The following is a 57671-nucleotide window of genomic DNA, read 5'->3' on the forward strand; positions in this document are numbered from 1 at the left end:
ATTACCTAGGAAAAAATCGCGATCAAGTATTTTTTGGTGATACAACTCGTTCTTGTGTAGTAGATGTAATAAACAGTTATGATAGAAATCCGATTTCTACATTAAAATTCTTTTCTATCTCTCCATATACAACTGTTGAATGTATAGATGAGATCGTAGAATTTCTTTATGAACATATTTCGATTGCTACTAAACAGATTCATTCATATGTTTAATAACCATTTTTGTTAGCGCTTTAATAGTTAAACTTAACTAAATTAAATAAAATTTTTAATCCTTTTAATTACTATTAACTATATCAGGAAAGAGGAAAAACATATGAATATAGAGCTACTTGATACACACCACGTGAAAGATGCAGCACATTTACTTGCACATTCTTTTGTGAATAATGAACCTCTTGTAAGCAGTTTACAAATTCCTTTTGCTCCTTTTCACAAAATGTGCGAAGAAATGATGAAACCAGCTGTATCTCAAGCTATGTCATTTGTAGCAATAGAAAATTTTCAAATTATTGGAGTTCTTTTAACAAAAAAATTAACCCAGCCACTAATAGATACAGAGAAAGCGATTGAACTATGCCCACAAATGGAACCTATTTTTCAACTTTTAGATACATTAGAGACAGAATCTATTGAGTTTTCTCATTTAGATAAAGAAAAACTGGTCTATCTAGATATGGGCGCTTGTCATCCAGATTGGATGGGAAGTGGTATAGTCACTACCCTTCTTTCACATGCCATTCAAGAAATAAGTAAAAGAGATTATGATTTTATTGCTGCTTGTACAAATAAAATTTCTCAAAAAATCCTAAAAAAACTGTGTACGACCTATGAAATGAATGAAATAGTGTATAGTAATTTTCTTTATAAGGAAGCATACCCATTTGCTAATACAACAACTTCCTTAGCAGCCCAATTACTTTATATACCTCAATCTCAATTTGTCATCGAGGCCATATAAATTTGTGAAGAAGACTAGCTGTACTTGAGTGCAGCTATTTTTTATATAGAATAAGCTAGTAAAAGATATTCAAGTTAACATAAGTGTCACCTTTCACAATTTTACCAAATCATTAAAGGAATCTCCTTTCCCCTATCGAATTATTGCAGAGGAAAGGAGAGGAATACATGGAAATTCTAAGATTAGATCCTCGCGCATTAGCAACTTTAGGTGCACTTGAATACGCCAATCGACGCAATAAATTAATTGAAGACTCGGAGAATAACATATACGAGTGTAAAGAAATAAAAGAAATACTTCAATCACTCCCTAAAGAGAAGCAGGTTGAGGTTCTTGAGAGTCAAGCTTATTTTGAAGCTGTGGCAAAGATGATTGAACAAAACAATTTAATTCTTTTAGAACAGATGAAAGCTCTACAGCTAATTCAGAAATAATAAACTTATGATTAATTAATTCTACATATGCTTCCATAAATAATGTATCTTTATTTATAGCATCAGCCTCTGTTTTTACAGGGGCTTTTGTTATGCGTTGATTCATATTTTGAATTTGAATGGTTTCTTTCACATGTACGAATAGATCTTCTAATAAACCTGGTGTAGACTCTAATTCTTGTTTTTCAATTTCCTCTGTGACAGCACTTATAAATTCCCATAGTACCTTTGCACCTAGTAGTTCTGCTAATCGTTTTTCACGCATTTCAAATGTTTTCATATTCATGCAAATACACCCCTATAATTTATATATACTGATAAAAATATTATATTTTTATGTAAAATTGCCTAATACATTTTCTAAGCTTACATTTCTAAAAAATCACTACATCATCTTAAAAGTCTAACATTATTCAACACACTTCGTGTTGTTCTGAATCAAAAAAAATTGTTTGGACTGTAACACCATAGAAATTCGCTAATTTTATTTTTATATTATCTCGTGGGATTCTCTGTCCATTTTCATACATCTGCAATGTACTAATACTAATTCCGACTGCTTTTGCCACCTCTTCTCTAGATCTCCCATTTCTTAAATTAATTAGATTTTCTGCTACTCTTTCATAATTCATGCATTCTCACCCCCAAAAAAACCACATTTCGTGTTGTCATTTAAAATATAAACCGCACAAAATGTGTTGTCAATAGATTTCAATTATCAATTTTTAAAAATTTTAATATATTAACACATATTGTGTTAATATATTATCAGGTGATAGAATGAAAACATTTGGAAATATAATTCGTGATTTAAGAAAACAAAAAGGAATTACACAAAAAGAACTGGCTCAATCGCTTCAACTAAGTGAAAGTACAATTGGTATGTATGAACGTAATGAACGTCAACCTGATTACAATACCTTGATACGTATAGCAGATTACTTTAATGTATCTACTGATTTCCTTCTAGGGCGAGGTTCTAATGTTAAAGAGGAAAGAAACAATAAAGAACTAGATCAATGGTTAAATGATATAAAACTTGCTCCATCCCAAAAGCGTGAAGAATTAAAACGTTTTTGGAATTTTATAATGCAGGAAGATAAGTAATAAATTAAACCCCTACCTCTACAGTGTGGAAGTCTTGAGTTCGAGCCCTTTCCGGGCCCATATATTACGGTAAAATGGCGTTCTATTCAAAGTTAGAGCGCTTATTTTTGTCCGATAATTTATTCATTAATTTAGCCGAAATATTTGCGTTACGCCGCCAAACTGTATCAAATGGAAGCCTCCTATAAATTTGTTTCATTTTCCATATTTAAAGTTACCACCCTTCTTTTAACATAAATTACATTAGATTTTTTCTAGATATGTATGTGTTGAATTGACTTCTTATAGCTTTTGTTATTTAAGACATCGTTATAAGGTATTATCTGCAACTAAAAAAATTGAAGCATAAATTATATATATCGCAACGCTAGAAGGTGAAATTTAGCTCTATACAAATCGAAATAAATTCAAGTAACAAACAATTTTTTATAATTGTTTGCTGCTTGAATGATATAAAGTGATTCAATCGAAAAATTCATAAAAAAACGTTATTCTTTCCTATTTAGCTTATTTAGAAAGAATAACGTTTTTTTACTTTGGGATAGCAATATTTGGATTTTAAAAATACATATCACTGACCCTTTAGGGTCGGTGGTAATTATTTGAAGGAATTCGCCATTTTTTGTCGAAATGTATAGATTGGAAGGTGATCTGAATGAGTCAAAGAAATCTTTTTATGCTGGCAATGAATAATATTCGTGGTCATAAATGTGCCAACTGTTTGCAACATGATTTAGATATTAAAAAGTTGACACCGGTTAGCGAATGGGAAGCTGAAGTCATTTATGCTTGTCCTAATCCTAAATGCAATCATATAGAGTTCAAAGAAAATATGATTGACGAGGATTACTTCCCAGATTGATAGATTTAAGGGGGTGAAAACATGGAAAACAAAGATTTAGCGGTAGCACAAATCGTAAGTGCAATTATCTCCAAAGAAGATGTTATTATTGGTGCTGATAATGAAGATGGAGTATTTGTACATATTAAAAAGGCAACTGAACTTTTAAAAGACCACAGGTCTACCATTTCACTTGAAGATTTAATTAAATTAGTAAAAGAAGCATTATAATATTACATAAACACCCCTACGGGGGTGTTTTATTGTTCAATCAAAAAACATTGAACAATATGCTCAATGTCTTCTAAGTAATTAAAATCATTTTATAAAAGGATCTGGTAATTCGTTAGAGTCTCGATTTAAATAATCAATATTTAAAGGTATATCCACCATGTGCTTTTGAAGAATAAAATATGTTACCATCCTTTTAATTAATTCCGTATAAAATGATAAAGATGCTTTATCTATTTTTTCAAAAGGCGAACCATGTGTAAGATGGTTTCTGATGTTTACGATATTTGAAACCAGTTTTTCCACGTCTACTTTTTCTGCTAACATTTCAAGTTGTTCTTTAAAAGATGCATTTTGAATTAATTGAAGTAATAGCACTTTAAAACCTTTCCTGTTACTAAATTTAAAGGCCTCTATTAAATTTTCTTTATAATCTCCATCTAAATCCATACCTTCAATTAATTCTCTATAAATTTTACTTTTTGCACGTCTTTCTGCATTTCCATATATATCTGTATTGACATTTTCTCTAGAAATCATTTCTAGACATCGTGCATAAGTTAGATATCGTTCTTCTAATAACGGCTTAGTTCTTAATACACCAACATAATTAAACCAAACATCAAAATTTTTTAAAGTTAGTGGCACAACAAAAATATTATAAAAATCAGTATCACTTAGCTCTTTGTCTATTCGATAATTCATTTTATTCATTTTCACTTCATTTATCCGATTTTGATTACGCTGATAAATTTTATATAAATATTGCCCTTCATGATTTACATTATAATGAGTGTATGAAACATATTCATCTATCAAAAAAGAAAGAATGGCAGACATTTTAAAATATATTTCATTAACCAACTCTAATTTCATTAAGGATTCACTTTTTAATTGAACCCTTAAAAAGGTTTCCGAAATCACAGTATTTAAACCACGCTGTTTAGTTTCTCCTTCAGATATAATTAAATCAAGTTTTTGTCCTTTATAATCAAAATTTGACTTATAACTAAAACCACTTCCCACAAACCAGAAATCTACTTTTGGAAATATAGCAGTAATATTATTAAATTGAAGTTCTTCATATCTTTTAATATCATTTTCCACATAAATATCTATACCATAACGTACAAGGTTATCATTTTTCACTCTAATTATTTTACAATTGAAACAACTAATTACTTTGCCATTATGTAATGTACAATTAAATGTTTTAGGCGAATAAAATTGCAATAGTTCTATTTGATTTTCCACTGTATCAACTAAAAATTCTAGGTATTTCTCGTCTTCATCAAAGTTCAGGTAACCAATGAAACTTTCATCTTTATATGATATTTCTACAACCTGACGAACTGCTTTCAATAAGCTTCCCCCCTAAATTATCCTGTTTTTACTCAATTATATCATTTTAAATATTGTTGTTAAAATCCCTTGTAGGGTATCAATCAAATATGTATAATTGTGTTAATAGAGTTATCGGAAAAGTTGAGTTATCAACAATTATACATATAATGATACCCCATATTCACTTCCACACCTTGACAGGGTGGAGGTCGCTGGTTCGAGGCCAGTCGGGATCATAAGAATAAAAAGTCCTCAAATCCTATGAATATAAGATTTGAAGGCTTTTTATTTTTCAACTTCTTTATTAATTTATATATCAATGGTCACAATTTGGTCATATTCATTGACCATCAGCTATATATTCTAGCTTAAGATAGATTTCGAAGAGGATAATGAATATTAAAAACATCCTAAAATTCACGTTTAAATTCTTTAATGAGTTATAAATTACATTTTATCTTAACTATTTTTTAAAAATATTTTCATAATGCCATATTAAGTACTCTTCTTTTGGAGGGGAAAAAGAAGGTTTTTTTATTTTCTTTCCGTTAAACTTCATAAGTACTTCTTTTAAGATAACATCAGATTCAATAAACTTAGAAACCTCTATTGTTAAATCAGGATGAATTGCAATATACCCTTGATCAAAAGCTTTATCGAATAAAACAGATAAACAAATCCCATTTTGAGGATCAAGTCTAGTATTCTTATTTTCAGACCATGGTATAATGTGAGAACCTATCAAAAATTCTTTTATTTTCATCCCAGTTATTGCACATTCATATCCATAATTCTTTTTCACTTCATTAGAGAAGGTACTTTGACCACTTCTTCTCTTACTAGTTCCAATGCTATCATCAACAAAATAATTTTTATTCTGTATCTTTTGTACAAATCCAACTCTATCCGTAATGTTCTCAAGTTCTATCTTCTTATGTTCTTTTCCAGCATAAGCTTTCTTTATGATATTCTGAAAATCTTTCTCTTTAATTTGCGTGATGCCATATTGATGGAAAAAATATGCCCATGTTTCCCCTTTTTGTTTAAACTCCCATTCAAATTTTTCGAGATCAGTTTTTGATAAATACGGTTCAAATGATATTGCTTTATCTATTATGCCACGTACTCTATCTTGTCCAATGTTTTTAATTTCTTTAATTCTACCAGCACCAAAAAAATAAAAGCTATTTCTTATTTCAGATACCGACTGAGGCCTTCTATAAATAAACAAATCTCCAGCGTTAACCTTACCATATTTGCTAGGAGACCAATCATAAGAAACAAAATCTACATCCCCATGACCAGTGGCAGTACCTTTCGTATCTAAAATAAAAAAATTAGTATCTGTGCTATCCAACTCTTCTTTATAATAATCAAGAATATCTTTCATCAAACACGCTCCCCATTCAACAACATATAGCATTAAATCTTAACTTTTAATTATTATCCTTTATGAACAATAAGTTTTATTAAAAACGATATATAAATAATGTTATTTTTTCAATTCAATACCACATTGTTTGTAAATTCCACCCCAATTATCCCTATATTTTTGAGCTTTATCTGTTGTCATTATTTTAGTACAAGATATTGTTCTATTCTTATATAAAAAATTACCCACACTATCAACTAAAATATTCCTCTGCCCTTTTCCTTTTGGTTTTATTTTTGATTTTGGGATAATATAAATCGAATAACCTATATTCATATAATTTAAAATTACTATAAAAAGATAATCAAAATCTGTATAATACTTTCCAGTTAAAACTTTAGACTTTGTTTTATTGTTCCAGTCAATTGTTTTTACTTGTATTTTAGTAATCGTTTTACTATATGTTTCGGAAAGAATCAAAATATCCCAGTTTTCCTCTCTTGGGTTTTCTGATTTTAAGGCATTAAATCCCCTTCTCCATAATTCACATAAAACGTAATATTCGCCAATAGTCCCTGCATCCATTTTAATCACCTGTTTTTATATACATTATAGCAAAATATGATTAACCTATGTTTTCTAATACATGCAATGTTTCCAAAAATGAATTTTTTAAAATAATAGTGCCCTCGTATTAGGACTCTAGAAAGTCTTATAAATAGTATCCAACTTTATTGACTAATGCTTTCATTTTCTCTAAATCAGTAATCTTCCCATTCTTACATCTCAAAAACGCATCGTGGGCTAAAGCTTCATATGTTAAGAACTTACATTTTCGTATCTCTTCACCAATTTTAATCTTACCTTCATCTAGATAAAAACTATTGTTAAAGAATGTTTTTTCGTCTAAAATCATTAGTCATTTTATTTTCTTCTCATTAAAAATATATGTGTTATAGAGGTATAACTCTCTCCCTCCTTGATCGGACTCTTACTTACGTTTATTCTTGAGTAAACTATAATTAATTGCTCTAGCCAGAAAAGTTTAGATAAATTAAGAAACAACATACAGTTCCATTTTCGTGGCAATTCGTATGACACTTCTTATAATACAGCTACACTCATACTATTTTTCATCAAATTTTTATCAATAAAGAACTCCCCCTACAGGTAGTTCTTTATTGATTATTTTTCTACGATTAATAAAATAGATTTTTTTATATTTTTATAGAAACTTATATAATATACCTTCTTTATTCATCTTTAAATTAACTTTCTTTTCAACAGAAAGTTTATTTAGCGCCCTTCTTACCGTAGCTAGAGAAAATTCTACCTTCTCACTCTCTTGAATGGACGCTCTAACATCATAAATACTTAACCATTCATTACTATTCTTTAATAATTCATATATACTTTCTGAAAGGTTTACTATTCTAATATCACTACCACCCACATATATACCTGATAACTCTCTATTTTTTTCCGTATATCCCCCCCCATTCAATTGCTTACTAATATTACTTGCCACATATGGAACGGCATCTTCAAAGACCTGTTGAATATCTTGTTTTGATATATTTTGATTTTTATCGTTAAAAGCTACTGTTAATTTTTCAATAACTGGTATAAAATTATCCTCTATTGTTTTTTCTATATCCATAGAATCCAATTTATTTACCTTTTGATCTACCTGATCAATCTTATTTTCCATTGTTCTCAATGTGTCTTGCATTTGCTGATTTAATCTTTGTGAGTCACTATCTTGTTTAAGAGCAATGTAAATAGCTACTAGCCCTAAAGCAATTGAAACCGCACTTGACATAATAGAAAAATTTGCTTCTATCCCCTTATAATCAGCAAACCACAATGAAAGTATAAGAATAATAATACCTATTAAGATGCTCATTAGCCATTTCCAATCTTTATCTGTCCAATTACTTTTTTGCTCAAAATTCTTTCTTTCTTCCACAAAACTCAACCTTTCTTGCTTTAAAAATGTTTATAAAATCTCTTAGAAACTATTTTTTCGCCTCTTCTATTTCATCAATACATAAATCCATTACTTCTTGTAATATTCTAACTCTAGTTTTATCGGTATAATTCATAATAAACCCAACTATTATAGTAATAAATAATATTAAAAATATAAAACCAGCTGTATAATAAAAACTCCCTAAAACTTCTCCTTCAAATTTAGGCATAACATAATTTCTTATTATCCATTTAATATTCCCAGTTGCTACTATACTAACAAAACCTGCAGAAAGCATGGCCAATAAAAATGTCTGAAAGGCTATTAACGTATTATCTTTTTCTACTACATTCAAATACGCTTTAAATTTTTTCATTTTTTGTTTATCTCTCTGAAAATATAAGTGTATCTGATGCTTAATATCCTCAATATTATTAATGATATTATTTGATGCCTTTGGGCTTCCAATTAACCTCTTGATATCTCCTTCTACATCTTGTATATAATTTGTCCAATTAAATAATGAAATTTTTTTCTTCTGTCTTCGCTTTTTAAAAAACATTCTGTTAACATTTATCATTAAATTCCGACTAAATCTCGCTATGATTATACAAAATATAAGTTTAATAAAAAGCATTATTATAACTGCTATGTACCAATCCATATGATCTAAATTTTCTCTTATGATTTTCATAAGACCATAAAATATTACAAGTCCGACAACTATATTAACTACAATTCTATACATATTTTTCATTCTAAAAAATTCTCACCTCCATAAAATTCCATGATTAAAATTTAACAAACAAATTATTTTATTTCAATATAAAAATAAAAAGAACTATCTATTCTTATAGATGGTTCACTCTTATTGATTATAAGAGTAATATTTCACACATAATACTTCTAATTCTCTTTCTTCTCCTTAATATCTGCACGTAAACCCAAACTAATATTCCCTATTTTTCTACAAATCCTAACTTCCCTGTCTCAATCTGCACACTCACACGCCACTTTAATATCCCTAGAATCCTCGACGTAGTAAAAGTTTCACTTCTAATCGATTTAATCTTTCAATACATTTGTATTTTTCGTGCATACTCTTCGCTATCTATTAAAGAAAACCTTTGATTAATAGAGCTCCAAAACTCATATCCACAATCCTACATCCACCTATAAACTTCTGCTGTTTATTAACTTTTCTTTGTATTATCTCAACTTTATATTGTTTTGTTGGAAAATATAGTTCTCCCACCACTTATCCCATAATTCCAACCTCTCCTTAGAAAATATTCCTGCAGTAAATTTACAAAAAAGAAGCCAACTATTTATATAGATGGCTTACTCTGATTGATTATAAGAATAATACTAGTAAAGTTATTGCATATTTTTTCAGCTCTCCCCACAATTCTCCACAAAAAAACATATATATTATTGAAGGTTCTACCAAATGTTTATCATTTTAACTTTTCATATGTGCGATAGATCTTCCCAGAATTTCAATTAATTATTTTTATTGATACAAGATATAAATCGTCAGTTTTAACTATATAGTTGAGAAGGAATGCTTATAAAAAGAAGGAGGATCATGATGAAATATCAAAAAATATTTCCCTCATTAAAAAAATTGCTTTTTATCTTTATCCTTTCTTTTAGTATGTTAATTTTCACAATCCCTGCCACTACCTTTGCACAATCCAATAGCAATGCAAATCCTGTTACAAATTACTATGTATCTCCAACAGGTAACGACCTCAATCCCGGTACATTAGATCAACCTTTCGCTACCATTCAAAAAGCTGCTAACGTCGCTAAAGAAGGAAGTACAATCTACATAAGAGGCGGAGTTTATAACCAAAAAGTTCGTGTCGCTCATTCTGGTGCCTCAGGAGCACCCATTACTTTTCAAAATTACCAAGATGAAAAAGTCACTCTAGATGGTTCCACTGTCAAGTTAGAGGATGATGGGTTATTTACAATAGAGGACAAAAATTATATTGAGGTAAAAGGATTAGAGTTTCGCAATTTAAAATCAACGAAAGTTAGCGAAACCCCTATTGGTATTTATATTACTGGAACAGGAAGTAATATCGAGATTAGAAATAATTATATCCATCACATTGAAGCAAATGTAAAGGATGGGAATGCACACGGCATTGCTGTATACGGTACTTCATCTAGTGCACAAAATAATCTAAATCATATTGTCATCGATAATAACGAAGTAACAAATTTGAAATTAGGATTGAGTGAAGCCATTGCTGTGAATGGGAATGTAGATTCCTTTGAAGTTACCAATAACAAAGTACATGATAACAACAACATCGGAATTGTTCTGATTGGACATGAAGGAGTATCTCCAGTTGCTGCTTTAGATCAAGCACGGAATGGAGTTGTTCGTAATAACATTGTTCATCACAATTCATCTATCAATAATACGAGTTATAATGAATATTCAGCTGATGGTATATACGTGGATGGTGGAAAGGAAATTATCATTGAGCAAAATCAAAGCTATGAAAACGATCTTGGTATTGAGGTTGCTAGCGAACATGCAGGAAAAAGTGCAAGCCAAATTACTGTTAGGGACAATACGATATCCAATAATATAATGAGTGGCATTGCGATTGGTGGATATGACAGTCAGCAAGGATATGCTGAAAATAACACGTTTACGAACAATGTAATTTATAAAAATGATACAAAAGATCAAGAGAGTGGCCAAATAGAATTAAATTATGATACCCGCAACAATGTAATTACCAATAACCAAATCTATGCAAGTAATAGTCGTATCTTTATTAGCAATAATTTTAGTAAAAACACAGGAAACAAGCTTGATTACAATCAATACTATGGTGAGTTCAATCAAAATAATGGCTTATGGCAATGGAAAAGAAAAACGTATAAAGGATTTTCACCTTATCAAGTAAGTATGAATCAAGAAGGAAATGAACAACATAGTGTATTTAGCAAATTACCCCCTTCTTTCAAAATAATTCAAAAATAAAACAAATCTACTAGAAATTTTCTATTCCCATCCCGTACCTCTCCCGTGTAAGAGTTATACAAAAAATAAAAAGTTGTAGTTTCATTGAAACTACAACTTTTTATTTTCCAAACTCATTTCAATTAAATTATAACAAGGTACTATTAGTGATGATCTCCATCTGCAAATCTTGTAAACTCCGTATTATGTTGTTTTTCTACAAATGTTTGTACGCCCAAAGTTAAAGTTAATACCGTAATCATTCCCATTAAAATAGTCATTGTTTTCTTCATTTCAAGGCCTCCTTATCAACTGCTTTTTTTCTCGCCTGTGTACTTAAATAAAAATACTTACTAGCATTAGAGTGATTTTCTTCTTGATAAAACTTAATCGCTAACTCTTCCATAGACTCTTGCATATACATGTATAACTCTTCTCTCTCAAAATACTTAACTCCTTCTAATACTACTTTTTCAAGCTTTTCAGCAGTAGCATCTCTATTCAGTGCTTCTAAAATCATAAAACGATGCTGATATTCCTCAAGTTTCAATTCATTACAGATTTCCAACCCTTTTTTTATAAGGTCTCTTGCTATTTCATGTTCCTTAAGTTTATAATGCTCCTTTGCTTTAATAAGGATAGCTTTATAATGTTTAGGCTTCTTCTCAACCACTTCAGAAAGATAACGAATTGCTAATTCAGAAAGATTTTGACTTGCATATAATAAACCAAAGTTGTGTCTAGCCATTAAAATATAATAGTCTTCATCGATTTTTTGAAATTGATTCATTGCGGCTGCAAAGTGTTCTTCAGCTAGTCCCCACTCCTTTAAATGGGTACAAGCCAAACCTAATAGATTTTCACAAAAAGCAATGTTTGTTTCACATCCATTAAATTTACGGTAAATCTCTTGTGCCTTACTTACATACTTAATCGCTAAAAGTCCTTGAAATATATCATAATAAAACGAACCTAATTTGTAATAGAATTCAGCCTTTTCCAATTCATCAGATATATTCTCCAAAAAAACTTTTGCCTTATCAAAATATTCGCTCGCTTCATTATATTTACCTGTTACACTCCTATGAATAGCTTTAAAAAAATAATAATAATAAGATAAAAGCTCATCCTCTGGCATTTCAAAAAACTCTATCTTTTCAAAGCTTTGTTCAGATAAGCTTACATTATCCACTAAAAAACTATATCGAAACTCGAGGAGAGAATAATATAATAATAACTTCTTAGCTTCTAATGAATCCCATTCATCCTCTTTTAATTCCTGGATCAGGCTATCAATTTGTTCTTTCATACGGTGTGCTTTAGAAATGTTTCTTGAACGAATTTCAACATACCAATTATTCAATAACTTTGTAACTTGTTCGCTACCCATAATTACAGACATATAAATCCCCCTCACCCATGTTATGTATATCTATTCAATTCTACCAGAATATTCCGTCTATATGGATGCTACCTTCAATTCTGACGTTTCTAAATAAAAGATTGATTATTCTGAATGTATTTTTAGCAAAATTAGAATAAATAATCCACGATTTAGGACCTCATTGCTAATTTATTTACATATTTACTATCTATTGCTCGATATCCAAGTAAAAATACTCCAATAGCAGCAGAGTTAAATTTTATTTCAAGTCAATTACCATTGAAAGACCGATTTGCTTTTGCTGGTGGAGATGGTTTAAAATCTAGATTTGATACACCAGATTTTAAACAAGTTGAAGAAAAACTCTCTACCTATCAATTTGCTAATGGTGCAAGAATTAATGACGGGAATGTCCCCTATAGCTTTGATTCATCACCTATGGAGCACCTTTTTCATGGAGAACTAAGACAAAAATGGTGGGGATTAAAAGCTGTTGGATATCACCATGAAAGTATGATGGGTGGAGGAGAGATAGTTAGAATTACCCATGCACCAAATTCTGTGGGAGTATATAAAGCAAAAGTAAAAGTAGACGGTGAAGCAAAAACTGCGCTTTCTTCATTTTTCCCTAGGGATTGGGATAGAGTACAGGTACTTGATTCTATCAAAGAAGCATTCAATAATAAGGTTCAAGTCGATACAGTTAGATATGTAGGACAAACATCTCACGGATTTAAAGTAGAAATGATTATAAAAAATAATGAGATAATAACCGCATATCCTGTCTATACTAGGAGGTAAAATATGAAATATAGATACGAATTTTATCGTGATGAACTTGGCGGTTTGAGAATACGTTTACCAAAGGAGATTTCTATAATTTCTCATTTTTTAGAAGATATTTTAGATGATGAAGCAGATGAGTATATACAGATTTTGGATAGTGTAGTTGACCAAACAGTTCCGCAATATGAAATAGAAGGGAACGTAGCAGCAGTCTACATTGAACCTAATTATACCAGTGCTATTAACTTCTTTATGAGTGACCCAAATAACCAATGTAAAATTGAGACCTCTGAATTTAGAAAACTACTTGTATTGTGGAGAGATAAAGTGGTAGCAGAGGGGAAAGATATAGAAGTATAAAAGAAAACCGCCTGAATAATGTGCACCCCAATTGTTAGACACGAACAACAATTGGAGGTGTACTTTTTTATGGCTAAATTCTCACCAGAAGAAAAAGTAAAGGCAGTAAAAAAATATTTAGATGGCAGTGACGGAGTGAAAAGACTTGCGAGATCCATAAAGGTTCATCCGAGTGTACTCCAATAGTGGATTAAACAATATAAAGCCGTAGGGGAAAAAGCTTTTGAAAAACGCTATACAAGATATTCCCTTCAATATAAACTGGATGTATTTAATTATAATGGTACAAAAGATCAAGAGAGTGGCCAAATAGAATTAAATTATGATACCCGTAATAATGTAATTACCAATAACCAAATCTATGCAAGTAATAGTCGTATCTTTATTAGCAATAATTTTAGTAAAAACACAGGAAACAAACTTAATTACAATCAATACTATGGTGAATTCATTCAAAATAATGGCTTATGGCAATGGAAAAGAAAAACGTATAAAGGATTTTCACCTTATTAAGTAAGTATGAATCAAGAAGGAAATGAACAACAAAGTGTATTCAGCAAATTATCCCCTTCGTTCAAACTAATTTTAAAATAAAACAAATCTACTAAATCAGCTTTATCTTAGCTCATTCCCCTTCCCTCTCCTATAAAAGTGAAAGAAAAATGAAAAGTCGTAAAGACTCTGTATTGATGATTCTATAAGTAAAGAGGTGATCTATAATATTTAGTAAGCCGCGATTAATTTCTCTTAATATGAAGGGTTCACGCCCCTTGGGGAAGAAGTCTTGTTGGCTAAAATGATAAAAAGGCTCAAGGAAGTATCAAGATTGTAATTACCGATGATAGTAAAAGTAAATCTGAACAGATTGAAGCATCCACAACTAAAAGCTAACGAGGCAAAAGTAAACAACATATAGATTTAAATTATATTTCTCAACAAACAAAATTATTTAATGTGGTAAAATAATAATCGGATTGGCATCCAATACCATATTACGATGGTTCAAGTCGCAGGAAGGCACCTTAGGGTGTCTTTTCTTTTGTTTGAAACACATTCTGCCAAAATACCTGTATCTTTGTTGAATTACGACTCATATAATCCAACAAACTTCGTATATATAATTTGTTACCCTAAATAGGTTGACAATACGAACAGTTATAGGAGGATTTTGTGAATGATAAAAACAGCTTGTGTAAGTATGATTACTGGGATTCTTTTAATATGTTCAACAGGATGTGCCACTCAAACTGATTCTATTACAGCTAAAACTCAATCAATAGATAATAGCACTTATACAACAAAAGAGATCATAGACGCATTTCCTTTAGGGACACCCATAACTACCTACATTCGAAAAGAAGAAAAACTGAACGTAAAACAGCTCACCAGTATTACCCTTACAGATGGTGGCGTCGGTAGAGTTCTGGAAGCAACGGATGGTTTTATAGAAGACCACATATTAAAATAATATTCTTTACCTGCAACTAAATTATATATGTTATGGACCAAGAAATTAGCACCTATAATAATTCCGCCTAACATTGAACTAATTAAAATGCTCATTAAATAAAACTTGAACTTCTGGAACATTTCCCTTCTACCCCTTTTCTAAAATAAATTTCATTAAGGTTGTACTAGAAAATTTCACCATTTATTTTCCATATATTATTAAAAACATGTTTTAATTAAGGTTATTTTAAGGAAGGCATTATCTATTCAAATGTCCATTTTGGGGTTCCACCAATATGCCCATCAAGCTAATGAAACTAGTTGCCCCAAAACAAAAAAATGTACATTTTTTTGTTTTGGGTCCTTATAAAATTCTTAAGTTGATGGCCATACCCTCCAAGGTGCCATTTATTTCACTTATGCTTTGCTAAAAATTCTGTTATGCGACGATATACATATATTTCATTTTCTTTTTTTGAAAATCCATGTCCTTCATCGTCTAGTACTAGGTATTCTACATCTACTTCTTTTTCTTGCAGCGCTCGAAAAATTTGATCCGATTCTGTCTTTACAACTCGTGGATCATTTGCCCCCTGAATTATAAGGAGTGGTTTATTCATTTGATTTAAATATGTAATTGGTGAATCATTTATAAGCTTATCTTTATCATTCTTAATATCACCTATTAAATTAACTGCAAGCGGTTTCCAATTTTCAGGCATAGATTCGATAAAACTAAATAAATTGCTAGGCCCAAAAATATCAATAGCTGCACGGAAATACTCTGAATGACGCCCATAAAGCAATAAGGCCATATACCCTCCATAACTACCACCCATAACAAATAATTTATCAGGAGTTGATATACCCTGTTCAAATAACCATTCTATTCCTGCTACACAATCTAAGCGTGGGGCTTCTCCCCAATCACCTTCAATCATTTTTGTAAATGTTGAACCATATCTTGTACTTCCTCTAAAGTTTGGTGCAAAAATATTATATCCCTGCCTTAATAAATATTGAAATAATGCCCCGAAATCTTTCGTCTCAGCACTTTGTGGACCACCATGAGGCCAGAATATTGTATATCCATTTTGCACTTCTCCTTTCGCCCGGAATAATAATGCTTCTATGTTTAATCCATCAAAGGAGGCATATGTTATAACATCCGGTTCAACAAAAGAAGATTCAGATAAACCAATAACATAGTTTTTTGTTAATGCTGACCATTCTGTATCTCCATTTTTCCTGTAATAGATGTTTGCTGTTTTCGTCGCACTTTCACCTAATAGATATAAATTTTCAGATTTGGTAATTTCTATTTGACGTATCGTATCTACCGGAGAATTTAATAGAATTAATTCCTTTGTATCCCATACAAATTTATATAACCTATCTGTAACACCTTTCGACGAAACAATGTAGCCATTTTTTGTTTCAGTATGCCATTTTATATCGGTTATATCTTCCTTCTCTATTTTACAGATCGGTTTGAATTCCTGTTTATTTAAATCAAAAGAAGCTATATAAGAAAACTCTTCTTCATAATTCGTAACAAAAATCACTGTATTTTCATCAATATAACAAATGGACTCTATGGTATGTTCTTTCTCACTGGAAGGTACTATACAAATGAGTTCTTCTCCCTTTTTCACATATCCTACATTATATGTATTACTATATGACTTTAAAACAATGTAACTTGATTCATTCGGACTCACTGCCCCCACATATGTAGGTGTCTCCACACCAGTTAACAGAAGCGTATCTTCTTTTGTACGTATATTATAACAACGTGAGTTGAAGAACCTTGGGTTATCTTTACTTGTGACATAGTATAATCGTTCCCCATCCTCTGTTAAATGCACATAATAATCCTTTTCTGTCTCTCCTGCTGGAATCAATTCAAGCAATCCGCCACCCTCTGGTTTTAATGCATAAATATGATAATTTTCATCGCCATCTTTATCAAATCCAGCTAAAATAAATCTATTTAAAGAATCCACTTTAATAAAATTACTTGCTTGATTACAATATGTTAACGGATACGGGGATAAGTTTGGTAAATCCATCGCCCATAAATTAGAATGCCCATTTAAGTTTGTACTAAAAATTAACCTTCCTTCATCTTCACTGACTGTAAACTTACCCATACTATATGATCTAAAAAATTGTTCGGCATCTTCTCTAGGAAATTGAATCATCTTTCTTCCTCCATTCTATTTAATATCTAAAAATTCAGAACACCATATATATAAAGATTCTATATTTCCCTACTTATCCCTTTTTTGTTTTATTTAGATTTACTTCTACCTTCTAATTCCCTTATTAACATTACAAGTAGAGAGGTAAAAATTTCGTTCTGGAGGTACTTTAAAATCTTAGCTTGATAGCGATGTGGTAGGCCCCCTATTTTGAAAATCAACGCTTATAATCAAAAAGCGCATAAGTATTTATATTAGAAAGTGAGATATTTCACCATCAGATGGTACTAAAATATTGTCGGAAAGTCCTTTTTCATTGATGAATTTTTTTAATTCTTTTCTAGTTAGTAAGCAATGGTTGACAGCTTCCATATGAACAACGATAATAGTTGAATTTTGGGCTTCCATGTATGTTTGATAAATATCTTCTTTAGTCATAATTACAGGATTTCCTTGAAGAAATTGTGCCCCTCCTCCATTTACAACAATTACTTCCGGATTATGGGTTTTAAGTACATTTTGAACGTCGGTACACCATATTGTATCTCCTGCTATATAGAGTGTTTTTTCATTTGGGTGCTTAAATACAACACCTGAAACTTCCCCCATAAGATGTCCTATGTCTCCCGTACCGTGTTTACCATCAGTTTTAGTTAGGGTAATGCTCCCCATATTAATAGCATTAGTTAATGCTTCAACGTTCTGAAAACCTTCTTTTTTAATTGCTTCAACGTCTTTTTCATTTTGTGCATAGATTTTTATATCTTTAGGTAAAACCTCTTTTGCAATCTGGTCAAAATGATCAGGATGTAAGTGTGTAATGATAACAGCATCCACCTGAATAATTTCTTCTATAGAGGTTGGTAAGTTAACCAGAGGATTTAGCATATGTTGATTTGGTGTATTAGGAAACGGTGGAATCGATCCTTTTTCAGCTAAAAAAGGATCGATTAGAAACTTCTTATCACCATAATGTAAAACTAGCGTTGCATTTCGTATGAGTCTGATATCCATGAGGTACTCCCCCTTTTGCTATATTTAGTCATAGTATAAAATAAGAAGTAAATAATTTTACATAGGCAAAATCAAGTGTTTATATGGTTTGACTTGAAATATGAAAGGATTTGAAAAGATGTTAGATGATACAGATAAAAAAATATTAAGAGAGTTATCGAAGAATGGTCGTATATCGATGAAAGAATTAGGAAAAAAAGTTCATTTAACAGGACAAGCAACGTCTTCTAGGGTAATAAAGTTGGAAGAGAACGGAGTCATAGAAGGTTATACGATTAAATTAAATAAACAAAAATCAGGATATCCTGTACATACATTTATAAATATATATACAAAAGACGTTCAACATCAGCCCTTTTTATCTTTTATTAAAACACACCATGAATATATTATAAATAACTTTAAAATTAGTGGTGAAGGTTGTTATCTTCTAGAATGTAAGTTTTCTTCTAATGAAGTTCTAGATGGATTTTTAACCAAACTAAACCAACATGCTAATTATAAATTATCCATAGTGATTAATTAATATTGACCCTATAAATATTTGATTATTTTTATATTTAAGTTATCAGATTATATTAGCCGGTATAAGTAAAGTTACGTGAGAATAAGTACAAGGTTGTCTCGTAAAAAAGAAACATAAACCTGCAAAAATGAGAGGTTATGTTTCTTCTTTGATATAGTGTGTAAGATATACAAGATAAGAGTATATTTAGTACAAATAGTCATTGATGTGTACTACCTTTTCCTCATTTGGCATTAGAAATTGAAATGGAAGAGAATAGATTGGGAATGTTATTCTCAAAAGCTAATGTAAAAGAAGGGATTAGTTCATCTATTCTTTCTTGCTGTGATCTCTTATCTACTTCTCCAAGTTCGTTCAAAAGTTCATTCCCTTCCGAAGACTCATCTCCAGTGATTAACATGTTTAACATATCTGAGTTAATGACTTCATAAGGGGAATAAACTAATCCATTCATCATTATATATTTTTGAAGCATGGATGAATTACCCTCATTTGCTTGCTTTAAAGCTTGTTTAAGATATAAATCAAAATATTTCTGTGCAAATTTCACACCTTTTAGCGGGACTGCCCCTACATGTTCAACACCTTCCCAACGTAAATCCGCAATTGAACTCAGCCACCATGCCGGCTCAATAGCCTGTTGCATACGTTGCAGCACTTTGCGTTCGAATCCAGGTTTATGAGTAGAATGTTCTTTTAAACATGTATCTAACATTTCAGCTTCAATGGCGGCTACGGTCATCCCTTGTCCATAAATGGGATCAAAATTACAAAAAGCATCACCTAACACTAATAATCCAGATGGCCAATTTTCCATTTGTTCAAATTGTTGACGAGTTGATTCATGCGCTCTAAATCCTCTTGGGACACTAATTGGATCTAACTCTTTGATTAACTCCCTCATCATAGGGGTAACTAATGAATCCAGTTCTTTTTCATATTCTTTTGAATTGGTTGGTGGATAGTGTGTACCTCCAGCAACAAATAGTAGCGCTTGGGCTATGTTATCTTCAATATATAATAGCCCTACAGCTCCAATGTTTTTAGCAGGATCTCCTTCAGAAATTGCACTCAATTTCTCTTTGATATGTGGAGGTACTTTATAATATCTCGTGCTATATCCAAAATTCACCTTTAAACGTTCTGGTTCTGGAACATCATATCCCATAGATGTAAGCCATTTATTGAGTTTAGATTGACGGCCACATGTATCAACTACCAAATCAGTTAAAACAGTTCTCTTTGTTTTTAATTCATCTCGTTCTTGAATATTGATTCCAATAACACGCTTGTGATCTGACGAAGTTAGAAGTCCTGTCACCACTTGCTTTGAATGAAAATGTACATTAGGAATTTCGTGTACACGTTGGCGGATTGTCCACTCTAACAACGCTCGACTGCTCGCTGCACCTTTTCGTTCTATAACTAGTTCTAGTGCCCCATAAGGAGAAAATCGAATCATTTTATCATTCTTGACATTATGGGCCCCTAGATTTAATAAATCATCAACATATCCAGGAAAGAAACGGTTCATAATTATTTCTCCGCGTGGTAATACACGATGAGGATGAAAGTCTTGGGGTGTACCTGGACGTTCAGATGGCTTTTGAGGTAACGCATCTTTTTCAACAACTATCACTGTCTCAAAATAACTAGAAAGCACACGTGCAGTAAGCAAGCCTGCAATACCAGCTCCAATTACTAGAGCCTTTTCTCTTTTTTGCTGTTGATATAGTAATTGATTATCCATCAATAATCTCTCCTCTTCCTAAAAAGTATATTTGTTCAGCATGTATCTATTAAAACTTTTCCAGAAATCAGAATAAACAAATGATGATTCTTCATTCAAATTATTAAAATGAAGTTGGTCCAAGTCAGAAAAAGTACACTTAAATAAGTATCCTTTTTCAACAAAATTCAGGTTCATATAACTTGTATAACTGTCCACCGCTTATAATTGCTTTTTTAATACTGCTTTTTCCCCCTTTAATTTTTTATAATTTGCACCTTAAATGTATCACTTTTGATATCCTTTTAAATATTTGGGATTTTTAGAAATATTTATTTGATTTTTAGTAATATTTCGATTCTATTTTATCAAATAGAAACTAGAGTCTTTGGGGAAAGTATGTAATAATGCATAATAATTCAATCAGATATTATGATATACTTTCAAAGAGCTGATACAAAATTTCTTTAGATTGGAAAACTAAAGTCTTATCTACCTAATTGTGGGGACGCCTTATGGCGTCTTTTCTTTTTTATTTTAAGAAAACCCCCAAGCATTCATATGCTTAAGGGTTTATCGATTGAAAGGTAGTGCCGTTTGGAATTCCTTAAATTAAGAACAAAGCGGGATTACTCCTAAACCAATTAATAAAGCTGCAGCAAACGCTGGAATTGGCGCAGGAATCTCGATACCTTCTACAACTAAAAAGTATTGTCCATTCACAACTTTAAAACAAACTAATTGCATGGCTAATCCTCCCTTCTGTTAGGATGAATATATTATATTAAATAATCTTATTATTGATATAATTAAATAGTCTTTTTTTTAAAAAATGTGTAATTTATCAAAATTCAGCGGAAACACATTAAATTATATTTCCCTTATTTTCAAAAAGACCTGCTCAATTCAAACGTAAAAACATAAGGTAAAGTGAACCCATTAAAATCCATGGAATGAACCCTAGTTGTATTCTCTTATCTAAAGGAGGAACTATAATTATGGGATATGGTGGTAGTTGCGGCGAAGGCTGTGGTTTTGCTGGAGGCTTTGCTTTACTCGTTGTACTCTTTATACTATTAATCATTATCGGATGCAGTTGTTTCTGCTAAAAATTATTGGAGAAGGCACCTTTGGGTGTCTTTTCTTTATGGAAAAATCCCTACACAAAGTGCAGGGATTTTCATGCTACGAATATATAAAACTGATTACTTAATATATAACGACGTGCGCCACGTATCTCTTGGATAATTTATTGAAGTCTTTTGATATTCAAAAGTCCCTTCTTGATGCTTTGATGCGTCCCATTTATATTCCCAACCTACAATAGGATTGCCACCAATTACTTGTGAACCAATACTTTTTACATCAAATCCATTCATTTTGGCAAAAGGAAACTGGCCATATCCTATTTCTTTTGTGTAAACATATAAGTAACTTCCCCCATGATCTTTAGTTGTACTAAAACTATTAGGAGTAATGTATTCAACTCCACCCAATTGTGATTCCACTTTTACTACACTTAAAGAAGTTAGAGGTGCTGCTGGTCCTGCTGATGCCTCCGATGCCATTCCTAACCCAACTACCGCTGCCACCGCTAATGATGATATCCCTAATGTAACTTTTTTAAACATATAAACATCCCCTTGTTTTATAATAAGTACAAGTTTGATATTAGCATAATTTTATTAGAATATTCCTTATTTTGAAAATGTTAACAATTTCTACTTTTTTTGATATGCAATTTAGCATATCGATTGACATACAGAATAATCCAGCCACTACTTTCAATATAAAAACTATTTTCAAATTTAATATTATTAACTCACTAAATTCTCGTCAAAAGACTGGTCGTCTATACAATAGTTTGGTAACATATAAGTATCTTTTAAGAAGGAACAGCTAATATAGATCGACTAAATAATGTAAAGAAAATGTTTTATTGCATAAAAAAAGGCTCCATTGCTGGAGCACTCAAAAAATAATATAAGTAAATGAATTAAAACAAATAACAGACAATTAAACTATATAGATAAAAAATATATAAATCTATATATATGCAATATTGCATATTAAAACAACTATTTATTGATGCTATAATAAGCTTACTCAATGATTGTTATATTTTTTTATGGTTTTTAAGTAATACAATACCTTCTTTACACCATTGTACAAGGAACAAAAGACATCTTAATCGATGTCTTCTTCTCTTATATGATAACAACACAATAAAATTAAGATGGTTCAAGTCGGAGGAAGGCACCTTAGGGTGTCTTTTCTTTATTTCTCAATATAAGAACTCTAAGAATATGCTATTATTTTAGTACAAATTCCCTTTTATGCATTGAGATAGTATTGCCCCAAAAAATCCCACCTATTTCCGTAGGTGGGCCTTATCTTTATTACACGATACCAAATTATACTCTCATTTTTTCGTGAACTTTATGCAATTATACATATTCTCAAAAAATACACCAAATAAATATTACATGTAGTAAAATATAAATTGTGGATACATTCTATAAAGCAGATTCTTTTGAAAGACGTAACGTATTGATCTTAAATCTCTTGATATTTAGTGAACTAACAATCTGGTGTATATAGACGATTCTGTTTTATAGGATGTGTTTACACGTATAACAAAGGGGTAATACGTGTATATTTATATAAAATTAAAGTAGTTCAAGTCGGAGGAAGGCACCTTAGGGTGTCTTTTCTTTATGGAAAAATCCCCACACATTGTGTAGGGATCTTGTTTTTCTTACCATTTAATTTTTGTTGGATTTAACTTGGAAATGTATCCACGTACTAATTGTTTTTCGTTGCTGTCATAGATACCGATATCACCAGAGAAATTTTCCTAATATTCCCCTAAATAGTCTTTTGATGGTGCTTTCAAATCTACATATAATCCCATTGTCCCGAAACTTGCCACCTGGCGCGCTGCTATGTCTCATACTTGTTGCGCTCTTTCTTTCGTTGTTCCCGCTGGAACGATAACAACAATTCGAGTTAGACTGTCTTTTTCTTCAATATGGACATCTAGCGCCTGTTCAGCCACCTTTATTCCATCCTTTGCTGTTTGGATTCCTAATTGACTTGATTTCACATCTTTATTTCACGCTCCCTGGCCTTGTTCTGTCATCGATTGTTCCGCTTTTTCTTGTGCTTTCGCTTCATTTAACCCACTGCTTTTCGGTTGTTCAACTGGTGTTGACTCTGCTTTTGGTTCTTCTTTAACTGTTTCCTTTACTACATTTTCATGCTGTTTTGATTTATCCGTCGATTGCTGCACAGGTACTTCCTTATGTTCTTGCTGCTTTTCTTCCTGAAATGCTTTAACTTTTTCTTTTTGTTCCTCTTTCTTCGCATCTTGCTCTATTGTCTCTTCTTCAGTACCACACGCTGCTAATAATAAACTTGCTGCAATTGTTAAGCCTGCTAATTTAATTCTTTCATATGTATAAACGACCACAGATACAAATATTAACTTTGTATCCCATATCTGAATCATTCAAATGATAACTAATTAATATTCAAATTCTTTATATTTAAATATTAACTTTATAATCTATTTTCAATCAAAACAAATTAATTTCTTCTTAAAACGTGGAATCATTCTTTTAAATTGATAGTGATGGAGTAACACCGCATCGTTATCAACATAAGAGAAGGAAATACACCAAAAACAAAAAAACGATAAAAAAATAATAAAAAAGCTTATCATTAACTACTAAAGGATAAGCTTTTTTGTCTATATGTATTAAATTTTATTTGATCTCTTCCACGCTATTACTGTAATAAGATATTGAATACCAAATAGGAAAACGAAAAGTATAATGAATTTTGCTATTGCTGCTAACCATCCACCGAAATCTTCAGGGAAGTAATATTTGTATGTAGTAGCACCTATTGCGACAAAACAAAAAATAAAGGTATTACTCATTTTTTCTTTTAATTTTTCTTTTAATTGCTCTTTATTATTAATATCTGTTTCATAAACACCAGTTAGAATAGATTTAATAAAGAAGAAAATCATATAACAAATTATAATGGCTAGTGAAGCAATCCATTCTAGGAATGGGCGGTGTAGATATGCTCCCCTTATTACAACATCTATAAAAGCTAAAAGTAGGACAATAATTCCAGATTGCGCCCAAATTTTCATTTCTATTTGTTGAATCCTTTCATCTGAATGTGTACTGAGTGAAAACCATTTTTTTAGTTTTTCCATTTTAGAGTTCCTCCTAAAATAATTTATCATTTTAGCCAAGTAGACTCCTTCCTCAAGGAACGCGAAGTGAGTAGGTGGGAGATGAATTGGCTTTTAACCTAAACTCTTATCTATTGTTTTAGCTATACGAATACAAAATTTTAAAGAAGGGTTAAACTTATTACTTTCAATATGACTACTGGTTTTTCGCGTAGCGTTTACAATATCGGTAAACTCCAGTTGAATTAGAATTTTTTAACTCTTGCAATTTTCTCTTTACTTATAGACTTTAAATATGTCTCATTAGTAAATGATAACTTCATACCATAAATCTTATATTCTATATATTAAATTATTAATTACATAAATGCAATATATATTTTACATTAAGACGGATATATATTACCAATCTCTTTATTTTTGTATCTAAAACTATCCTACAAATATAAGAATAGAAATTTTTTCTGTAGACGCCTTTTTCTTTTAGTTATTTTCGTATCCCCAATGTAACAGCAAGGGATTTATGTATCCGAGTTTTGGTGTACTTTATATCAAATATGCATAATTACATAATTATTCTTTATATAACGATATTGAAATTTACAATTTTAACCTGTAAAATACAGGATGTTAAATAAATACCTAAGGGGTTGTTAATATGAAAAAATTTATGGGCATGTTAGCTATGTGTTTTGCACTTACACTAGCATTTTTACCAACTATTTCAAAGGCGGATTCTTCTCCACTACGAAGTGTTAGCATTAGTGCTGTAGGCGATAATAACAAAATGTATAGTGCAAGTTCTTACTTATCTATTCCTGTTCTTAAAGGCGATTATCTTTATGTGAAAGTTAGTGAAGTAGGTACACCGGATTCATATTCAGAAGCTTTAACTATTAATGGTGTTAGATATGCAGGAAGTTCTTTAGACGAAGTCAGTTCTTATACTGGTCCATTCGGATCTGAAAAAACATTTAGATTACGTATCAAAGATTCGTACATCTTCTCAAACACACCAAATTCAACAAACACTATAGCTTTTGAAGCTAGAGTTCCTTTCTCAATGCAAGTATTATCTAAAAGTATATCGGTTCATGTAGAATAATTTATATCATTATTATTAAATAAAAAATACATCCCTATAAGGATGTATTTTTTATTTAATTGAAGAAAAGACGATGCATACAATATCAAAATCTAATTAACATATCATTTGATTATCGGTAGCAAGATTAAAGATGACCCTACTCTCGGAAAGAAACCTTCTTTTTCTTTTAGTTATTTGCTTGTCCCGAATGTAACAGCGAGGAATTTATATATTCGAGTTTTGGTTTACTTTCATTTGAAATGCAAATACCAATACATTGCAACTTCATCGCTTTCTTCATGTATCCCTCTATATACTAAAAAATCCAACCCACCTATTACAAACCCACATTTTTCATAGAACCTACATGCTGCTACATTATTATTTTGTGTTTCAAGCATTATACCTGGCATATTGCTTTCTTTTGCCCACTGTGTTGCTTGCTCAATTAACCTCCTACCAACTCCAAGTGAACGATATTTTTTATCCACCTTTATATCTTCTATGTAAGCATAGTGATTCCAATTCTTTTTCAATACCATTACTCCTATAATTTGGTCCTGTAAAATTGCTATGTAAATTACTTGTTCAGGATTATTTATATAATCAGTGTATGCTAGTTCATCATCATATTGATCTTGTAAATAACTTTTCTCATAACTTGGAACGTCTTCTACTGTATATTCTATTTGCTTATTTACTTTTGAAAGAGAAAAAATCAACCGAGAATTTACTATAAAACTATCATCAATTTCCGGTAAATTGTCTAAATCATCTACTTCTAATTCTCTAATTAAAAGGTTCATCGTATTCTCCTTTACGTGGGACCTCCAATTCATATTATTCCCCCTAGTTCTTTCCATGTCCCTTATTCAATTCTAATTTACTAACTGATTAGCGTTATTGCAAATCAAAATAATAAAACCGCATCTCCAAATGTTAGATAACTATCTAATACATTGGAGATGCGGTTCACTTAGGTCATTGAGGACTCATCTATCCTCTTTATTCGAAAATTACATTTATCATACTAATTTAATATTATATTCCTGAAGCCAACTATTAACTTGAAGTAAATAATCTATTATACTTCGTGCATCATTACCAGAAATTACTTTGTCTTTTCCTTCTGCAATAGCACGAACTCTTTCTACATTTATTAATGGTAAAATAGGTGATTGAGGATCGTTCAACACATGTAACATCCAATCACTAATACCTTGTAGATAAGAAGCATCCTTTGTGCTTGGATATGCACTTTTTTTGCGATAAAGTACATCCTCTGGAAGTACATTTTCAAAAGCTCGACGTAAAATACCTTTTTCAATATTGTCTATGCTTTTCATTTCGAATGGAACATTCCATAAGTATTCTACAAGCCGGTAATCGCAAAATGGAACTCGTACTTCAAAGCCATTCATCATACTTGTACGATCTTTTCGTTCAAGCATAAATGGCAAGAAACGTGTAATAAACATGTAAGACATTTGACGTTGCTTCCTTTGTAGATCACTTTCATCTTCTAAAAAGGGAACCTCAGCAACCGCATCTTCAAATTTTTGTTTTTGATATTTTTCAGGGCTAATCTTTTCTTTAAAATCCTCTGATAAAATTTCTGTACTATACCATAAATTAACACTCCAAGGGAATATCTCTGCATCTAAAAACTTCTCTTGATGGAACCATGGATATCCTGAGAACACTTCATCTGCGGATTCGCCTGAAAGTGCAACTGTTGCGTCTTTTTTCATTTCCTTAAATAGCAAATAAAGTGATGTTTCTAGTTCTCCAACTCCAGGTAGATCACGCGCTCGCATTGGAATTAATAAATGCTCTATTAAACTATCTGATCCCAATTCTATAGAGTGATGCTTTGTTCCTACATATTCAGCCACACGTTTCACCCAAGGTTCATCACGATCAAAACGAAGGAAGTCTTGCTCAAAGTCTTTTTCATCATTGATGAAATTCAGGGAATATGTATGAAGGTGTTCCCCTTTATTCCCAAATTCGTTTCCTGCTAAACCTGTTAGACCACTTGAATCCAAACCTCCGGAAAGCATAGATACCACTGGTCTATCAGCAATTAACTGACGTTTAACCGTATCTTGTAAAATGGAGCGGATAGTCTCCACTGTCATATCAATATCATCTATATGGTTTTTACTTTCCAGTTTCCAATACTGTGTCGTATTCGAGCCATTAGAGGTAAACGTCATATAATGGCCAGCACGCACTTCGTGTATATCCTTGAAAATCGCATGACCTGGAGTACGTGTTGGTCCAAGACAAAATATCTCAGAAAGTCCTTCTTTATCTACTTCTGCATCTACAAGTGGGTGCGAAAGTAAAACTTTTAACTCTGAACCAAAAAGAATTGCACTCCCTCTTTGAGCGAAAAATAAAGGCTTCACACCTAGATGATCACGACCAAGCATCAATTTCCCAAATCTTTCATCCCAAATACCAAAAGCAAAAATCCCATTTAAGTGTTGAACACAATCTTCTTGCCATTCTAAATAAGCATGTAGTAATACCTCTGTATCAGACTTTGTCTGAAATTCATGACCTTTCTCCTCAAGTTCTTTACGTAATTCTTGATAGTTATAAATTTCCCCATTGAACGTAAGACCAATCGTATCATTTCCATCTTTATACAGCATAGGTTGAAGGCCACCTTCAGGATCAATGACGATGAGACGTCGATGACCTAATGCCGCTCGTTTTGAGAACCAATGCCCCTCTGCATCAGGTCCTCGGTGAATGATAGCATCTGTCATTTTTTTTAACGTTTCTTGTTCATTAGACAAGTCTTTAGACCAGTCTATCCACCCTGCAATTCCACACATAGTGTCTACCTTCTCTCAAATAGTATAGAAACCGACTAAAATCAAATATCAGTCGGTTTTCCGTAAAAAAATCCGACTAAAAACATCTTTTAGTCATGTTTATATAATAAAATGAATTGAATAAAAAATCAAACAATTCAATCAAGAAAGAAATCACTGTCCCCTTTCACTTGAATTCTCATCGTCCAATTAAAAAATTATTACCTTAAACTTTCATTTTTATCCTAAGTGATACAGTTGCATTCTATTATAGTTATATACTAGAAATAAGAATGGTGTATGTTATTCTATAAGAAGCAAATAGAGGACTTTCTATTAGGAGTTACAAAATTACAAATGAACTAATACAGAATGTAAAGACAGAAAACTTCGCTAAATATTTCAAGGATAGGGTGTAGACAATGATCAAATTAGAAAAAGAAAATAAAAAAATGAAAATCATTCAATCTGCCACAATACTGTTCTCTACGCGTGGTGTCCGTAACACAACGGTTGATGAAATTGCAAAGAAAGCTAAAGTTGGTAAAGGAACTATATATTATTACTATACAGATAAAACTGAAATATTATGTGACTGCTATATGCGTCATATTCAGCTTAAACGCTCACAATTATTTGATTTATATAAAGAGGAAAAGGATGTTTTACTACGAATACAAAAAATCCTTCATTATATCAGCCTAGAATATCATCAAGACCCATTTGTTTCTACACTCTTTCAAGAATATAAAGAGTACCATTCACCTGAAATTACAACTTGTTTTAAACAATCTGAAGAAGAAGCAATTAAAATGATAAGTAATTTGCTCGAAAAAGGTTATCAACAAGGCGCTTTGCATAAGGTGCCATTACCGCTAACAGCTTTTATGTTAGTACGAATGATTTTTAACTACGAACAGGATTATATAAAAAATGATAAAAGTGATAAAGAATTTCTGCAGTTGCTAAAGCATATGCTGCTTAAAAACTAGTTTTAACAGCAAAAAAATAATTGTGGTATAACTATATGAAGAAGAACGTGAATAATAGATGGTTTCATAAGCTCTTTTCAGTCTGGACAAACCTGCAAAATATCTAACGCTTATGTAGGAATGACTGATAAAATCCCAACCCGCGTGATTGTTCATCGACTAATAAACGAACAACAGCGATTACAAGATCAAACTGTAAGGGAAAAAAGAATGAAATAAAGTATTCTGCTTGTAGTCAGGACTTAGCAATATTAATGAGGAATACCAATCATTTACTTGTGTTGATAGGAGAAGTAAATGATTGGTATTCTTTACGTTAGCAATATAAATTTAATTTAAATCATTGTAAGCAATCTTCCTCATTCATCGTTGCAAAAGGATAAAACGATGAATGAGGAAGATTGCGAATTCAGATGATGTTTTTATCATGTACTAATATTCAAGTTCACTTCAATGTGCATAAGCTTTTTATTATTTATTCTCTTAGATATGGGTTCCCATTAATAATCTAATTAAATTAGATTTCTTTACGCACCCTCTTCTGAATCCCACACTTCAGTAAATTCAAAACCTTTTAATTCACTCTCTAAAATTGCATTTTTGAATTGATCTGATACTAAAAGATAGTTAGGATGTACCTTCCCATTTATATTCAATTTAAAAATTGGTTCGTGCTGGACAACATAAGGAATAAATACAAATTTTTTACATCCTATTATTAAACCTGAACTTAACTTATCAAAGATTGTTTTATTATTATCAAGTGCTTCCAACCCCCTTAAAACATGCATAGCATAGTATTTTTTGTTTGTTTGTTTATGAATTAATGGTAAAAATTCAATATTATTTCCTACTATAGGTTCTAAAACATTCTTGGCTTTTTCACTAATTATTTGTACACCAGACTTTCCCAAAAAAATAGGGGAATCGCTTGATTTTCCTTCATCTGTTACCTCAATAAACTTAGGCGTCCATGAATCTGACAAACTCACCATAGAATTAAAACTAGTTGTAAAATATTTTTTATCCTCTTCATAGTTCAATAATTGAAAGGTTTCATAATCATCAGTCGAGCTCTTTAATTGCCAAATCTTCATATATATTCTCCTTTATTATTACCATTTATATGGTTATTTCTTGGGTTCATTTAATCGTAAATTACCTTCTAATAAATCTCTTTTTATTTCATGTAACACTGTTCGAGTTAACATCCCTTATTTAATTCTTGTAAAAAATAAAAAACAAACTAACCTTTAAAATGTTAGTTCGTTTTTAATAAATCATTAAATTAATATCAGGGAATTAAAAATGAATTTCAAATTATATTTAACATCAATTATTTTTATCCATTGGTATTGTATTTAGTGCTAAACCAACAAATCCTAATTTTTTTTGCTTTACCATATGGAGCCCCTTTTACTAATGTAAAAGGAATTTTTTCATCCTTTTAATATTTCCCCTGTTGATATATCAAGTGCTAGTACACTTTTTATCTTTACTAAATCTTTTAATCCTCCATTAGGAATTTCTATTAATACTATATTACACGTATCAGGGATTTCTTTTTTTATTTTCTGTATTTTTTGATTCAAACACCCCGTATTTACCCACTCAATAAAATCTAATGTAACTATAGTGGCATGATTTGAATTCATATCACCAGAATCAACAACCCTTCCTTTTCGTACATCTGCACCTTGCGACATTAAAAAACTTTGCCACTACCATCATCACCAATAGCGACATAACCATTTGCATATTCTGTTACTTCCCAAGTCTCATTTCGTTCAATAATATCATCAGTACCATAAATTATTAATCCTCCACCTATAGAAAAACCATTTGTATATTTCAATAAATCTTTATGTACATTTGGTAATTCAACTTTCATTACATCTTCTATTTCTTGAATTTTAATATCATTTGCTCGCTTATTTTTTATCAAACCAGAAACCCTAGATAAATTTATCATTTCCCCACTGCCTCTTTTATTTTTCTATAGTTTACATTAAATTTATAAGTTATATCAGTAGCATATCACCCAAGTCTCCTTCGCTTTCTTTACATAGCAGAAATTTTGACCTGAGGCAAACCAGAACTTGATAGTAAAGGTTTCGTTTGAGCTTTCTTTTCCTTACAACACTCTCATCATCCTTTACAGTCCATTCATTTTGTTGTATAGAATGATGCCAACTGTATTTAATTATCAGCTGGCATACTTTTATTTCCTTAAGCAGGATAATAACTTATTTTGTGAAGCCAAAATATATAGTGAATATTAATTACTATACCTTTCCGCGCTTAATTCTAAGAAAAAGCTTATGCAAATACATAAGCTTCTTATATTACATTTATTACTCTCTTGGATATAAATTTACATTAGTAAACTAATTTTATTAAATCTCTTTACGCATGATCTTTTGAATCCCATACCTCAACAAATTCGAAACCTTTTAAATTGTTTTCTAAAACTGTATTTCTAAATTCATCAGATACTAAGACAGTAGAAGAATGTAATCTTTGATTTAAAAATGTTTTAAATATTATCTGCCCCTCAACTTTATTGGCTAAAAATGCGTATTTTTCGAACCCTATTATTAACCCTGTACTTAGTTTTTCCAAAACTGCTTTATTGTAGTTAATTGCATCAACTGTATTTAGAACGTTTATTAGGTAATAAACTTCACTTGTAACATCATGAATTAATGGAAGGAACTCAACATTATTACAGATTAGAGGCTCTAATATTTCTTTTGCTTTTCTGCTAATCATTGGTGGACCAAGTTCTCCCCAGAACATAGGGCAGTCACTTTTTTTATCACCTTCTACACATTCAATAAAAATTCCCCCCCACGAATCAGACAGTTTTATTGCCAAATCAATTTTCCCATCAAAATATTTTTTACGGTCTTCTTTTAAATTTAGTAGCTGAAAAGATTGATAGTTATCAAATAAGCCTTTTAATTGCCAAATTTTCATACCTTTTTACTCCTTCAGAATTTAATTATTAAGTATCTATGATTGGTTAGATTAATTTAGTTTTAAACTACCATCCAATAACCTCTCTCTTATACTATGCAAGGCAGCAACTGCATCTTCTTGATTTCCCCCAAAGCGTTTCACTTCATACTCTGTATACTTCCCTGAATCTAGAGCGGTAAGCTTAAAGGAAATGAAAAGGGAATTAAATATACCAAAATCTCAACATCCTATCAACAAAAAAAGGTTACATTTATAGTTATTAACAGTAAGTGAATACTAAATAATAAAAGAAGCCTATTATGACCTGGGAATTGAAATATGAAGTTGATGAACAAAAAATTATAATTCAAGATTATTCAGCTGGTCATACCTTCGGACAAGGTGGTATTTGAGATTCCCCCCCCTCATCATAATGTAAGACCTGAGTACAATACAAGAACGGGACAGGTAGATGGGATGGAGGAACATTATTATTTTAAAAAGAGAGTTAAAATCTTAAGTTGATGGGCATGCGGCGGACCCCTACTAATATTCTTGATTTTAAATCATTTTCAGTATATTATATTCATATGGTAATATAGAAATTACGGTATACAGAAAGGGATCAAATCTATTTGTAAGATTTAAATCCTTTTCAAAGATAAAAAAATTTCACCAAAACGTAATATAACTTATGCTTGTCTTTTTAAGATGTATCTAATAAAAACACATTTTTTATCAATACAATTGTGTTTTCAATATAAATGGAAAATTTTTAATAGGCGTTTATTTACTTTCAATAATAAGAGCTAGTGTTCTAAAACATAGAGAAATAAGGCACTATACATAGTACCTGACAAACTTGAGAGATTTTGTATGTAGTTTGCTCATCACAGATAACAACAAAAGAGCCTTACCTATCTAGGCAAGACTCTACTAGTTTAGTTATATAATATTTACATAACAACTAAGAAACTAAAAACGTATAACACCAAGTAGCAGAACCCTAATATTCCTCCTACAGCTAATACCTGTTTAGCCCAACTTTTAATTTTCAGATTACTGTAAATCACTTGTACTCTTTCCATATTTCCTCCTATTAGGGAAAACCCTTAAAGACTCACACCTCGCTATGGTACCATTAAAGAATGACTAATAGGGCCTAATTTTTGTCTAAACGTATAAATATGCAATATTGCATAAAAAAATGTATTGTTATAAATGTAAGCGCTTACTATAATAAGGTTATAAAGATTTACACATCTTAATACAAAAACAGAGGAGAGAATAATATGGAAATCGCAATGGCAGTTTTAAAATTTATTGGTGGAGCAATCCCACTAATTCAAGAACTTTTAACAGCATTTATGTAATTTCATTATTTAGCAATTCTTTATAAATATTATCATACAGATGATCTATATATCAAAAATGAATTGATTTACAGATCATTTGCGTGAGTAGAGTCCCTTTAACATGATTGAGGGGATTTTTTAAATTTTTAAACACTTACGGTTACGTCACATCAAAATCAAGTTAGCAAAACAAAATGAAAAATACGCCAACCATTCCTATGATTCTACAAAAAGAATAGCGTATTTTTAATTTTGGAGCATTATAAAACTTTAACTAGATGATGATGGGGTAACAGTTGTGATTTAAAGATATGATCAGATTATACAAAGATACCCCACCAATATGTGGAAGATTAAGAATACACTTGCGAAATTGAAATGATTGAATTAAAAAATTTGATATTTTCATTGTTGCATAGGTTCCCTTTTAAATGATATACGTCTACTTTACCATCGATAAGCAATGACTAATGTCTCCTATTCAATCGTACTGATTACCCATGCCATGTTCTAAAGGAACCCTCTTGGCTAAAACGATAAAAATAAAGAGAGACACTTGTCCCCCTCTCCATAAGTACTTTTATTTTTAAATTTTAAATCATGCCTTTTAATATTAAACCAAAAACCGACATAGTGATTGCGCTAATAATAATTCGTAGAATCCAAGTTGTATTCAGGCTAATCTTTTCTAATTGCTTATTAATTGTAGCTATGTCCTTCTCATTAATTGTTGTGCGAGTTTCTAAATTACGAATATCTCGCATAATTTCTTTTTGTTCTGCTTTTAAACTGTCAATTTTCACATAAACATCTTCCAATACGTTCACACCCTTTTATAATCGTAATAAAGCAATCTTTACATGACATGAGACAACCTTATTCATGGTGAATTCATTGGAGGAAATTCCATACAAAATCCGTATTTTGTTAAAAATAAAAAAGAGACAGTTTCGCCTCTTTAAATACATAAAACTTGATTTTATCCAGTTTTATCATTAATACCATTGATTTGTTGCTTTAATTTTAATCCACTTAACTTGCGTCCTATTTGAATTGAAGGTCTCTCAACTGAATAATACGTAATGCTATAGACTGTTTTTATGAGGATTTCGTATAAGTGTGATTTAACTGATTAAGGCTATTTTCAAAGACGACATTTGAGCGATAATTTTTGTCTATTCTATATAAGTGTTAGCAAGTTCGTTTGCAAACTTGTTAGCACTTATACATTCTTTTTAACTCTAATAAAATAACATGTTCCAAATCATGCAAATTCGCCTTTGGTTTGGCATAAATGATTTGAGTAAAACCATATTCATCTGACTCTTGTTTCACCACTTCCTCTACTTCAAGACCAGGTATTATCTTCGTACTTAAACTAGATGTAACAAATTTATCACCTTTTTTAATTTTTTCAGCCTTATCGTTTGGATTTTTTCCATTATAAGAACTTTCTTCTTCTCATCGTACCCTGTAATAAACCCTAGAATAGATTGATCAGTTTGTAATGTTACTGTCAAATGATTCGTTCTTTCACCTTTAGACATCTGAGTGCACCCCTTTTCGAATCCAACCATGCCTTTTTTTCTCAGCCAGTTCCTTGTACTTTATACCTTTCATGAAATCTTCTTGAGCTAACACGTGTTTTTGCTTCACTTCATATCACCCACCACTTTCTATACAACTAGGAAGAAATTCTTTTATTTTCCTCTTCGAATAAATTTTTTACAAAGAAAAAAGACCTTGTAAATTACAAAGCCTTTTTTCTTATATATAAATTTACAACTTTCATATTAGAATTAGTTAAATCCCTCCACCAGGCTCTGTGTAAGCAGGTGCTCCTCCAGTATTTCCATGTGATTCTAACTTGGGGGCAGGTGTATCTCCCTTATTGTAAGCAGGTGCCCCTCCTGTATGCCCATCCGATTCTAACTTCGGTGCAGGGAAATGCCCATGAGTATAAGTTGGTGCTCCTCCATGATCTCCATCAGCTTCTAACTTAGGCGCCGGAGTGTCTCCTCCATTAAAAGAAGGTGCTGGATAGTCTCCATATCCATAAACTGGTGCTCCCGTATGCCCATGAGTATAGGACGGTGCTCCACCATGATTTCCATGTGCATAACTCGGAGACCATCCCTCTCCATGAGTATAAGATGGTGCTCCTCCTCCATCCCCCTCTGAAGCCGCTTGAACAATACCTCCACCATTTCCATGAGTAAAACCAAAAATTCCAAATCCTAAAACAGATAAACCTACGACTGCTGTACCGATTTTTCTTTTCATAATCGCTCTCCTCTATGTATATTTCATGTTAATTGAAATGAATATTATGGATATCAGTCATGATGAAAATTCGACTCATTTCATTACCATATATTTATACTTCTATGTATTTTTTTGTAAAACCTTCTTGAAATCTGAATAAAATGGTTATTTTTTGTAAAAAATCAAATGTAGTAACAAATTATTCACTTTACAATTTAGGCTTTGTTGCCTTGTTTTACCCACCACCTCACGGTAATTTCTTTTAATCATATTATTACATCCTACCCTTGTAAATCTTTTTATTTAAATATAAAATTATATATAAGTTCTAACATTTTGAATCGAGGTGAAAATTATGAGAAGTTTTAGTTCATTATTGATCTCTACTATCTGTTCAACAATCCTTTTAGTTTGGAATTCCCTTTCTTTTTATACTGAATTCACAACAGGACATACATACTACTGGATTTACGGTATCATAGCATTGGTTTTCCTTCTATTCTTTGTCTTAAACATGCGGGATATCATCAAGAAAAACTACAGAACCTCATAACAATAGGAGTTGATACATATGTGGAAAAAGATTAATAATTATAAGTTTCAACTAAAAGATTTAAAATTTATGACTTGGCTCTTTCCAATTGTCGGGTTGTTATACGCTTATGAATTCTTCTCTGGACTAATGTACTACCAGGAGTTTCGTTGGCTCAAGTTAATATGCATGGCGATAATGATTATAGGATTTATGGATATTAAAAAGAAGCTTAAAAACAAAGATTATAGAGTGGCTTAAAGCAACAAACAATCTTGAACTCATTTTCAAATCATTGTGATATATTTTCGGGTCTTACTTCATAAATCATTACCAGGAGAATCTGCAGGTTTGCAGGTTCTTTTTTGGTAAAATAAAAAAGAACCTGTTAGGCTACTTAAATTTTGTCTTATCACCAAATAAAATGGTATCTATATTCACCCGTTACACTTTCATCAACTCCAGCAACCCTAGCAAATCTCATATATCGCAGTTTTTTCGTTCATTGATTTCGTTTGTTTTGTTAATCCTTATCTTTCTTTAACAACTAACAAGACGCCCGACAGATCACGGTAACACCTACGATAATGGCTATAAACTCAATCAAAATCAGTTATCCTTACATTATTTATTTTTTGCTTCCATACCCCATTCTCTTTACGATACGTATTCTTGTCATTCATGAAGTCAGCTGTATTAACAGAAATGCTATATTTCTTATAAAAATTTAAATAATTACTAAAGCAGTAGCTATCAAACGGATAGCTATTTTTTTATTCTCATAAAAACTATCACGTCTCATCATCAATTCGTTATAAACATAGAAATCTTTGACTTTCTTACTTCCCAGATATTTCAACTCAATTATCTGACGCTGATTGTTATCAAGAGCGTTTTTCAATGTCCGTTCAATTTATTTAAAACGTATCTCATGATTCTTATCGTCATCTTTCATTTTCGGAAAAAGAACAACATCTCCAGCTTAAGCCTGTTCTTCTTGATCTTTCATTCGGACACACAATGCTTTGTAGTTTTTCAGCTCCTTCACCACAAGTCTTCGCATCTCTTTTCCATCGATGTCTTCCAAAAATGACAATTGATTCATACGATACGGTTTCCCTCCGTTCAATCTACTTACTTGAATGGTTATCCCTATTCTTGGCCATACTACATTTATGCATCTAGATTGTCACCTTTAGAACGAGCAGTTAACATTTGTTAACTGTTCTTTTGTGATTCATCGTCACATTATGATGAAATGGTCATATATTATCTCGAAGCATAAAACCCTAATTTTCTTTTTAATATCTCACTTTTCCCTTAAAGAGCACTTTTTAAAGGTGCTCTTTTTAGGTTAGCTAGAATATCACTTAATATTCCGTCAAAAATATACCTTAGACGATGACCATAACTCATTTAGTACAGTCTCTAACCTTTCTCCTTTCCCCTTTTTGGAGAACCAGCAGAGCAGCTAGCTTTTGCTAGCTGCTCTTTTATTTCTTTCCTGCTCTTGCTTCTTAAAGAATTCTGTAACTGCGTCTTCCAAATAAGAACATATTTCCATTCCCCTATTATACAAAATGATATTTTTATCAGAATAACTTTCGTATAACATTTCTAATCTCGCTTACACTATAACTGTAACTTTAAGTTACACTTCTATTACTTGTAGGGCCTAATTTTCTCTTGTGTAACAAGTGGTTGGCTAATAAAGTTGACCACTTTGTTGCGCAAAATATTTTTTATTTCTCAATACTTAGCACCTGTAATGAATTCTCATTTCTTGATACTATATTGGTGACATTGATTTTCCTCATAGGCATTTTTGGTAAAAGGTCTGTTTTCCCACAGCAGGTCCTTTTTTATTTGTTTACTAATATAGTGTTTATGTTGATTTTACGTTGACATTTTGTTGATTTTTTCTTCACATTTAAAAGAAACCAACATACGATATTGTATGTAGTCTCTCCGTTCATAGAGATCTACCTTTCTTATCAAAGAGCATACTTATATGTGTGCTCTTTTTACTTACAATGAAATAACTATTTTGTTAAGTTTTATTAATTCCTACATTCTCTTAATAAGTTCTGTATAATAACCTTTCCAAAATCATTGTGTTCCTCTATTAAAAATACTGTTTTTCTCTGCAATACTATTTTTCTAAAGTATCCGACAAAATTTGACAAACACAGTCAGCTATATTTGTTATGATGTTCTAGGTATTTCGCTTGACTACATAGAGGTTCTGAAAAAAACATATTTAATGACTATTCGTAGAAGGAGAATACAACATGGAAACACAAACCTACAAATACCCTAGACAAAAGATTAATGGGATTTGGCTAATAATTGCCGGTATAGCAATGTTGTTACTTTTAATAAAATATAACGGCTATCCAAATGTTTGGCCTTTTATCATCGTTTACATATTGGGCATGATTTGGCAATTAAACTCTAAAACTAGGAAAAAGTTAGCAGTTGGTCCTGGAACACCAGAACAAAAAAAGTGGTCTAATTCTTCAATCATTCTATTGGCCATTCTAGTTTTTCTTATTTTCCATTTCTTTTCCGATGACTATAGAATTTGCTGGTTATTAATTCTTTTAGCTGTAGGTGTTCATTTTTTAGCTTTTATTCCAGTACACGGAAAATTAATGATCTTTTTATCAATTAGTTTGGTAATTAATGCGTTCATAGGATTAATTATTACTAATGTAAGTCTAGATATCTTTTTTGTAATAGATGGACTAATAAAAATCTTATTTGGTGGTATCTTTATTAAGCTAAGTCCTACTAATTTTTAAAAAATTAGTATTCTGTTTCACAGTGAACCTCGGAGATAAGCAGTTAGCTTTTGCTAGCTGCTTCTTTTATTTATGAAAAAAGGAAATTTCCATTCAAAATTAGATTCAACACTGCATGAAAACTTATTAAATTCTTTAATTCTTTCAAAATCACTCGTATACTCTTAACCCAATTTATTCTCTTGCAAGAAAAAACTTCTCTTACTGAACTCTTCTAGTTCTAAATCTTCTTCATCAATATCTATCCCATAATCATAAAAATAATATTCTTTTACTACATTTTCATCTGTACCAACTACAAGCAGTTAGCTAATTGCTTTGTTGTGCTGAATGAATTTTTAATTTAGTTTTCTTTCCTGCATAATATTTCGATAGTTGTTTAAACTATAGTTGTAACTTTTTGTTACAGCATATATCTGTATCCAGTGCAACTTCTAAAATTGTACAACTGAGCAGTTAGCTACATAGGCTAGCTGCTTTGTTGTGCAAAATGATTTTTTTAACTTGTCACCATTAAATTAAACGAGCATATATATTATTAACATAGTTTTCTTTCGCTAATAGGGTCTCCTTTTTAAGAGCACTTGTGTATAGTGCTCTTTTTTGTGCGAAAAACTTTTCTCAACAACTATCGTGTAGAATACCAACTCCATTTTTTGTAATATATAGGCAATCTCTATTATGCTTAGTTTTTATAAAAGGACCCACCCCCTCCAATGTGGATTCTTTTAAATTTTTTCTACAAAATAACGTTTTTGTTTAAAATAATGCTCCCATTAATTTGGACACATTTTCCACTATTTTTACCAAAAAATTCATGATATGGTTAATTAGTCGAGTACGTCATTGCTTGACACTTACCCTTAGAAGCCCCGTAGATAAACGGGGTTTCTTTTATTCAAATAACTATTTTGTTTGATTCCCTTACACAATGTCTTTAAATACGGACGCGCTCCCCATGCTCGATATTTTGTAGATGCAATTTGAATCTGTTCATCCCATTCAACTGCATATTGAACAAATGCTGAACACCATGTACGGGACTCGTATTATTGAATATTAATTGCTGGGGCTTCAGGGGTAGCTGTAGAATGTGCCACAACACCTTCATAAGCAACAACTATGGATAAAATATGTTTCTATTTCTTTTTCATTTCCTATTGTCATCCTTTTTCATAATTTTCGTATGGTCAAACAATCCACTTGCTGACAATCCGATAATCATTCCTTGAAATATATTCATTTTGATATCTTGAGACAAAAATAAAACACCTAGCATAATGCCAAGCGTTAAATTAAATAAGGGAATATATTTTGCTTGTAATCCAGTTGTTTTGGCAATTTGTGATAGTCCTATAACAACCCCAATCATTGCCGTAATTTCAATCATTACATACCGCCACCTTTTAAGAAGAAGGTCAGAGCCGCTCCAATTATTCCACCAATAATAAGGCGTAAGATCCATGTTGTATTAGCACTAATCTTATCTAATTGCTTATTAATATTAATAATGTCTTTTTCATTACCTGTTGTCCGCATTTCTAAACTTCTAATCTCTAATCGTATGTCCTTAATATCTTGCCTTATTTCCTGAACATCACCTTTCATCTCTTGCAAACCATCCATATCGCCACCTCTTTCCCACTTCTTATTTGATTTAGAATCCTTCATTACATATGCTTGGCTTTATGCTTCATTATTTAGTTCCTTCTTTTTTTCTGTCTCATCTATATGTCCCTCGATAGAATCCCCAGCATCAACTTCTGCAGGAACTTCTACTGCTGGATCCACTGCTTTAACAATGGAAACCGTAATTGGACTACCTCTAAATAGTTCCACGTTAACATTAAAATTGCTAGCGGTAATAATCCCGGCATTCACTAAATTATCTACAACATCATCAATTTCCATGAATTTATTGTCATTACCTGGAATCACATCCTCACTCGGAGCTGGATTTTGAATGAATTGCATAACTAACTTCTCTAAGATTGGAATAATTTGATTGATAATTTGGCTCTGTAATTGATTGTCCTCTGGATATTTATTTTGGATAGGATTTGTCATCTTGTTCTCTTCCCCCCAAAAACAAAAATAGAGCAGCTGATAGCTGCTCCATTTTTGTTTTCTTTTCAGTTGTATTTTTGTTAATTCTTCAGTTTTTAATTGTACTTAGAGATCTTCTATTGATACGTTTAAAAATATCTTCTAATGTGTTTAATTTATTTGTGATTACACTATCTTTTTTATTGATTTTTCGCTTGAACCATACACCTTTGGCAAAGCCAGATATGCATTACTACTCTAAAATCTCCAATGATTTTCTCTTTATTCACTTAAATACGTGCTTTCTAATATCTTTATAAAGAATAGTCTCAGCATTTATGCGGTCTTTAAACAAACTGATTTCTGATCTAATCCTTTCATTCTTGAATCAAGGCATGAAAGCAACGTAGTCCAAGACAATAGTACCATTTTTTATTCCTGGTCATAGCCAGATTCCAAAACAAATAGTCACTCATATGAGTGGACCTTAACCTTTTATCGAATATCTACAATGTCAAAGTGTTTCTCTGGTGTCCAACGACTCCCACCAATATCAATCCAACCTTCTTTACGGAAGAATACTGTAAGAGGTTCTTTTGAGTTAATACTGCCTTTGTATGCGCCGTTAATTCCATCACAATAGCTTACTTCATATCCTTCTGGAAATTTTGATATTGCTTTGAAGGGTCTCCAATAATAATGCTCTGCTTTTACCCAACGGCTTCTACCTAAATCTAACCATACATCATTGTCCTCTCCCCAGTACGCATCCCAGTATAATACTTCTGCTGCTGTCGTAAAGTCCCCCAGATAGTTACCGTGTGGTCCATCGTAATAGTTAATACCATATCCTTCCCAGTATATTGATCTTGCCATCCCAATCCCCTCTGGTTGCGGTGTACCAACAACGCCACCCTTACCTATAAACCATTCAAGAGATTTTTCACTGTTTAAATAATTTAAATCTACATTACCAGTTACGCCTGCAAGACTACCTGTTTCTGTATACTGCCATAAATCACAACTATACGCTGGTTTATTTCCATAACGTGGAATCCAAAGGAAATCCGCATTCACAGTATTAAGTCCATAGCTTGTATACATGTGGTGTGATACATATAGCCCCACTTTCCAACCTGCTGCACGGCACGTATCAATAAATGCCTGCGAAGCTTTTGCTAAGTTAGCCGCTCCACAACTTGCTAAGGTATCATCTTCTACATCTAATACTAAAAATTTTGCTTCTTTATCAGCGCGCGCCATAAAATCATTTGCTTCTACAATAGCATCCTGAACACTTACATAACATCCATAAGCATAGTGCCCAAATGGAACACCATAGTCTTTACAGCCTTGCACATACTCTTTATAGCGTTTATCAATTGTCCTTGATCCATATTGTACACGTATAATAGCAAGGTCTAGCTCCTTACTAGCTGCAGCCCAATTTATTGAATTATTGTGATGAGATAAATCTGCAATTTTCTTCATTTCCATTCGCCTTCTTTCCCCTATAAAAATTTAAGAATAAAAAAACAACTCTTAACAGAGTTGTTTTTATCGAATATCTACAATGTCAAAGTGTTTCTCTGGTGTCCAACGATTCCCACCAATATCAATCCAGCCTTCTTTACGGAAGAATACCGTAAGCGGTTCTTTTGAATTAATACTGCCTTTGTATGCGCCGTCAATTCCATCACAATAGCTTACTTCATATCCTTCTGGAAATTTTGATATGGCCTTAAAAGGTCTCCAATAATAATGCTCTGCTTTTACCCAACGGCTTCTACCTAAATCTAACCAAACATCATTATCTTCTCCCCAGTACGCATCCCAGTATAATACTTCTGCTGCTGTCGTAAAGTCCGCAATATATTTACCGTGTGGTCCATCGTAATAATTAATGCCGTATCCTTCCCAGTATATTGATCTTGCCATCCCAATCCCCTCTGGTTGCGGTGTACCAACAACACCACCTTTTCCCAAGTGGTCTAACGGATTCACAGCATTACTCTTATTCATATTCCAGCTGCCTTTATGCATTTCAAAATGCAAATGCTGACCATAGGCTTCTCCTGTTTCTCCCATAACCCCGATTGTTTGTCCTTGTGTAACATAATCACCTTGTTTAACTGTACGGGAGCCACTTCGCATATGAGCGTATACAGTTTCCCATGTAATCCCATTAATATTATGGACAATCATGATACACTCGCCGTAACTAGTTGAAAAATACGAACGACTAACTTGCCCGCCAGCTGCTGCATAAATTGGATGATAGCCTGCTTCGGCAAGATCAATTCCATGATGATTTGGTCTGTCACCCCTAAAACCACTTGTTACTCTCGTTGTATCTGTTGGATAAATAAATGTTGCCATATAAATCTTCCTTTCTATTTCTATATTGTCTATATTTATTATTTTTAAATATATTGTAGGTTTTCCAACCTTAAAATGAACAAGACAGAACATTTCCCTATCTTTATCTACTATTAAAATATCCATCTTGTAACTATAAGTTAAATGTCACTGAAATTAGCCAAAGATATTGAAAGCTATTATTCTATATAACTAACTCTTCTTGCCTAAAACACCGTTTAAAGATAAAAAACAGCTCTTAACAGAGCTGTTTTTTATCGAATATCCACAATGTCAAAGTGTTTCTCTGGTGTCCAACGATTCCCACCAATATCAATCCAGCCTTCTTTACGGAAGAATACTGTAAGCGGTTCTTTGGAATTAATACTGCCTTTGTATGCTCCGTCAATTCCATCACAATAGCTTACTTCATATCCTTCTGGAAATTTTGATATGGCTTTAAAAGGTCTCCAATAATAATGCTCTGCTTTTACCCAACGGCTTCTACCTAAATCTAACCAAACATCATTATCTTCTCCCCAGTACGCATCCCAGTATAATACTTCTGCTGCTGTCGTAAAGTCCGCAATATATTTACCATGTGGTCCATCGTAGTAGTTAATGCCGTATCCTTCCCAGTATATTGATCTCGCCATCCCAATCCCCTCTGGTTGCGGAACACCTCCTGCATTAAAATCTACATATTGTTTAACAATTTCAGCGTAGAAGAAATTCCCTCCATTTTTATATCGGTAACCACCATTGTAGGCCACAGCAATCGGGTTACTATATCGAACCATGGCACCTGTTGTATTTCCAAGTGATGGCGCAACAACCGTTTTAGAATACAGATCTGCGACCGGTAATGAATGTTGTTTATTGTTAGAAGCTAACCAGCGAAGGTAAGCTCGTCCAAAATTATATGATTGAACAATGGCACTTAAATCTGTAATACCATTTTTTTTCGCATCATCAAAAGCTCCTTTTAAATGCTTTACTCCATAATAAATTGAATCTTTAGGATTTTTAATTGTATTCATTGGCCAGCCTTGTGATTCACTTGACTGCATAATATCAGGTGTTTTTTCAGAATTCCCGTCACTTTCCACCATAATGATTCCAAGTACGTAAGGAACCAACTCAGAAACACCTTGTGCAGAACATTCACTTTCTACCATCGTTTGCCAACGTAACACTTGTTGTGGCAGATTCTTTGTTTTAGCTGAAGCCGCTAATATACTCATTATTAAACATCTCCTTATTTCCCTATTATTTTTGTCTAAAATACTACTACTTTATGAAATATGACTATCAGTCAAATGGCCATTAATCTATAAAATTACTTCATGTTGCTCACCTCCTTTCACAACAAAAAGAGCAACCATAAAAATAGTTGCTCTTTCGTCGAAATCTTATATTACTACTATAATTCACTTTTTCAATACTTTCTGTACACTGCATGTAGCCTACAAAAAGGTAACATTAAACCCCCTCTAAAAACTTGACAATCTTTCTTATTTCCGCATGTTTTCGTCGGATATAGCCTGTACTATAATGCAAGTCAAACGCTATTTGTTCTAAAGTCATTCCATCAATATACTTCATTTTGAGTATTTGATGATCTAATCCTGCAAACTTATTAATTAAAACCTTTAAATTGAACATTTCATTCATCTTATATCCTAATTCATATTCAATAGCTTCAATCCGATTTTCTACTTTAGCCCCATCTGATTCAGCAGTTAATCGTACATTTTGCAAGTCCCCACTAGTCCAGCGCTTTAACTCTACTTTTGATTTATCTAAATTATATTCTAAATATGCGATTTCTTCTTCTAGTTTCTGATAATCCTTCAGCCAGTCAAACATATAATAATCCTCCTACTTTTCTTTATTTTAATTCAGTTTTTATTGTTATCACTAAAGATAATGTAACCTTTATAATCCGTTTAATTGAATTTACGAATATTGATTATGATTTATATTTTCTTAATAAAGCTTTTAATCTCTCACGCTCTTCTTCAATAGTTAACTCATTATTTTGTCTAGGCTGCTCTTCTGGAACTTCTTCTTTTTCACGTAGCCATTCTGGTACCAGTTCTTTTCGTTTGGTATACCCTGACCTAAATTGTTTTTTATTCTTACAAAAATCAAACTGTGCATCTAACACAACTACATCATTAAGTGTTTTTACTTTTTGACTTTCCCAATTTCTAAGAATTCCACGTACATACCTCCACTTTGGTATATTCTCATCAATTGATCTCTTTACTGCTTCCAAAATTAGTTCACTACCTAATGCTTCGCAAAATTCACCGAGCTCTGCAATAGCTATTTCACTTAACAGTATCCCATTCCTCAGCAAAAATTTATGACTTATTTTGAAATCTTCATTTATCAATCTTTGTGAGAGTGATTTTTCCTTATTATCATGATGATGATCCTTATTTTGTGTATCAGTATTTAGTTCTTTAGTACTTTGTATATTAGTATTTAGTAGCTTACGATTTTCCACCAGTAGATTCCCATCAACAGGATTTTCAGCAGGTAGGTTTTCCACTGGTGGAAAATCATCCACTGGGATTTCGTAAATAATTGTCTCCCATCTTACAATTTTATTTTTTTCATCTCTTATCGGAAATCTTTTAATGTATCCATACTCTTTTAATTCCTTCATTCCAGCTCTTAAGCTATTAATACCATCTTTTGCATGTTGAGATAATTCCTCTCTATAAAAAACCCAATCATCTGGAAGTGTAAGTATGTATGCTAATATCCCCTTCGCCTTCCAAGAAAGCCTTTCATCTTTTAACCCTGTATTATTTATGACGGAATAATTATGATCCTTTTTAACTCGAAAAATCCCCATAATATCTACCTCTCCATTATCGTTAAGAACGAATATCTAATTTCAAAGTTCTGCACTCATTACCATCAACTTCCTAATTATGAAAAATATTTTTTACCCTTTTCACACCAATACGAAGTTAAAAAGAACTTAAAGTTCGATTTATTATTAAAAAAAATATCATCTACACTCATATCAAAAAACTGTGCAATCTTTTTAGCAATTCTTATTGAAGGGGTTCTTTCTTTTTGATCAATCATTCGAATATAACGCTCTGTAACTCCACAATAACTAGCAAGTTCTTTATATAACTTCTTTTCCGAATCGTACATTTTGTTACCCATTAATCCACCTCCGTAAGAACAATTAGTTCTAAATATAGATTAAAGAACTAATTGTTCTTTGTCAATGCAAAAAGGAACTTTTTGTGCTAAAATGAACCTAAAGAGAACAATTAGTTCAATTAGAGAGGTGAACAATGTGATAGGAGTTAGAATAAAATCCTTACGAAAAAAAGAAAATTTAACACAAAAACAACTGGCTGAAAAAATTGGAGTATCCCAAAGAATGATAGGCTACTACGAATCAGAAGAAAGATTCCCTCCACATGATGTTCTAACTAAATTAGCGGATTGCTTTTCAGTTTCAGCTGACTATTTGCTAGGACGAGCTGTTACAGACGGAACTAAGAAGCAATTAACGCCAAAAGATGAGAAAGACATAGCAAAAAGAATGGAAGAAATAAAAAAAGACCTTCAAGGAGAAGATGGGTTAATGTTCTCTGGTGAACCTATGAGTCAAGAAGCTGTAGAATCGCTATTAGATGCAATGGATTACATTGTCAAACAAACGAAAGTAATCAATAAAAAATACGTGCCTAAGAAATATCGTAATCCAGACGATAACTGATGCAAGCTTAGGAGGGAATAAATTGAAATTCGTCATTAAAGATCTAGTCCAACAACTTAGCACCAAATACAACACGACAAACCCCTATGAGCTTGCAGATTACTTAAAAATACATGTACTAACATGGGATTTACATGAAGAAATAAATGGCTTTTATAAATATGAAAAAAGAAATCGTTTCATTGTTATTAATACTCATTTGTCTCCATCTATGCAGAGAACTGTTTGTGCTCATGAATTAGGACATGCGGTTCTACATACTCATGCAAATACACCTTTTTTGCGTAAGAATACATTCTTTTCCGTTGATAAATTAGAGATAGAAGCGAATACGTTTGCTGCGCTTTTGTTAATTGACAAAAAGACCATTCAGCCTGGTGATACAAAAGCATGTATAGCATACAAAAATAATATTCCAGTTGAACTGTTGGAATTTTACAAGCCTTGCTAAAGGAATTAAGACATATTAATTATTGGTTCAAAAACTGACGAAAAAAAGAGAATATTCCATCGTTACAGCATAAGAAATGAAATAGAATCTATTGTATAAGATTATGTAAGTCTTCTTTTTTGTGCTATACTTTTTTTGAGTCCAGTAATCGTCATTTTACGGTAGCCCTCAAAACATATATAATAAGGGCTGCTATTGTTAATTAACTGAATTTTCTGATTTTTATTGAGAAATGGTATATGGTGGATTTAGTCTTATCTAATTTCTGTTATGATATTTATTAAGATATATCATATATATATGGGATGAGGAGGATACTATGAACGTTTCAGTTAAGGGGAACGATAAGATTACACAGCTTTTAAACGAATGGTATATAGAAATCCGTGCAAGAAGAATTAGTCAAGCGCATAGACTGAAAGAAGAGATTGCTAAAAAGATTAACAATATAGAAGAAGATCAGAATCTACTATTATATTACTCCCTTTTAGACTTCCGCTTCCAATACATTATAGACAACTTAGGTGTCTCTGCAAGTAGCTTTGATAAGGTTGAAGCATTTGAGATTCCAACAAACAACTTTTTAACTTACTACTATCATTTCTTTAAAGCAATACATACTTCGGGTATTGGTAACTATGCAATCGCAAAAGAACATTTTGACAAAGCAGAATCTCTTCTTGAATTAGTACCCGACGAGATTGAAAAGGCGGAGTTTTACTATAAATTAGGTGCTTTTCATTATGATATTTATGAATCACTTAACTCAGTTAAATATACGTCCAAAGCAAAAGAGATTTTTGAACAACACGAGAACTATGAACGTAACGTCGGGTTCTGTGAGAATCTTCTTGGAACTGCATGTACAAAATTAAAAGAATGGGCATTATCAGAAGAACACCTTATCAAAGCTATGGATATATTTCAAAAGCTTAATGAGGAAAAGTATATTCTTATGGTTAGACATAACCTAGGGTATATGTACTCTAGTCAAAACCTCTCTTCTTTGGCAATTAGATATCTTTCAGAAGTAATATACCATAATCCTAAACATCACAAGGCAATCTTCTTAAAAGCAAGAGAACATTATAAATTGAATGAACCTGATACTGCTAAGGATTTAGTCGATAAAGGTTATAGCATATGCCTCGAATTAGGCAATACAGAGTATATCCATCTATTCTCTATTTTAAACTGCCTCATCTCAAATGTATCTGGAGAAGATTTAGAAAAGACTGTACTTGAAGGAATATCTTACTTTGAAAGCGAATCACTATATGAGTATGTGGAAGATAGCCAAGAGTATTTGGCTGTTAAATTCTATGAAGAAAGAAACCATATTAAATCAAGTGAATACTTCTATCTGGCCACGAAGACACGACAAAAAATCAAAGAAAGGGAGTCCTTAAAATGAAAAAACTAGTATTAGGATTGATGGGCGTTTTAACAGCCTTAACTTTGATAACAGGTATTTCCTCTGACAAGGGTAACAATAAATCTGTTACACCTGTTATTATGATGATGGAACATGGAGATCACGGTGGTTGATATCCTATTTTAATGTACACAGAATAGATACTAATGCAAAGGGAAGAATGTTTTCTTCCCTTTTTATATTGCTCCACTTTGTATATGCTATCAATTCTTTTTAGCAAAAAATATTTATATCTATATATTTTAATTATAAGTTATATTAATCATACTCTTTTTCAGTAAGCTCACTCATTAAACGCTATAATTTTTGTGATTTATAAAATAACCCTCTTCCTGTAACGCGATTTTCATACGTGGATAACCATATTCTTTGTGCTTTACGTGAATCAATCTTAGTACCTTTATTAATCATTTCTCGGATTCTATTCGCATGTTTTGATACCTTTGGTATGAATACTTATAGTAACTTGAACGATGTACACCCGCAAATTTCGTAAACCATATAACTGGATATTTTGTCTTTAATGATTCAATGACATCTCTCTTTATATTTTAGTACGCCTTCATTTAGAGGTTTGGATACTACTGTTTTAAATATTCAACCTTTGCCTTATAGTAGTCACGTTCCTCTTCAATCTTTTTTAGTCATGAAATATCCCCTCCAGTTAATAGTGTAACATCCATGTGTTTACATGGTCTTTTTTACACTGTCCACCTAAAGGGGATAATATCACAGTCGATCTTTTTCAAAAAATCTCTAAGCTCTAATATTGTCTATACTTCACTGTACGAAAATCTATACACTACTTAAATATTACTTTCCTTGTACAGAAATTCCTAATACATAATAATCTGGATGTAGAGTAACTACAGACTCTCCAGGGCTTACCCACGGTAGAGGACCTACATTTAATTCAACGCTATGATTATCTTTTTTAAAACGATTGATATAATCCTTATTATTTTTTACAAAACTATCAATTTCTTTTTTTAATTCTGGATTTGGATTTACTAACTTATCAATCTCTTTATCAAGTGTGAAATTCGGGTTTATCATATGCATCCAGTTTTTCGCTAGCTCAACAGTTGATTTGTCAACGACAAACACGAAATAGAAATTATCTTTATCCTTCCCTACAAACGAAAATGAACCATGAGAATCAATCATTCTTGGCAAATTAGGAGTATATAGATCAATTTCTGATGCTACGTATCTATATCTGAAATTCGCATTATATTTCTTATTTACTTCAGTAACAAGATTTTGACCTTGTTTAGAAATAGATTGCTCTCTTACAGGTGAAATTTCAATTGAATATCTATCAAAGAAAAAATCGTCTGTCACTAACGCATTGGGAATACCTATTGGCGTTACTCCTGGTTTTGTCTCTGGCTTTGTCTCTGGTTTTGTTTCTGGTTTGTTCACACTTTTAATTCCATTGTATAGAAACTGTGCATATTGCTCACGGGTTACAACTCTTTTTGGCTCGAATAAGTTACTTCCTGTACCAGCAGCAATTTTACTTTCCTGCACTGCACTAATTGCCTTCGTAGCCCAATAATTTTTTTCAACATCTTTAAAAGTAGTGACAGTTGTTGCTTTTAAATCAAATGCTTGTGTTAAAACAGCTGCTAATTGTTCACGATTTAAAACCTCATTTGGTCCGAACTTTCCATCACCATATCCACTCATAATCCCTGCTTTTGTGATTGCTAAGATTTCTTTTTCGAACATAGAACCTTTTATATCAGTAAATGGATTTTGAAATTTAGCATCTACATCTACTGGTTTCAAGTATACATAAAGTAATCTAGCAACTTGACCACGTTTAATACTATCACCGAAACCAAAATGCCATTTCCATAACCAGCTACGATATTTTTCTCTTTTAGATCCATAATTGCTTTGTATGACCAATGATCAGTTGGAACATCTTTAAATGTTGTATCTGCCTGTACATTTGTTAAAGATGTTAAGGTTGTTGCTGCAAGTACTGCACCTGTTAAAATCATTTTTTTCATTTTCATGCTATTTCCCCTTCTTATCCTAATTATTTTTGCGAACAAAAATATACTTTATTTTCCAGCATAAACATAATAACACTAATACATTATATTTATATATAATTATTTATTGTTATTAATGGTAAAAACAATAATTCCCCCCAGAATGCTATAGACTCACTAAAAAAACTCTTCTTGCCTATAGAAGAGTTTTTACTATGCTGTGACTTATACATCAAGAGTATTATCAATTTTCTTGCTTATAAATTAAACCTCACTAAAACAACTGTTTAGTTGAAATAAAGTATAATCAAAAATGCTTCACTAACCCATGTTATATGGAAAATAAGAAGACTCCATTTTGAAAAAAGGTTAATCAAAATGGAGTCTTTTGTTAGAAATCTGAATTTAGTTTTTTATATGCCTTCTACCTAAAACATTGTATTATCATTAACTGCCTCATTTGGAATCTCTTGAATTACATCCCAGTGTTCGACAATCTTTCCATCCTTTATACGAAAAATATCTACTATAGCAACTCCCTTATCTTGAGAATTAGTACGAGAATGTACATGAAGAGCAACTGTATCTCCTTCAGCTACTACACGTTTAATCTCTGCAGAGGAATTTGGATTTTTTACAAAGTCCTCCTTAAAGAAATCCATGAAGGCTTTTCGTCCATCAGCAACAAAAGGATTATGTTGCTGATAATCTTCACTTACATATTTAGGGATAATATCGATATTATGTTTGTTAAAAACTTCATTATAGAAATCAGCTACCATCTTTTTATTCTTTTCTTTTTCTGTCACATTATCTTTCGATACCGATGTAGCATTCTCACTCTTTATTGAATGGCCTTTGGTATTACCAGTTGAAGCTTGAAATATCAAAGTCGACACAATTCCTAAAATAAACACAGAAATAATTATTACTATTAAATTTTTCTCTACTTTCATATATACCTACCTCTTCTAATTTTATAATTCATCTTCGTTAACACGCTTAATAAAGGAAAAATCTTTCCCAGAATGTGATGTAAGAGATATTGTTAGGAAAACCCATTTATCCTAACAATACTCCTTATACGAGGCATGTTAGAAACTAGTAACCCTAACTTAATACCTCATTAACAGTTGCACTGTCCACAATTTGAATAAAATTCTTAACCTTATCGTTCTCATCAAACTCATAAAGATGACAAAAATCTGCTATGAATGATTTCCCTGTTACTTTATATGTTCCACTATATTTTCCATACACGATAACAGTATTGTTATTAAAAGCATAAATTTCATCTTTAGCGTTATAGTTATCCCATTCCGTGCCAAGACGTTCATGTACATTTTTCACTACTGCATCAGGACCTGTATAAGTGCCCGCATATGGAAACCCAGCAGCTTCTGTCCAAGATACATTTTCACTTAAATACGTTTTGAAAGCATCCATTTTCCCCTCGCCAGTTAACACATACGTTTCATGTAATAGTTTTTGATATTTATTCATAGCATTAACCCCAAGGCATTTCTTTTGTTACAACTTTTGCACTTAATTCTAATACACCTTTATTTGCATAGTCTGGATATGCTGCTTCAAGTTTCGCTACAAAATCTTTTGAAGTTTTACTTTCCTCAGAAGCTTGAACCGCAGTTCTTAGGTAATCCATAGTTGCAATAATCGCTTGATTATCTAAGGATTTTTCAATTGATCCATGGCTAGGTACAATTATGTCAGCATTTAATGCTTGTAATACTTTCAAGTTCTCAATCCATGCCTCCATAGCCGCTTTTGAGCTAGTATCCGCTAAGAATACATGTATTTCGTTAAATACATCAATACCACCAATTAATACTTTTAGCTCTTTATTAAATAAGCTAGTTCTGTAATGATCTAAGCCTACTAGTTCAAATGTTAACCCCTGAAAATCAATCGTTTTTTCTTTAAACACTTGAGGTAATACTACGTTGCTTGGTGCGTTTTCTCCTAGGGCACCTTTCCAAACTTTTAATTTACCTAAGACAGAATGAACAATATGTTCAACAGTAGACTCTGTAGCATACGCTATAGCTTCTGGGTAAGCAGCCTTAATAACTTCTAATCCAAAGTAGTAATCAGGATCCCCATGAATAATAAAGATTTTATCTAAAGATAAGTCGTTTTTTTTCAGATACTCAACAATTTCTTTCGAATCAGATTGAGTAAATTTTGAGTTTATTAAAAATGCATGTCCCGCTTTCTCAACTAAGGTTGCAGTGACCATAAAACTTTTTTCGTCTGAACTAAACACCGTCAATTTCACATCTTTTTGATTTGTATCAATTGTTTTAAACATAGAATGTTATTCTCCTTTTGTTAAAGTTATTTACTAGTTAACATATTTTTATCTTGTTCCGACAGAAGCTCCCTCTTCAATTTACCTGAAAGTGTGATAGCACCAGCAAATAGGCGAGAGATGAATGTCGGTTGGCGTAAGCTAACACGTTTGCTACTATAACTGATAGTAAAATTAAAATTGGACTCTTTTTAAAAATAAATTGAAATCGACTGCTATAAAAAGGTTTAAGCCCATTTACTTATAGTTTTTCTTAAAACGTTAAATGCAATATACTGTAGCTTAAGATTTTTTAATATAAACTTTTAAAACGCGCTTCGATTTTATCTGGCGTCATTACCCCGCCACCAATAGGAATAATTTGATTATCCTTTTGTAAAAGTAATGAAGGATAACTATTTACACCAAGCTGTCGAACTTTATTGAAATCATTTTGGACATCTATTATTGTTTCTTGAGCGTTTAAACGTTCTAGTACTTGTTCAGGATTCAAACCATGCTCAATTGCAATCTTACGATATGTTTCAGGATCACTCAGACTTTGTCCCTCATAATAAAACGCTTTTTGCATAGCTGAAGTGAATTCTAACAAACGGTCTGGCGCTAATGAGCGTAAAGCTGAAAAGCCAATTGCAGCATCTTTCGAATTCATTTTAAAAGTCCCTTCTTCCACCAATTTTTGATATGAAGGACCAAATTCTGCACCTGTAAGTTGATTAATTCTTTTATTTCCCTCTTCAATATATGAGAAGTTTTTCATTGGTAAATTATCTAAAAATAACCCTCCACATAAAACCGTTAACGGCACTTCAGTGTGCTTTTTGTAAAATCCTTTGATACTTTCTGAAAAGCCATAGCACCATCCACAATAAGCATCCCATACGTAAATAAGATTATCTTGTTTCGTCTCCATTTAAATCTCCTACCTTTATTTTTATTAACCAGTCCAGCTATTACTTAAAATTCTCAGCTAACTTTCCGGTTTATATAAGTACATCTTTTTTATATCTTGTTCTTTTATGAGTTACCTTACTATATTTTCCTAAAACTAACCCTTTCAAAAAAATCAACTAAGATTTTCAACAAAAAATAACGCTACACATTATTGCCCAAAAGCAGAAAATACTAAAGTTCGGAATATGCATTGATTTTAATACGTTAGTAACTTTCTACATCGGGTGACAACGTGTGGACACCATCCTTAATTAAATATATAAATCATATTTTTCACTTTAAGCAGACACCGGTTGTAACTAATTTGATTACACTTTTATGTAACCATTTTAGTTACAACTAATATAGAAGTCAATTCTTTTTTCCCGAAAACATTAAATTTCTACCCTAACGCTTTTAGAATTCTAGTATTAAAAACTTTCTTCTTGTTCTTAAATTTGTCCTCCCCTTCTTTCTAAGAATACTTCAAACTTGAATAAAATACCTTATAACGCTTATGTATGCAGAATTACATATCAAAACATATTGAAAATTATTCTCATTGTAACTACAATGGTTTCAGGAAGTGGTGTTTTCACTTCCTTTTCAAATCTCACAATATATTAAAGGAGGAACTAGTTTTATGAAAAAAGTTATTTTAGCAGGGGCACTAGGAATTGCAGTACTATCAGGTATGAACTTACCAGGGGCAGAGGCATCTAAAGCGAGTGCAGCAACTACGAATTTAGAAATTCAAGAAGTTACAAAATATTACTCTATGAGTTCTTATGAAGTGTCCCAAAAGGAAACATTTAATCTCAATAAAGGAGAAGAACTTACAGTCTTTGTACAAAATTCTGGGTTCCCAATTTCTTATACGGTCTTTGATGCAGATAATCAAATAATGGGCACCTACAATGCTAATTCACCATATGGTCGCGTATTCAAAGCACAAAAAGATGGTAATATTTCTGTACAATTTCAAGCAGGTGCAAATTCTTCGTACATGAAGAAGATGAATTTCACAGCTAAATTTGCAGTTTCTAAGCTTAACTAACAATCAAAATTTCATTATCCTCTTTCAAAAAATTAAAAAGGTATATCCCTTCAACGGGATATACCTTTAACTTTAGTGAATTTTATATTGACCAGATAATTGCTCTTGCACCATACGCACTAAACGTTTGGTAATTTCTCCACCTACTGAACCATTCGCTCGTGCTGTTGAATCCGGTCCAAGTGTAACACCAAATTCCTGAGCAATTTCATACTTCATTTGTTCAATTGCACTTGCTGCAGCTGCTATCAAGATTTCGTTTGAATTATTATTTTCGCGAATTTGCATTTCTTACACACCTCCACTGATTTTAATAATATTATGTTTCGTTTACGGCAAAATCTGTAAAAAATTTCTAAAATAAAAAAGACACCTTAAGATGCCTTTTTTCAATATGTTCATGTAACGCTTAATTTGTTTTTAATTGTTAAAGCAAGTAAAGGGTCCAAAGAAGTACTTTCCTCCTCATGATATACAGATACTACAGTGTTCTCCGCTTTAATCATGGTTCTAAGATTTGTACTTTTATAGGTCTAGAATTCCCATAACTTCTTTCGTAAATAGTTTAAAGTCTTTTAGATGTTTTTCAATAATTTGACGAACAATATCTAAGTTTACACTTTGATAATCATGAACAGCAATATTACGAAATCCCACCATCGCCTTTAACTTATTTGCTAGCTCTGCACTAAGTAATCCTGCTGTAACCAATAAATCAAAAGCCTCTCGACTAGATTGGGGTAGTCCTAATTTTTTCCCAGCAACAATATGCATTGCTAAATCAATACTCGCTTCACAAGCTCTTTGTATATTCAATATTATTGAATCTTGCTTTGTGTAATCCTCCAAATTTTCAGGGTCATTTCCATATACATCTTGGATTCTTTTTATACAGCGCTCTATTGTGGAAATTTTATTTAAAATAACCTCATTCTTCATATATAGAACCTCTTTTCTTTATATCATCGAACACTATCTTGCGTTCCTCATTCAATTTTGAATACATTTTTAAAGTTTTCATTTCAAAAATGATTTTCCGTTCTTCATCAGAACAAAATATTGTCTTTCCTGTATGTATAATCTGAGCTTGAAAAACTGTAGAAGCTTCGGATAAATCAACTAAATCAACATCTCTATGAACAACGTTAGCTAACTCCTGTGCTAATAAAAAACGTTCATAGTTCCCTAAAGTTGTGTCACTTAAATAAGCTATATCAATATCACTATCTTCCCGTTCTCTGTTCTCAGCAGTTGATCCAAACACAATTATCCAATAGGGATTCACCGTCTCTTGTAATTTTTCTATAATAGCTGTTATCATGCTTTGAAAAATCATTTAATTCATCCCCCTTATTATACTTGAATTTTATTATATCATAACCATTATATAACCTTTTCAGTTACGCAGTATAATACATTAAGAATACATTAAGAATATTAAAATGCCCTCCTCCCCTGTAAACGTAAAGTAACTCCAAAATATGCAATAAAAGTTGATTTTGGAGTTGCTTTACGTTTACTTTTTCATGCAGTAGTATGGATAATAAATGCACTAACTTA

65 protein-coding genes and 9 pseudogenes (1 of these 74 only partly in view) are annotated in these 57671 nt (G+C 31.8%); 26 read left to right on the forward strand and 48 right to left on the reverse strand.

Features of this window, described 5'->3' with window-relative positions; translation table 11 throughout:
- Together ABH961_RS22105 and ABH961_RS22110 are read left to right on the forward strand one after the other, a co-directional pair.
- On the forward strand, positions 1–215 hold the final stretch of the coding sequence (locus ABH961_RS22105; RefSeq protein WP_404520016.1) for a pyridoxal phosphate-dependent decarboxylase family protein. 1438 nt of this gene lie to the left of the window's left edge; 215 of the gene's 1653 nt are visible here — the last part of the coding sequence; its start codon lies beyond the left edge, outside the window; the stop codon is at positions 213–215.
- A gap of 103 nt (positions 216–318) precedes the next feature.
- Positions 319–963 carry a GNAT family N-acetyltransferase gene (locus ABH961_RS22110; protein WP_098573465.1) on the forward strand — a complete coding sequence of 215 codons (645 nt, stop codon included), beginning with the start codon at positions 319–321 and terminating at the stop codon, positions 961–963.
- A 309-nt stretch (positions 964–1272) separates the two neighbouring features.
- Here the strand turns inward: ABH961_RS22110 and ABH961_RS22115 are convergent, their stop codons facing one another.
- Positions 1273–1683 (reverse strand): hypothetical protein, encoded by a 411-nt coding sequence (locus ABH961_RS22115; protein ID WP_098155504.1) that lies wholly within the window; start codon positions 1681–1683, stop codon positions 1273–1275.
- 127 nt (positions 1684–1810) lie between these two features.
- Complete coding sequence (locus ABH961_RS22120) at positions 1811–2029, reverse strand: helix-turn-helix transcriptional regulator (protein ID WP_001105580.1); 219 nt, start codon at positions 2027–2029, stop codon at positions 1811–1813.
- Between the two features lie 148 nt (positions 2030–2177).
- Here ABH961_RS22120 and ABH961_RS22125 point away from each other — a divergent pair, with 148 nt between their 5' ends.
- From ABH961_RS22125 to ABH961_RS22135, 3 genes are all read left to right on the forward strand, one after another.
- Positions 2178–2504 (forward strand): helix-turn-helix domain-containing protein, encoded by a 327-nt coding sequence (locus tag ABH961_RS22125; RefSeq protein WP_098589679.1) that lies wholly within the window; start codon positions 2178–2180, stop codon positions 2502–2504.
- Positions 2505–3159: 655 nt separating this feature from the next.
- A complete protein-coding gene (locus ABH961_RS22130; RefSeq protein WP_098589680.1) occupies positions 3160–3366 on the forward strand; it encodes a hypothetical protein in 207 nt (68 codons plus the stop codon).
- 21 nt (positions 3367–3387) lie between these two features.
- Positions 3388–3576 (forward strand): hypothetical protein, encoded by a 189-nt coding sequence (locus ABH961_RS22135; RefSeq protein ID WP_098589681.1) that lies wholly within the window; start codon positions 3388–3390, stop codon positions 3574–3576.
- A gap of 87 nt (positions 3577–3663) precedes the next feature.
- Here the strand turns inward: ABH961_RS22135 and ABH961_RS22140 are convergent, their stop codons facing one another.
- From ABH961_RS22140 to ABH961_RS22165, 6 genes and pseudogenes are all read right to left on the reverse strand, one after another.
- Positions 3664–4938 (reverse strand): HEPN domain-containing protein, encoded by a 1275-nt coding sequence (locus tag ABH961_RS22140; protein ID WP_404520018.1) that lies wholly within the window; start codon positions 4936–4938, stop codon positions 3664–3666.
- Between the two features lie 445 nt (positions 4939–5383).
- Positions 5384–6310, reverse strand: a complete 927-nt coding sequence (locus ABH961_RS22145) for an HNH endonuclease (RefSeq protein ID WP_404520019.1) — start codon at positions 6308–6310, stop codon at positions 5384–5386.
- A gap of 102 nt (positions 6311–6412) precedes the next feature.
- Positions 6413–6877, reverse strand: a complete 465-nt coding sequence (locus ABH961_RS22150; protein WP_404520020.1) for a hypothetical protein — start codon at positions 6875–6877, stop codon at positions 6413–6415.
- Positions 6878–7517: 640 nt separating this feature from the next.
- Positions 7518–8261 carry a hypothetical protein gene (locus ABH961_RS22155; RefSeq protein WP_404520021.1) on the reverse strand — a complete coding sequence of 248 codons (744 nt, stop codon included), beginning with the start codon at positions 8259–8261 and terminating at the stop codon, positions 7518–7520.
- 49 nt (positions 8262–8310) lie between these two features.
- Entirely contained in the window at positions 8311–9021 is a 711-nt protein-coding gene (locus tag ABH961_RS22160; RefSeq protein ID WP_404520023.1) for a hypothetical protein, read from the reverse strand.
- A 316-nt stretch (positions 9022–9337) separates the two neighbouring features.
- Positions 9338–9522: pseudogene (locus ABH961_RS22165) on the reverse strand (hypothetical protein).
- Between the two features lie 333 nt (positions 9523–9855).
- Here ABH961_RS22165 and ABH961_RS22170 point away from each other — a divergent pair.
- A complete protein-coding gene (locus ABH961_RS22170) occupies positions 9856–11274 on the forward strand; it encodes a right-handed parallel beta-helix repeat-containing protein (RefSeq protein WP_404520025.1) in 1419 nt (472 codons plus the stop codon).
- 143 nt (positions 11275–11417) lie between these two features.
- On the opposite strand, the gene ABH961_RS22175 is transcribed toward ABH961_RS22170, so the two are convergent.
- Both ABH961_RS22175 and ABH961_RS22180 read right to left on the reverse strand, forming a co-directional pair.
- A complete protein-coding gene (locus ABH961_RS22175; RefSeq protein ID WP_200900946.1) occupies positions 11418–11546 on the reverse strand; it encodes a Phr family secreted Rap phosphatase inhibitor in 129 nt (42 codons plus the stop codon).
- Positions 11543–12655, reverse strand: a complete 1113-nt coding sequence (locus ABH961_RS22180) for a response regulator aspartate phosphatase (RefSeq protein ID WP_404520026.1) — start codon at positions 12653–12655, stop codon at positions 11543–11545. The genes ABH961_RS22175 and ABH961_RS22180 overlap by 4 nt, the downstream gene beginning before the upstream one ends.
- A 261-nt stretch (positions 12656–12916) precedes the next feature.
- On the opposite strand from ABH961_RS22180, the gene ABH961_RS22185 reads away from it, so the two are divergent.
- The 4 genes and pseudogenes from ABH961_RS22185 to ABH961_RS22200 all read left to right on the forward strand — a co-directional run.
- Positions 12917–13438, forward strand: coding sequence for an EndoU domain-containing protein (locus ABH961_RS22185; protein WP_404520027.1), 522 nt, complete (start codon positions 12917–12919; stop codon positions 13436–13438).
- 3 nt (positions 13439–13441) lie between these two features.
- On the forward strand, positions 13442–13783 hold the full coding sequence (locus ABH961_RS22190; RefSeq protein WP_404520028.1) for a hypothetical protein: 342 nt from the start codon (positions 13442–13444) through the stop codon (positions 13781–13783).
- Positions 13784–13852: 69 nt separating this feature from the next.
- Positions 13853–14095, forward strand: a pseudogene (locus tag ABH961_RS22195) (transposase); the annotation flags it as partial.
- A gap of 862 nt (positions 14096–14957) precedes the next feature.
- Positions 14958–15230, forward strand: a pseudogene (locus ABH961_RS22200) (hypothetical protein); the annotation flags it as partial.
- Between the two features lie 415 nt (positions 15231–15645).
- Here ABH961_RS22200 and ABH961_RS22205 read toward each other — a convergent pair.
- Both ABH961_RS22205 and ABH961_RS22210 read right to left on the reverse strand, forming a co-directional pair.
- Positions 15646–17436: a S9 family peptidase gene (locus ABH961_RS22205; RefSeq protein ID WP_404520030.1), complete on the reverse strand. Its 1791-nt coding sequence runs from the start codon at positions 17434–17436 to the stop codon at positions 15646–15648.
- 249 nt (positions 17437–17685) lie between these two features.
- The gene (locus ABH961_RS22210) at positions 17686–18450 is read right to left on the reverse strand and encodes an MBL fold metallo-hydrolase (RefSeq protein WP_404520032.1); all 765 of its coding nucleotides are present in this window, start codon (positions 18448–18450) and stop codon (positions 17686–17688) included.
- A 118-nt stretch (positions 18451–18568) separates the two neighbouring features.
- On the opposite strand from ABH961_RS22210, the gene ABH961_RS22215 reads away from it, so the two are divergent.
- Positions 18569–18976, forward strand: coding sequence for an Lrp/AsnC family transcriptional regulator (locus tag ABH961_RS22215; protein ID WP_098324251.1), 408 nt, complete (start codon positions 18569–18571; stop codon positions 18974–18976).
- Positions 18977–19199: 223 nt separating this feature from the next.
- On the opposite strand, the gene ABH961_RS22220 is transcribed toward ABH961_RS22215, so the two are convergent.
- Positions 19200–20726: an FAD-dependent oxidoreductase gene (locus tag ABH961_RS22220; RefSeq protein WP_404520033.1), complete on the reverse strand. Its 1527-nt coding sequence runs from the start codon at positions 20724–20726 to the stop codon at positions 19200–19202.
- 591 nt (positions 20727–21317) lie between these two features.
- Positions 21318–21452, reverse strand: a complete 135-nt coding sequence (locus ABH961_RS22225; protein ID WP_001177696.1) for a hypothetical protein — start codon at positions 21450–21452, stop codon at positions 21318–21320.
- Positions 21453–21703: 251 nt separating this feature from the next.
- Between ABH961_RS22225 and ABH961_RS22230 the strand changes: the two genes are divergently transcribed.
- Positions 21704–21814 carry a YjcZ family sporulation protein gene (locus ABH961_RS22230; protein ID WP_000540371.1) on the forward strand — a complete coding sequence of 37 codons (111 nt, stop codon included), beginning with the start codon at positions 21704–21706 and terminating at the stop codon, positions 21812–21814.
- Between the two features lie 96 nt (positions 21815–21910).
- On the opposite strand, the gene ABH961_RS22235 is transcribed toward ABH961_RS22230, so the two are convergent.
- From ABH961_RS22235 to ABH961_RS22245, 3 genes and pseudogenes are all read right to left on the reverse strand, one after another.
- Entirely contained in the window at positions 21911–22336 is a 426-nt protein-coding gene (locus ABH961_RS22235) for a DUF4879 domain-containing protein (RefSeq protein ID WP_098344155.1), read from the reverse strand.
- A 1127-nt stretch (positions 22337–23463) separates the two neighbouring features.
- Positions 23464–24216, reverse strand: a pseudogene (locus ABH961_RS22240) (DUF874 domain-containing protein).
- Positions 24217–24465: 249 nt separating this feature from the next.
- Positions 24466–24936, reverse strand: coding sequence for a DUF6773 family protein (locus tag ABH961_RS22245; protein ID WP_141532714.1), 471 nt, complete (start codon positions 24934–24936; stop codon positions 24466–24468).
- Positions 24937–25573: 637 nt separating this feature from the next.
- Between ABH961_RS22245 and ABH961_RS22250 the strand changes: the two genes are divergently transcribed.
- Complete coding sequence (locus ABH961_RS22250) at positions 25574–26020, forward strand: hypothetical protein (RefSeq protein WP_016136200.1); 447 nt, start codon at positions 25574–25576, stop codon at positions 26018–26020.
- 233 nt (positions 26021–26253) lie between these two features.
- Here the strand turns inward: ABH961_RS22250 and satA are convergent, their stop codons facing one another.
- Positions 26254–26808 carry a streptothricin N-acetyltransferase SatA gene (gene satA, locus ABH961_RS22255; RefSeq protein ID WP_098344169.1) on the reverse strand — a complete coding sequence of 185 codons (555 nt, stop codon included), beginning with the start codon at positions 26806–26808 and terminating at the stop codon, positions 26254–26256.
- Positions 26809–27027: 219 nt separating this feature from the next.
- Positions 27028–28851 (reverse strand): asparagine synthase (glutamine-hydrolyzing), encoded by a 1824-nt coding sequence (gene asnB, locus ABH961_RS22260; RefSeq protein ID WP_404520035.1) that lies wholly within the window; start codon positions 28849–28851, stop codon positions 27028–27030.
- A 401-nt stretch (positions 28852–29252) separates the two neighbouring features.
- Between asnB and ABH961_RS22265 the strand changes: the two genes are divergently transcribed.
- The gene (locus tag ABH961_RS22265) at positions 29253–29822 is read left to right on the forward strand and encodes a TetR/AcrR family transcriptional regulator (protein WP_098155525.1); all 570 of its coding nucleotides are present in this window, start codon (positions 29253–29255) and stop codon (positions 29820–29822) included.
- Between the two features lie 66 nt (positions 29823–29888).
- Positions 29889–30210: pseudogene (locus ABH961_RS22270) on the forward strand (IS4 family transposase); the annotation flags it as partial.
- A 139-nt stretch (positions 30211–30349) separates the two neighbouring features.
- Here ABH961_RS22270 and ABH961_RS22275 read toward each other — a convergent pair.
- The 5 genes and pseudogenes from ABH961_RS22275 to ABH961_RS30100 all read right to left on the reverse strand — a co-directional run.
- Entirely contained in the window at positions 30350–30919 is a 570-nt protein-coding gene (locus tag ABH961_RS22275) for an imm11 family protein (protein WP_404520037.1), read from the reverse strand.
- Positions 30920–31261: 342 nt separating this feature from the next.
- Positions 31262–31528 (reverse strand): hypothetical protein, encoded by a 267-nt coding sequence (locus tag ABH961_RS22280; RefSeq protein ID WP_404520039.1) that lies wholly within the window; start codon positions 31526–31528, stop codon positions 31262–31264.
- The gene (locus ABH961_RS22285; RefSeq protein WP_404520040.1) at positions 31528–31794 is read right to left on the reverse strand and encodes an SMI1/KNR4 family protein; all 267 of its coding nucleotides are present in this window, start codon (positions 31792–31794) and stop codon (positions 31528–31530) included. Before ABH961_RS22285 ends, ABH961_RS22280 begins: the two co-directional genes overlap by 1 nt.
- Before the next feature lie 434 nt (positions 31795–32228).
- Positions 32229–32801 carry an imm11 family protein gene (locus ABH961_RS22290; RefSeq protein WP_404520041.1) on the reverse strand — a complete coding sequence of 191 codons (573 nt, stop codon included), beginning with the start codon at positions 32799–32801 and terminating at the stop codon, positions 32229–32231.
- Positions 32802–32852: 51 nt separating this feature from the next.
- Positions 32853–32948: pseudogene (locus ABH961_RS30100) on the reverse strand (AHH domain-containing protein); the annotation flags it as partial.
- A 155-nt stretch (positions 32949–33103) separates the two neighbouring features.
- On the opposite strand from ABH961_RS30100, the gene ABH961_RS22295 reads away from it, so the two are divergent.
- The 3 genes and pseudogenes from ABH961_RS22295 to ABH961_RS22305 all read left to right on the forward strand — a co-directional run bounded on the left by ABH961_RS22295 (position 33104) and on the right by ABH961_RS22305 (position 34156).
- On the forward strand, positions 33104–33196 hold the full coding sequence (locus ABH961_RS22295; RefSeq protein WP_347280214.1) for a hypothetical protein: 93 nt from the start codon (positions 33104–33106) through the stop codon (positions 33194–33196).
- Positions 33186–33308 carry an HNH/endonuclease VII fold putative polymorphic toxin gene (locus tag ABH961_RS22300; RefSeq protein WP_404520043.1) on the forward strand — a complete coding sequence of 41 codons (123 nt, stop codon included), beginning with the start codon at positions 33186–33188 and terminating at the stop codon, positions 33306–33308. The genes ABH961_RS22295 and ABH961_RS22300 overlap by 11 nt, the downstream gene beginning before the upstream one ends.
- Positions 33309–33970: 662 nt before the next feature.
- Positions 33971–34156, forward strand: a pseudogene (locus tag ABH961_RS22305) (hypothetical protein).
- Between the two features lie 575 nt (positions 34157–34731).
- Here ABH961_RS22305 and ABH961_RS22310 read toward each other — a convergent pair.
- The 4 genes from ABH961_RS22310 to ABH961_RS22325 form a co-directional block, all read right to left on the reverse strand.
- Complete coding sequence (locus ABH961_RS22310; protein ID WP_404520045.1) at positions 34732–34956, reverse strand: hemolysin XhlA family protein; 225 nt, start codon at positions 34954–34956, stop codon at positions 34732–34734.
- 397 nt (positions 34957–35353) lie between these two features.
- Positions 35354–35548, reverse strand: a complete 195-nt coding sequence (locus ABH961_RS22315) for a rod shape-determining protein MreC (RefSeq protein WP_404520091.1) — start codon at positions 35546–35548, stop codon at positions 35354–35356.
- On the reverse strand, positions 35512–35685 hold the full coding sequence (locus ABH961_RS22320) for a hypothetical protein (RefSeq protein WP_404520046.1): 174 nt from the start codon (positions 35683–35685) through the stop codon (positions 35512–35514). Before ABH961_RS22320 ends, ABH961_RS22315 begins: the two co-directional genes overlap by 37 nt.
- 256 nt (positions 35686–35941) lie before the next feature.
- Complete coding sequence (locus ABH961_RS22325; protein ID WP_098977758.1) at positions 35942–36421, reverse strand: hypothetical protein; 480 nt, start codon at positions 36419–36421, stop codon at positions 35942–35944.
- A gap of 337 nt (positions 36422–36758) precedes the next feature.
- Between ABH961_RS22325 and ABH961_RS22330 the strand changes: the two genes are divergently transcribed.
- Together ABH961_RS22330 and ABH961_RS22335 are read left to right on the forward strand one after the other, a co-directional pair.
- Entirely contained in the window at positions 36759–36956 is a 198-nt protein-coding gene (locus ABH961_RS22330) for a hypothetical protein (RefSeq protein WP_088058137.1), read from the forward strand.
- 18 nt (positions 36957–36974) lie between these two features.
- Entirely contained in the window at positions 36975–37196 is a 222-nt protein-coding gene (locus ABH961_RS22335) for a hypothetical protein (protein WP_088058135.1), read from the forward strand.
- A 721-nt stretch (positions 37197–37917) separates the two neighbouring features.
- Here ABH961_RS22335 and ABH961_RS22340 read toward each other — a convergent pair.
- Positions 37918–38040 carry a hypothetical protein gene (locus ABH961_RS22340; protein WP_257208627.1) on the reverse strand — a complete coding sequence of 41 codons (123 nt, stop codon included), beginning with the start codon at positions 38038–38040 and terminating at the stop codon, positions 37918–37920.
- Positions 38041–39226: 1186 nt separating this feature from the next.
- Here ABH961_RS22340 and ABH961_RS22345 point away from each other — a divergent pair.
- Positions 39227–39739, forward strand: coding sequence for a DUF6609 family protein (locus tag ABH961_RS22345; RefSeq protein WP_088107533.1), 513 nt, complete (start codon positions 39227–39229; stop codon positions 39737–39739).
- Between the two features lie 944 nt (positions 39740–40683).
- Here the strand turns inward: ABH961_RS22345 and ABH961_RS22350 are convergent.
- From ABH961_RS22350 to ABH961_RS22395, 10 genes and pseudogenes are all read right to left on the reverse strand, one after another.
- Positions 40684–40872 (reverse strand): annotated as a pseudogene (locus tag ABH961_RS22350) (N-acetylmuramoyl-L-alanine amidase); the annotation flags it as partial.
- 17 nt (positions 40873–40889) lie between these two features.
- Positions 40890–41129, reverse strand: a complete 240-nt coding sequence (locus ABH961_RS22355) for a holin (protein WP_088107188.1) — start codon at positions 41127–41129, stop codon at positions 40890–40892.
- On the reverse strand, positions 41129–41365 hold the full coding sequence (locus tag ABH961_RS22360; RefSeq protein ID WP_088107189.1) for a hemolysin XhlA family protein: 237 nt from the start codon (positions 41363–41365) through the stop codon (positions 41129–41131). The genes ABH961_RS22355 and ABH961_RS22360 overlap by 1 nt, the downstream gene beginning before the upstream one ends.
- A gap of 60 nt (positions 41366–41425) precedes the next feature.
- Complete coding sequence (locus ABH961_RS22365; RefSeq protein ID WP_088107190.1) at positions 41426–41806, reverse strand: hypothetical protein; 381 nt, start codon at positions 41804–41806, stop codon at positions 41426–41428.
- A 474-nt stretch (positions 41807–42280) separates the two neighbouring features.
- On the reverse strand, positions 42281–43276 hold the full coding sequence (locus ABH961_RS22370) for a GH25 family lysozyme (RefSeq protein WP_098116629.1): 996 nt from the start codon (positions 43274–43276) through the stop codon (positions 42281–42283).
- Positions 43277–43342: 66 nt separating this feature from the next.
- Positions 43343–44164: a M23 family metallopeptidase gene (locus tag ABH961_RS22375; RefSeq protein WP_088107191.1), complete on the reverse strand. Its 822-nt coding sequence runs from the start codon at positions 44162–44164 to the stop codon at positions 43343–43345.
- A 254-nt stretch (positions 44165–44418) separates the two neighbouring features.
- Positions 44419–45387, reverse strand: a complete 969-nt coding sequence (locus ABH961_RS22380) for a lysozyme family protein (protein WP_141547106.1) — start codon at positions 45385–45387, stop codon at positions 44419–44421.
- Between the two features lie 238 nt (positions 45388–45625).
- Positions 45626–46012, reverse strand: coding sequence for a hypothetical protein (locus tag ABH961_RS22385; protein ID WP_098090862.1), 387 nt, complete (start codon positions 46010–46012; stop codon positions 45626–45628).
- A gap of 103 nt (positions 46013–46115) precedes the next feature.
- Positions 46116–47012 carry a DnaD domain-containing protein gene (locus tag ABH961_RS22390; RefSeq protein ID WP_098090864.1) on the reverse strand — a complete coding sequence of 299 codons (897 nt, stop codon included), beginning with the start codon at positions 47010–47012 and terminating at the stop codon, positions 46116–46118.
- A 77-nt stretch (positions 47013–47089) separates the two neighbouring features.
- Positions 47090–47335, reverse strand: coding sequence for a helix-turn-helix transcriptional regulator (locus ABH961_RS22395; protein WP_404520050.1), 246 nt, complete (start codon positions 47333–47335; stop codon positions 47090–47092).
- A gap of 136 nt (positions 47336–47471) precedes the next feature.
- Between ABH961_RS22395 and ABH961_RS22400 the strand changes: the two genes are divergently transcribed.
- The 4 genes from ABH961_RS22400 (at position 47472) to ABH961_RS22415 (ending at position 49899) form a co-directional block, all read left to right on the forward strand.
- The gene (locus ABH961_RS22400; protein ID WP_098090867.1) at positions 47472–47900 is read left to right on the forward strand and encodes a helix-turn-helix domain-containing protein; all 429 of its coding nucleotides are present in this window, start codon (positions 47472–47474) and stop codon (positions 47898–47900) included.
- A gap of 22 nt (positions 47901–47922) precedes the next feature.
- Positions 47923–48351 (forward strand): ImmA/IrrE family metallo-endopeptidase, encoded by a 429-nt coding sequence (locus ABH961_RS22405; protein WP_088107197.1) that lies wholly within the window; start codon positions 47923–47925, stop codon positions 48349–48351.
- A gap of 319 nt (positions 48352–48670) precedes the next feature.
- Complete coding sequence (locus ABH961_RS22410; RefSeq protein ID WP_098977880.1) at positions 48671–49765, forward strand: Rap family tetratricopeptide repeat protein; 1095 nt, start codon at positions 48671–48673, stop codon at positions 49763–49765.
- Positions 49762–49899: a hypothetical protein gene (locus tag ABH961_RS22415; protein ID WP_180236387.1), complete on the forward strand. Its 138-nt coding sequence runs from the start codon at positions 49762–49764 to the stop codon at positions 49897–49899. The genes ABH961_RS22410 and ABH961_RS22415 overlap by 4 nt, the downstream gene beginning before the upstream one ends.
- Before the next feature lie 177 nt (positions 49900–50076).
- Here ABH961_RS22415 and ABH961_RS22420 read toward each other — a convergent pair whose 3' ends face one another.
- The 6 genes and pseudogenes from ABH961_RS22420 to ABH961_RS22445 all read right to left on the reverse strand — a co-directional run bounded on the left by ABH961_RS22420 (position 50077) and on the right by ABH961_RS22445 (position 55034).
- A complete protein-coding gene (locus ABH961_RS22420; RefSeq protein ID WP_140402774.1) occupies positions 50077–50190 on the reverse strand; it encodes an IS3 family transposase in 114 nt (37 codons plus the stop codon).
- Between the two features lie 409 nt (positions 50191–50599).
- Positions 50600–51813, reverse strand: a pseudogene (locus ABH961_RS22425) (S-layer homology domain-containing protein).
- Positions 51814–52220: 407 nt separating this feature from the next.
- Positions 52221–52748 carry a nuclear transport factor 2 family protein gene (locus tag ABH961_RS22430; RefSeq protein ID WP_098977879.1) on the reverse strand — a complete coding sequence of 176 codons (528 nt, stop codon included), beginning with the start codon at positions 52746–52748 and terminating at the stop codon, positions 52221–52223.
- A 154-nt stretch (positions 52749–52902) separates the two neighbouring features.
- The gene (locus ABH961_RS22435; protein ID WP_404520052.1) at positions 52903–53295 is read right to left on the reverse strand and encodes a nuclear transport factor 2 family protein; all 393 of its coding nucleotides are present in this window, start codon (positions 53293–53295) and stop codon (positions 52903–52905) included.
- Between the two features lie 4 nt (positions 53296–53299).
- A complete protein-coding gene (locus ABH961_RS22440) occupies positions 53300–54121 on the reverse strand; it encodes an MBL fold metallo-hydrolase (RefSeq protein WP_060486499.1) in 822 nt (273 codons plus the stop codon).
- 292 nt (positions 54122–54413) lie between these two features.
- Positions 54414–55034, reverse strand: a complete 621-nt coding sequence (locus ABH961_RS22445; RefSeq protein ID WP_098069283.1) for a DsbA family protein — start codon at positions 55032–55034, stop codon at positions 54414–54416.
- Between the two features lie 663 nt (positions 55035–55697).
- Between ABH961_RS22445 and ABH961_RS22450 the strand changes: the two genes are divergently transcribed.
- Positions 55698–56111: a hypothetical protein gene (locus ABH961_RS22450; RefSeq protein ID WP_098069282.1), complete on the forward strand. Its 414-nt coding sequence runs from the start codon at positions 55698–55700 to the stop codon at positions 56109–56111.
- A 72-nt stretch (positions 56112–56183) separates the two neighbouring features.
- On the opposite strand, the gene ABH961_RS22455 is transcribed toward ABH961_RS22450, so the two are convergent.
- From ABH961_RS22455 to mntA, 3 genes are all read right to left on the reverse strand, one after another.
- Entirely contained in the window at positions 56184–56399 is a 216-nt protein-coding gene (locus ABH961_RS22455; RefSeq protein WP_098069281.1) for an alpha/beta-type small acid-soluble spore protein, read from the reverse strand.
- Positions 56400–56636: 237 nt separating this feature from the next.
- A complete protein-coding gene (hepT, locus tag ABH961_RS22460; RefSeq protein WP_098069280.1) occupies positions 56637–57050 on the reverse strand; it encodes a type VII toxin-antitoxin system HepT family RNase toxin in 414 nt (137 codons plus the stop codon).
- Complete coding sequence (mntA, locus tag ABH961_RS22465; protein WP_002169567.1) at positions 57040–57447, reverse strand: type VII toxin-antitoxin system MntA family adenylyltransferase antitoxin; 408 nt, start codon at positions 57445–57447, stop codon at positions 57040–57042. The genes hepT and mntA overlap by 11 nt, the downstream gene beginning before the upstream one ends.
- Positions 57448–57671: the final 224 nt, after the last annotated feature.

Source organism: Bacillus sp. RC251, from assembly GCF_044908765.1.
Taxonomy (GTDB): Bacteria; Bacillota; Bacilli; order Bacillales; family Bacillaceae_G; genus Bacillus_A; species Bacillus_A wiedmannii.

Bases quoted from the DNA above. Each gene is read 5' to 3' on its own strand.
- ABH961_RS22325 (WP_098977758.1), bottom strand. From the start codon at position 36,421: ATGAAAAGAAAAATCGGTACAGCAGTCGTAGGTTTATCTGTTTTAGGA.
- ABH961_RS22225 (WP_001177696.1), bottom strand. From the start codon at position 21,452: ATGCAATTAGTTTGTTTTAAAGTTGTGAATGGACAATACTTTTTAGTT.
- ABH961_RS22365 (WP_088107190.1), bottom strand. From the start codon at position 41,806: ATGACAAATCCTATCCAAAATAAATATCCAGAGGACAATCAATTACAG.
- ABH961_RS22215 (WP_098324251.1), top strand. From the start codon at position 18,569: ATGTTAGATGATACAGATAAAAAAATATTAAGAGAGTTATCGAAGAAT.
- ABH961_RS22120 (WP_001105580.1), bottom strand. From the start codon at position 2,029: ATGAATTATGAAAGAGTAGCAGAAAATCTAATTAATTTAAGAAATGGG.
- ABH961_RS22180 (WP_404520026.1), bottom strand. From the start codon at position 12,655: ATGTCTGTAATTATGGGTAGCGAACAAGTTACAAAGTTATTGAATAAT.
- ABH961_RS22390 (WP_098090864.1), bottom strand. From the start codon at position 47,012: ATGGGGATTTTTCGAGTTAAAAAGGATCATAATTATTCCGTCATAAAT.
- ABH961_RS22110 (WP_098573465.1), top strand. From the start codon at position 319: ATGAATATAGAGCTACTTGATACACACCACGTGAAAGATGCAGCACAT.
- ABH961_RS22150 (WP_404520020.1), bottom strand. From the start codon at position 6,877: ATGGATGCAGGGACTATTGGCGAATATTACGTTTTATGTGAATTATGG.
- ABH961_RS22280 (WP_404520039.1), bottom strand. From the start codon at position 31,528: ATGTCGCAAGGTGCAGATGTACGAAAAGGAAGGGTTGTTGATTCTGGT.
- mntA (WP_002169567.1), bottom strand. From the start codon at position 57,447: ATGATTTTTCAAAGCATGATAACAGCTATTATAGAAAAATTACAAGAG.
- ABH961_RS22130 (WP_098589680.1), top strand. From the start codon at position 3,160: ATGAGTCAAAGAAATCTTTTTATGCTGGCAATGAATAATATTCGTGGT.
- ABH961_RS22385 (WP_098090862.1), bottom strand. From the start codon at position 46,012: ATGTTTGACTGGCTGAAGGATTATCAGAAACTAGAAGAAGAAATCGCA.
- ABH961_RS22290 (WP_404520041.1), bottom strand. From the start codon at position 32,801: ATGAAAATTTGGCAATTAAAAGGCTTATTTGATAACTATCAATCTTTT.
- ABH961_RS22440 (WP_060486499.1), bottom strand. From the start codon at position 54,121: ATGTTTAAAACAATTGATACAAATCAAAAAGATGTGAAATTGACGGTG.
- ABH961_RS22210 (WP_404520032.1), bottom strand. From the start codon at position 18,450: ATGGATATCAGACTCATACGAAATGCAACGCTAGTTTTACATTATGGT.
- ABH961_RS22160 (WP_404520023.1), bottom strand. From the start codon at position 9,021: ATGAAAAATATGTATAGAATTGTAGTTAATATAGTTGTCGGACTTGTA.
- ABH961_RS22345 (WP_088107533.1), top strand. From the start codon at position 39,227: ATGGAAACACAAACCTACAAATACCCTAGACAAAAGATTAATGGGATT.
- ABH961_RS22450 (WP_098069282.1), top strand. From the start codon at position 55,698: ATGAAAAAAGTTATTTTAGCAGGGGCACTAGGAATTGCAGTACTATCA.
- ABH961_RS22445 (WP_098069283.1), bottom strand. From the start codon at position 55,034: ATGGAGACGAAACAAGATAATCTTATTTACGTATGGGATGCTTATTGT.
- ABH961_RS22335 (WP_088058135.1), top strand. From the start codon at position 36,975: ATGTGGAAAAAGATTAATAATTATAAGTTTCAACTAAAAGATTTAAAA.
- ABH961_RS22275 (WP_404520037.1), bottom strand. From the start codon at position 30,919: ATGAAGATTTGGCAATTAAAGAGCTCGACTGATGATTATGAAACCTTT.
- ABH961_RS22415 (WP_180236387.1), top strand. From the start codon at position 49,762: ATGAAAAAACTAGTATTAGGATTGATGGGCGTTTTAACAGCCTTAACT.
- ABH961_RS22320 (WP_404520046.1), bottom strand. From the start codon at position 35,685: ATGTCTAAAGGTGAAAGAACGAATCATTTGACAGTAACATTACAAACT.
- ABH961_RS22340 (WP_257208627.1), bottom strand. From the start codon at position 38,040: ATGAATCAATTGTCATTTTTGGAAGACATCGATGGAAAAGAGATGCGA.
- ABH961_RS22435 (WP_404520052.1), bottom strand. From the start codon at position 53,295: ATGAATAAATATCAAAAACTATTACATGAAACGTATGTGTTAACTGGC.
- ABH961_RS22245 (WP_141532714.1), bottom strand. From the start codon at position 24,936: ATGGAAAAACTAAAAAAATGGTTTTCACTCAGTACACATTCAGATGAA.
- ABH961_RS22125 (WP_098589679.1), top strand. From the start codon at position 2,178: ATGAAAACATTTGGAAATATAATTCGTGATTTAAGAAAACAAAAAGGA.
- ABH961_RS22285 (WP_404520040.1), bottom strand. From the start codon at position 31,794: ATGATAAATTTATCTAGGGTTTCTGGTTTGATAAAAAATAAGCGAGCA.
- ABH961_RS22375 (WP_088107191.1), bottom strand. From the start codon at position 44,164: ATGGCAACATTTATTTATCCAACAGATACAACGAGAGTAACAAGTGGT.
- asnB (WP_404520035.1), bottom strand. From the start codon at position 28,851: ATGTGTGGAATTGCAGGGTGGATAGACTGGTCTAAAGACTTGTCTAAT.
- ABH961_RS22220 (WP_404520033.1), bottom strand. From the start codon at position 20,726: ATGGATAATCAATTACTATATCAACAGCAAAAAAGAGAAAAGGCTCTA.
- ABH961_RS22370 (WP_098116629.1), bottom strand. From the start codon at position 43,276: ATGAAGAAAATTGCAGATTTATCTCATCACAATAATTCAATAAATTGG.
- ABH961_RS22145 (WP_404520019.1), bottom strand. From the start codon at position 6,310: ATGAAAGATATTCTTGATTATTATAAAGAAGAGTTGGATAGCACAGAT.
- hepT (WP_098069280.1), bottom strand. From the start codon at position 57,050: ATGAAGAATGAGGTTATTTTAAATAAAATTTCCACAATAGAGCGCTGT.
- ABH961_RS22360 (WP_088107189.1), bottom strand. From the start codon at position 41,365: ATGGATGGTTTGCAAGAGATGAAAGGTGATGTTCAGGAAATAAGGCAA.
- ABH961_RS22250 (WP_016136200.1), top strand. From the start codon at position 25,574: ATGAAAAAATTTATGGGCATGTTAGCTATGTGTTTTGCACTTACACTA.
- ABH961_RS22355 (WP_088107188.1), bottom strand. From the start codon at position 41,129: ATGATTGAAATTACGGCAATGATTGGGGTTGTTATAGGACTATCACAA.
- ABH961_RS22230 (WP_000540371.1), top strand. From the start codon at position 21,704: ATGGGATATGGTGGTAGTTGCGGCGAAGGCTGTGGTTTTGCTGGAGGC.
- ABH961_RS22175 (WP_200900946.1), bottom strand. From the start codon at position 11,546: ATGAAGAAAACAATGACTATTTTAATGGGAATGATTACGGTATTAACT.
- ABH961_RS22265 (WP_098155525.1), top strand. From the start codon at position 29,253: ATGATCAAATTAGAAAAAGAAAATAAAAAAATGAAAATCATTCAATCT.
- ABH961_RS22135 (WP_098589681.1), top strand. From the start codon at position 3,388: ATGGAAAACAAAGATTTAGCGGTAGCACAAATCGTAAGTGCAATTATC.
- ABH961_RS22235 (WP_098344155.1), bottom strand. From the start codon at position 22,336: ATGTTTAAAAAAGTTACATTAGGGATATCATCATTAGCGGTGGCAGCG.
- ABH961_RS22205 (WP_404520030.1), bottom strand. From the start codon at position 17,436: ATGATTCAATTTCCTAGAGAAGATGCCGAACAATTTTTTAGATCATAT.
- ABH961_RS22330 (WP_088058137.1), top strand. From the start codon at position 36,759: ATGAGAAGTTTTAGTTCATTATTGATCTCTACTATCTGTTCAACAATC.
- ABH961_RS22395 (WP_404520050.1), bottom strand. From the start codon at position 47,335: ATGGGTAACAAAATGTACGATTCGGAAAAGAAGTTATATAAAGAACTT.
- ABH961_RS22410 (WP_098977880.1), top strand. From the start codon at position 48,671: ATGAACGTTTCAGTTAAGGGGAACGATAAGATTACACAGCTTTTAAAC.
- ABH961_RS22115 (WP_098155504.1), bottom strand. From the start codon at position 1,683: ATGAATATGAAAACATTTGAAATGCGTGAAAAACGATTAGCAGAACTA.
- ABH961_RS22170 (WP_404520025.1), top strand. From the start codon at position 9,856: ATGAAATATCAAAAAATATTTCCCTCATTAAAAAAATTGCTTTTTATC.
- ABH961_RS22430 (WP_098977879.1), bottom strand. From the start codon at position 52,748: ATGAAAGTAGAGAAAAATTTAATAGTAATAATTATTTCTGTGTTTATT.
- ABH961_RS22295 (WP_347280214.1), top strand. From the start codon at position 33,104: ATGACCTGGGAATTGAAATATGAAGTTGATGAACAAAAAATTATAATT.
- satA (WP_098344169.1), bottom strand. From the start codon at position 26,808: ATGAACCTTTTAATTAGAGAATTAGAAGTAGATGATTTAGACAATTTA.
- ABH961_RS22455 (WP_098069281.1), bottom strand. From the start codon at position 56,399: ATGCAAATTCGCGAAAATAATAATTCAAACGAAATCTTGATAGCAGCT.
- ABH961_RS22380 (WP_141547106.1), bottom strand. From the start codon at position 45,387: ATGAGTATATTAGCGGCTTCAGCTAAAACAAAGAATCTGCCACAACAA.
- ABH961_RS22190 (WP_404520028.1), top strand. From the start codon at position 13,442: ATGAAATATAGATACGAATTTTATCGTGATGAACTTGGCGGTTTGAGA.